The 56,559-nt window shown below is 70.0% G+C and carries 51 protein-coding genes and 4 tRNA genes (2 of these 55 only partly in view); 16 read left to right on the top strand and 39 right to left on the bottom strand.

The genetic code is table 11. The features are described 5' to 3' along the window. Positions 1 to 445 carry the 5' portion of a MarR family winged helix-turn-helix transcriptional regulator gene (locus ABZ930_RS12045; RefSeq protein ID WP_361545482.1) on the bottom strand. The gene continues 8 nt to the left of window position 1, outside the view, so the window shows 445 of its 453 coding nt (coding positions 1-445); the start codon lies at positions 443 to 445; its stop codon lies beyond the left edge, outside the window. 139 nt (positions 446 to 584) lie between these two features. Here ABZ930_RS12045 and ABZ930_RS12050 point away from each other — a divergent pair, with 139 nt between their 5' ends. After that, entirely contained in the window at positions 585 to 2,084 is a 1,500-nt protein-coding gene (locus tag ABZ930_RS12050) for an MFS transporter (RefSeq protein ID WP_361545485.1), read from the top strand. 256 nt (positions 2,085 to 2,340) lie between these two features. Next, positions 2,341 to 4,308: a PIG-L family deacetylase gene (locus tag ABZ930_RS12055; protein WP_361545488.1), complete on the top strand. Its 1,968-nt coding sequence runs from the start codon at positions 2,341 to 2,343 to the stop codon at positions 4,306 to 4,308. A 100-nt stretch (positions 4,309 to 4,408) separates the two neighbouring features. Here the strand turns inward: ABZ930_RS12055 and tuf are convergent, their stop codons facing one another. The 5 genes from tuf to ABZ930_RS12080 form a co-directional block, all read right to left on the bottom strand. Next, on the bottom strand, positions 4,409 to 5,602 hold the full coding sequence (gene tuf / locus ABZ930_RS12060) for an elongation factor Tu (protein ID WP_111663840.1): 1,194 nt from the start codon (positions 5,600 to 5,602) through the stop codon (positions 4,409 to 4,411). Between the two features lie 153 nt (positions 5,603 to 5,755). Further along, positions 5,756 to 7,882, bottom strand: coding sequence for an elongation factor G (gene fusA / locus ABZ930_RS12065; protein WP_361545492.1), 2,127 nt, complete (start codon positions 7,880 to 7,882; stop codon positions 5,756 to 5,758). 39 nt (positions 7,883 to 7,921) lie between these two features. Continuing rightward, a complete protein-coding gene (gene rpsG / locus ABZ930_RS12070) occupies positions 7,922 to 8,392 on the bottom strand; it encodes a 30S ribosomal protein S7 (RefSeq protein WP_111663838.1) in 471 nt (156 codons plus the stop codon). Between the two features lie 2 nt (positions 8,393 to 8,394). Then, the gene (gene rpsL / locus ABZ930_RS12075) at positions 8,395 to 8,766 is read right to left on the bottom strand and encodes a 30S ribosomal protein S12 (RefSeq protein WP_003948652.1); all 372 of its coding nucleotides are present in this window, start codon (positions 8,764 to 8,766) and stop codon (positions 8,395 to 8,397) included. A gap of 349 nt (positions 8,767 to 9,115) precedes the next feature. Continuing rightward, on the bottom strand, positions 9,116 to 9,601 hold the full coding sequence (locus ABZ930_RS12080) for a DUF1707 and DUF4190 domain-containing protein (protein ID WP_361545713.1): 486 nt from the start codon (positions 9,599 to 9,601) through the stop codon (positions 9,116 to 9,118). Between the two features lie 243 nt (positions 9,602 to 9,844). Here ABZ930_RS12080 and ABZ930_RS12085 point away from each other — a divergent pair, with 243 nt between their 5' ends. The 6 genes from ABZ930_RS12085 (at position 9,845) to ABZ930_RS12110 (ending at position 16,631) form a co-directional block, all read left to right on the top strand. Further along, a complete protein-coding gene (locus ABZ930_RS12085; protein ID WP_361545496.1) occupies positions 9,845 to 10,561 on the top strand; it encodes a Crp/Fnr family transcriptional regulator in 717 nt (238 codons plus the stop codon). A gap of 131 nt (positions 10,562 to 10,692) precedes the next feature. Beyond that, the gene (locus ABZ930_RS12090; RefSeq protein ID WP_361545499.1) at positions 10,693 to 11,475 is read left to right on the top strand and encodes a hypothetical protein; all 783 of its coding nucleotides are present in this window, start codon (positions 10,693 to 10,695) and stop codon (positions 11,473 to 11,475) included. Beyond that, the gene (locus ABZ930_RS12095) at positions 11,472 to 13,763 is read left to right on the top strand and encodes a hypothetical protein (protein WP_361545502.1); all 2,292 of its coding nucleotides are present in this window, start codon (positions 11,472 to 11,474) and stop codon (positions 13,761 to 13,763) included. The genes ABZ930_RS12090 and ABZ930_RS12095 overlap by 4 nt, the downstream gene beginning before the upstream one ends. Further along, positions 13,756 to 15,054 carry a hypothetical protein gene (locus tag ABZ930_RS12100; RefSeq protein WP_361545505.1) on the top strand — a complete coding sequence of 433 codons (1,299 nt, stop codon included), beginning with the start codon at positions 13,756 to 13,758 and terminating at the stop codon, positions 15,052 to 15,054. The genes ABZ930_RS12095 and ABZ930_RS12100 overlap by 8 nt, the downstream gene beginning before the upstream one ends. Then, entirely contained in the window at positions 15,051 to 15,581 is a 531-nt protein-coding gene (locus tag ABZ930_RS12105; RefSeq protein ID WP_361545508.1) for a Pycsar system effector family protein, read from the top strand. The genes ABZ930_RS12100 and ABZ930_RS12105 overlap by 4 nt, the downstream gene beginning before the upstream one ends. Before the next feature lie 24 nt (positions 15,582 to 15,605). Then, complete coding sequence (locus ABZ930_RS12110; RefSeq protein ID WP_361545511.1) at positions 15,606 to 16,631, top strand: M48 family metalloprotease; 1,026 nt, start codon at positions 15,606 to 15,608, stop codon at positions 16,629 to 16,631. Positions 16,632 to 16,695: 64 nt separating this feature from the next. Here ABZ930_RS12110 and ABZ930_RS12115 read toward each other — a convergent pair whose 3' ends face one another. From ABZ930_RS12115 to ABZ930_RS12165, 11 genes are all read right to left on the bottom strand, one after another. Beyond that, positions 16,696 to 20,595, bottom strand: a complete 3,900-nt coding sequence (locus tag ABZ930_RS12115; RefSeq protein ID WP_361545514.1) for a DNA-directed RNA polymerase subunit beta' — start codon at positions 20,593 to 20,595, stop codon at positions 16,696 to 16,698. 100 nt (positions 20,596 to 20,695) lie between these two features. After that, the gene (gene rpoB, locus ABZ930_RS12120; protein WP_361545517.1) at positions 20,696 to 24,181 is read right to left on the bottom strand and encodes a DNA-directed RNA polymerase subunit beta; all 3,486 of its coding nucleotides are present in this window, start codon (positions 24,179 to 24,181) and stop codon (positions 20,696 to 20,698) included. A 571-nt stretch (positions 24,182 to 24,752) separates the two neighbouring features. Then, positions 24,753 to 25,136 (bottom strand): 50S ribosomal protein L7/L12, encoded by a 384-nt coding sequence (gene rplL, locus ABZ930_RS12125; RefSeq protein WP_018528337.1) that lies wholly within the window; start codon positions 25,134 to 25,136, stop codon positions 24,753 to 24,755. 110 nt (positions 25,137 to 25,246) lie between these two features. Continuing rightward, positions 25,247 to 25,777 carry a 50S ribosomal protein L10 gene (rplJ, locus tag ABZ930_RS12130; protein WP_353944175.1) on the bottom strand — a complete coding sequence of 177 codons (531 nt, stop codon included), beginning with the start codon at positions 25,775 to 25,777 and terminating at the stop codon, positions 25,247 to 25,249. Between the two features lie 259 nt (positions 25,778 to 26,036). Then, positions 26,037 to 26,930 carry a hypothetical protein gene (locus ABZ930_RS12135; RefSeq protein WP_361545521.1) on the bottom strand — a complete coding sequence of 298 codons (894 nt, stop codon included), beginning with the start codon at positions 26,928 to 26,930 and terminating at the stop codon, positions 26,037 to 26,039. Between the two features lie 69 nt (positions 26,931 to 26,999). Beyond that, on the bottom strand, positions 27,000 to 27,686 hold the full coding sequence (locus ABZ930_RS12140) for a hypothetical protein (RefSeq protein WP_361545524.1): 687 nt from the start codon (positions 27,684 to 27,686) through the stop codon (positions 27,000 to 27,002). A gap of 128 nt (positions 27,687 to 27,814) precedes the next feature. Beyond that, positions 27,815 to 28,546: a 50S ribosomal protein L1 gene (rplA, locus tag ABZ930_RS12145; protein ID WP_111663831.1), complete on the bottom strand. Its 732-nt coding sequence runs from the start codon at positions 28,544 to 28,546 to the stop codon at positions 27,815 to 27,817. Positions 28,547 to 28,637: 91 nt separating this feature from the next. Next, entirely contained in the window at positions 28,638 to 29,072 is a 435-nt protein-coding gene (rplK, locus tag ABZ930_RS12150) for a 50S ribosomal protein L11 (RefSeq protein ID WP_353944171.1), read from the bottom strand. Positions 29,073 to 29,270: 198 nt separating this feature from the next. After that, the gene (nusG, locus tag ABZ930_RS12155) at positions 29,271 to 30,137 is read right to left on the bottom strand and encodes a transcription termination/antitermination protein NusG (RefSeq protein ID WP_361545528.1); all 867 of its coding nucleotides are present in this window, start codon (positions 30,135 to 30,137) and stop codon (positions 29,271 to 29,273) included. Positions 30,138 to 30,214: 77 nt separating this feature from the next. Next, a complete protein-coding gene (secE, locus tag ABZ930_RS12160; protein WP_361545531.1) occupies positions 30,215 to 30,502 on the bottom strand; it encodes a preprotein translocase subunit SecE in 288 nt (95 codons plus the stop codon). 107 nt (positions 30,503 to 30,609) lie between these two features. After that, positions 30,610 to 30,682, bottom strand: a tRNA-Trp gene (locus tag ABZ930_RS12165). Positions 30,683 to 30,884: 202 nt separating this feature from the next. On the opposite strand from ABZ930_RS12165, the gene ABZ930_RS12170 reads away from it, so the two are divergent. Both ABZ930_RS12170 and ABZ930_RS12175 read left to right on the top strand, forming a co-directional pair. Next, positions 30,885 to 32,135, top strand: a complete 1,251-nt coding sequence (locus ABZ930_RS12170) for a pyridoxal phosphate-dependent aminotransferase (protein ID WP_361545533.1) — start codon at positions 30,885 to 30,887, stop codon at positions 32,133 to 32,135. A gap of 122 nt (positions 32,136 to 32,257) precedes the next feature. Then, entirely contained in the window at positions 32,258 to 33,280 is a 1,023-nt protein-coding gene (locus ABZ930_RS12175; protein ID WP_361545536.1) for an adenosine deaminase, read from the top strand. A 6-nt stretch (positions 33,281 to 33,286) separates the two neighbouring features. Here ABZ930_RS12175 and ABZ930_RS12180 read toward each other — a convergent pair whose 3' ends face one another. Then, complete coding sequence (locus ABZ930_RS12180) at positions 33,287 to 33,889, bottom strand: TetR/AcrR family transcriptional regulator (RefSeq protein ID WP_361545539.1); 603 nt, start codon at positions 33,887 to 33,889, stop codon at positions 33,287 to 33,289. Between the two features lie 98 nt (positions 33,890 to 33,987). Here ABZ930_RS12180 and ABZ930_RS12185 point away from each other — a divergent pair, with 98 nt between their 5' ends. Beyond that, on the top strand, positions 33,988 to 34,620 hold the full coding sequence (locus ABZ930_RS12185; RefSeq protein ID WP_361545542.1) for an NAD(P)H-binding protein: 633 nt from the start codon (positions 33,988 to 33,990) through the stop codon (positions 34,618 to 34,620). A 3-nt stretch (positions 34,621 to 34,623) separates the two neighbouring features. Here the strand turns inward: ABZ930_RS12185 and ABZ930_RS12190 are convergent, their stop codons facing one another. The 10 genes from ABZ930_RS12190 to ABZ930_RS12235 form a co-directional block, all read right to left on the bottom strand. After that, positions 34,624 to 36,030 (bottom strand): hypothetical protein, encoded by a 1,407-nt coding sequence (locus ABZ930_RS12190; RefSeq protein ID WP_361545545.1) that lies wholly within the window; start codon positions 36,028 to 36,030, stop codon positions 34,624 to 34,626. 94 nt (positions 36,031 to 36,124) lie between these two features. Then, entirely contained in the window at positions 36,125 to 37,189 is a 1,065-nt protein-coding gene (locus ABZ930_RS12195; protein WP_361545716.1) for a UDP-N-acetylmuramate dehydrogenase, read from the bottom strand. Between the two features lie 50 nt (positions 37,190 to 37,239). Then, entirely contained in the window at positions 37,240 to 37,620 is a 381-nt protein-coding gene (locus tag ABZ930_RS12200; RefSeq protein WP_361545548.1) for a DUF3291 domain-containing protein, read from the bottom strand. A gap of 64 nt (positions 37,621 to 37,684) precedes the next feature. Then, positions 37,685 to 39,109, bottom strand: coding sequence for a DHA2 family efflux MFS transporter permease subunit (locus tag ABZ930_RS12205; RefSeq protein WP_361545551.1), 1,425 nt, complete (start codon positions 39,107 to 39,109; stop codon positions 37,685 to 37,687). A gap of 93 nt (positions 39,110 to 39,202) precedes the next feature. Further along, on the bottom strand, positions 39,203 to 39,748 hold the full coding sequence (locus ABZ930_RS12210; protein WP_361545554.1) for a TetR/AcrR family transcriptional regulator: 546 nt from the start codon (positions 39,746 to 39,748) through the stop codon (positions 39,203 to 39,205). 119 nt (positions 39,749 to 39,867) lie between these two features. Then, positions 39,868 to 40,296 carry a MaoC family dehydratase gene (locus ABZ930_RS12215; RefSeq protein ID WP_361545557.1) on the bottom strand — a complete coding sequence of 143 codons (429 nt, stop codon included), beginning with the start codon at positions 40,294 to 40,296 and terminating at the stop codon, positions 39,868 to 39,870. A gap of 2 nt (positions 40,297 to 40,298) precedes the next feature. After that, positions 40,299 to 40,751 carry a MaoC family dehydratase N-terminal domain-containing protein gene (locus ABZ930_RS12220; RefSeq protein ID WP_361545560.1) on the bottom strand — a complete coding sequence of 151 codons (453 nt, stop codon included), beginning with the start codon at positions 40,749 to 40,751 and terminating at the stop codon, positions 40,299 to 40,301. A gap of 80 nt (positions 40,752 to 40,831) precedes the next feature. Further along, positions 40,832 to 40,996, bottom strand: coding sequence for a 50S ribosomal protein L33 (gene rpmG, locus ABZ930_RS12225; protein WP_003948671.1), 165 nt, complete (start codon positions 40,994 to 40,996; stop codon positions 40,832 to 40,834). A gap of 92 nt (positions 40,997 to 41,088) precedes the next feature. Further along, positions 41,089 to 41,161, bottom strand: a tRNA-Met gene (locus ABZ930_RS12230). A 34-nt stretch (positions 41,162 to 41,195) separates the two neighbouring features. Beyond that, positions 41,196 to 41,268 (bottom strand) — tRNA-Thr (locus tag ABZ930_RS12235). A gap of 239 nt (positions 41,269 to 41,507) precedes the next feature. On the opposite strand from ABZ930_RS12235, the gene ABZ930_RS12240 reads away from it, so the two are divergent. Together ABZ930_RS12240 and ABZ930_RS12245 are read left to right on the top strand one after the other, a co-directional pair. Beyond that, the gene (locus ABZ930_RS12240; RefSeq protein WP_361545563.1) at positions 41,508 to 42,782 is read left to right on the top strand and encodes an amidohydrolase family protein; all 1,275 of its coding nucleotides are present in this window, start codon (positions 41,508 to 41,510) and stop codon (positions 42,780 to 42,782) included. A 188-nt stretch (positions 42,783 to 42,970) separates the two neighbouring features. Continuing rightward, on the top strand, positions 42,971 to 43,627 hold the full coding sequence (locus ABZ930_RS12245; RefSeq protein ID WP_361545566.1) for an SDR family oxidoreductase: 657 nt from the start codon (positions 42,971 to 42,973) through the stop codon (positions 43,625 to 43,627). Between the two features lie 33 nt (positions 43,628 to 43,660). Here the strand turns inward: ABZ930_RS12245 and ABZ930_RS12250 are convergent, their stop codons facing one another. The 6 genes from ABZ930_RS12250 to ABZ930_RS12275 all read right to left on the bottom strand — a co-directional run bounded on the left by ABZ930_RS12250 (position 43,661) and on the right by ABZ930_RS12275 (position 47,448). Further along, the gene (locus ABZ930_RS12250) at positions 43,661 to 43,879 is read right to left on the bottom strand and encodes a hypothetical protein (protein WP_351458315.1); all 219 of its coding nucleotides are present in this window, start codon (positions 43,877 to 43,879) and stop codon (positions 43,661 to 43,663) included. A 319-nt stretch (positions 43,880 to 44,198) separates the two neighbouring features. After that, positions 44,199 to 44,648 (bottom strand): DUF6299 family protein, encoded by a 450-nt coding sequence (locus ABZ930_RS12255; protein ID WP_361545569.1) that lies wholly within the window; start codon positions 44,646 to 44,648, stop codon positions 44,199 to 44,201. A 208-nt stretch (positions 44,649 to 44,856) separates the two neighbouring features. After that, complete coding sequence (locus tag ABZ930_RS12260; RefSeq protein WP_361545572.1) at positions 44,857 to 45,258, bottom strand: hypothetical protein; 402 nt, start codon at positions 45,256 to 45,258, stop codon at positions 44,857 to 44,859. Between the two features lie 213 nt (positions 45,259 to 45,471). Continuing rightward, on the bottom strand, positions 45,472 to 46,419 hold the full coding sequence (locus ABZ930_RS12265; protein WP_361545575.1) for a GNAT family N-acetyltransferase: 948 nt from the start codon (positions 46,417 to 46,419) through the stop codon (positions 45,472 to 45,474). Between the two features lie 194 nt (positions 46,420 to 46,613). Continuing rightward, on the bottom strand, positions 46,614 to 47,009 hold the full coding sequence (locus tag ABZ930_RS12270) for an SHOCT domain-containing protein (RefSeq protein WP_361545578.1): 396 nt from the start codon (positions 47,007 to 47,009) through the stop codon (positions 46,614 to 46,616). A 357-nt stretch (positions 47,010 to 47,366) separates the two neighbouring features. Beyond that, positions 47,367 to 47,448, bottom strand: a tRNA-Tyr gene (locus tag ABZ930_RS12275). A 223-nt stretch (positions 47,449 to 47,671) separates the two neighbouring features. On the opposite strand from ABZ930_RS12275, the gene ABZ930_RS12280 reads away from it, so the two are divergent. The 3 genes from ABZ930_RS12280 (at position 47,672) to ABZ930_RS12290 (ending at position 50,992) form a co-directional block, all read left to right on the top strand. After that, a complete protein-coding gene (locus ABZ930_RS12280; RefSeq protein WP_361545581.1) occupies positions 47,672 to 48,160 on the top strand; it encodes a YajQ family cyclic di-GMP-binding protein in 489 nt (162 codons plus the stop codon). A 211-nt stretch (positions 48,161 to 48,371) separates the two neighbouring features. Beyond that, a complete protein-coding gene (locus ABZ930_RS12285; protein WP_361545584.1) occupies positions 48,372 to 48,842 on the top strand; it encodes a hypothetical protein in 471 nt (156 codons plus the stop codon). Continuing rightward, positions 48,839 to 50,992, top strand: coding sequence for a CHAT domain-containing protein (locus ABZ930_RS12290; protein ID WP_361545587.1), 2,154 nt, complete (start codon positions 48,839 to 48,841; stop codon positions 50,990 to 50,992). The genes ABZ930_RS12285 and ABZ930_RS12290 overlap by 4 nt, the downstream gene beginning before the upstream one ends. Here the strand turns inward: ABZ930_RS12290 and ABZ930_RS12295 are convergent. The 5 genes in view from ABZ930_RS12295 to ABZ930_RS12315 are tightly spaced (each overlapping or abutting the next) and all read right to left on the bottom strand, a layout consistent with a single transcriptional unit that may run on beyond the window. Then, entirely contained in the window at positions 50,955 to 51,377 is a 423-nt protein-coding gene (locus tag ABZ930_RS12295) for a tetratricopeptide repeat protein (RefSeq protein ID WP_361545589.1), read from the bottom strand. The genes ABZ930_RS12290 and ABZ930_RS12295 overlap by 38 nt on opposite strands. Then, positions 51,374 to 54,016 (bottom strand): Hsp70 family protein, encoded by a 2,643-nt coding sequence (locus ABZ930_RS12300; RefSeq protein WP_361545592.1) that lies wholly within the window; start codon positions 54,014 to 54,016, stop codon positions 51,374 to 51,376. Before ABZ930_RS12300 ends, ABZ930_RS12295 begins: the two co-directional genes overlap by 4 nt. Then, positions 54,013 to 55,212, bottom strand: a complete 1,200-nt coding sequence (locus ABZ930_RS12305; protein WP_361545595.1) for a hypothetical protein — start codon at positions 55,210 to 55,212, stop codon at positions 54,013 to 54,015. The genes ABZ930_RS12300 and ABZ930_RS12305 overlap by 4 nt, the downstream gene beginning before the upstream one ends. Then, complete coding sequence (locus ABZ930_RS12310) at positions 55,196 to 55,636, bottom strand: hypothetical protein (RefSeq protein WP_361545598.1); 441 nt, start codon at positions 55,634 to 55,636, stop codon at positions 55,196 to 55,198. Before ABZ930_RS12310 ends, ABZ930_RS12305 begins: the two co-directional genes overlap by 17 nt. Then, a protein-coding gene (locus ABZ930_RS12315) for a hypothetical protein (protein WP_361545601.1) crosses the window boundary here: on the bottom strand, positions 55,633 to 56,559 show its 3' end. 4,173 nt of this gene lie beyond the right edge of the window; 927 of the gene's 5,100 nt are visible here — the last part of the coding sequence; its start codon lies beyond the right edge, outside the window; it ends in the stop codon at positions 55,633 to 55,635. The genes ABZ930_RS12310 and ABZ930_RS12315 overlap by 4 nt, the downstream gene beginning before the upstream one ends.

The raw sequence follows: 56,559 nt of genomic DNA on the forward strand, positions 1-56,559 counted from the left end.
CCGCGTGGGCCACGTACAGCGTGCGCAGCGCCTCGGTCAGCGCCTGCGCCGACGCCTCGTCCAGCGGCGCCAGATAGGCCCGCTCCGTCTCGACGCGGGCCCGGTCCGCCTCGCGCTGACAGGTGACGCCGGCCGGGGTGAGCGCCACGACGTTGCGCCGGCGGTCCACCGCGCTGCGGCGCCGCTCGACCAGACCCTTGTCCTCCAGGGCGTCGATGACCGCGACCATCGTCGTGCGGTCCACCCCGATCAGCTGGGCCAGCTCGTGCTGCGAGCGCTCCTCGCCGTCCGTCGCGATGACCGACAGCACGCCCACCTCACGCGGATTCACCCCGTACGGCTCCAGCGCCTCGGCGAGCATCCCGGACAATTGGTGAAAAGCGAGCTTGACGAGGTACCCGAGGCGGTGCGTCAGCGGTCCCGCGGAGAAGGGGTCGTCCGTCATGCCCCATAGCGTATCCTGATTCTGATAGTCAGCGATACTGACGATCAGGCTCCACGCAGAGCCCCCGACCGCCCCGCCCCTCCCCGCGCGGCGCGTCCCCCCTCACCTTCACGCGACCCAAAGGAAGCGACACCTCGCCATGAGCGACTCCATATCCGTCGGCGCCAACCGGACGGCGCCGGCCTCCCCCGCCGCACCGGCGGCCGATGCGCCCGACCCCCGCCGCTGGTGGGGCCTGGTCGTCATCGCCCTGGCCCAGCTGATGGTGGTCCTCGACGCGACCATCGTGAACATCGCGCTGCCGTCCGCCCAGACGGCCCTCGGCATGTCCGACGCCAACCGCCAGTGGGTCATCACGTCCTACACCCTGGCCTTCGGCGGCCTGCTCCTGCTCGGCGGCCGGGTCGCCGACCTCGTCGGCCGCAAGCGCACCTTCATCATCGGCCTGATCGGCTTCGCCCTCGCCTCCGCGATCGGCGGCGCCGCGCAGAGCTCCGGCATGCTGTTCGGCGCACGTGCGCTGCAGGGCGTCTTCGGCGCGATCCTCGCACCGTCGGCGCTGTCGCTGATGACCACGACGTTCACCGACCCGCGCGAGCGCGGCAAGGCGTTCGGCATCTACGGCGCGCTCGCGGGCGCGGGCGGCGCCGTCGGCCTGCTGCTCGGCGGCATCCTCACCTCGTACCTGAACTGGCGCTGGTGCCTGTACGTCAACATCCCGATCGCGATCGTCGCCGTCATCGGCGCCGTGATCCTGCTGAACGACCGCGCGGGCCACAAGGACATCAAGCTCGACGTGCCCGGCGTGATCCTGGGCTGCGGCGGTCTCGTCGCGATCGTCTACGGCTTCTCGGAGGCCGAGCCGCGCGGCTGGGGCGACTCGATGGTCGTCTCGCTGCTGATCGGCGGTGCGGTGCTGCTCGTCGCGTTCGTGTTCTGGCAGTCCCGCGCCAAGTCGCCGCTGCTGCCGCTGCGCATCCTGAAGGACCGCAACCGGGCCGGCTGCTTCCTGACCATGGGCCTGGCCACGATCGGCATGTTCGGCCTGTTCCTGTTCATGACCTACTACCTCCAGGGCATCCTCGGCTACTCGCCGGTCCGCACCGGCCTGGCCTTCCTGCCGATGTCGGTGGCGATCATCATCGGCTCGACGCAGATCTCGGCCCGCCTGCTGCCGAAGGTCCCCGCCCGCGCGCTCATGGTCCCGGGCATGGTCCTGGCCGCCGGCGGCCTGCTGATCCTCACCCAGCTGAGCGTCGACTCCTCGTACGTCAGCCACGTCCTGCCCGCCGAGCTGATCCTCGGCCTCGGCATGGGCCTGACGTTCATGCCGGTCTTCTCCACGGCGACCAGCGGCATCCGCCCGCAGGACGCCGGCGTCACCTCCGCGATGGTCAACACCTCGCAGCAGGTGGGCGGTTCGCTCGGCACGGCCCTGCTGAACACGATCGCGACCTCGGCCACGGGCTCGTACATCGCGACGCACATGACCGACCCCTCGAAGAAGGACCAGGTCGTCGCCGCGGGCATCGTCCACGGCTACACCCACGCGATCTGGTACGCGGTCGGCGCGATGCTCCTGGCGGGCATCTGCGCGGCCGTCCTGGTCAACGCCAAGCCCCAGGCGGGCCGGCACTGACCGTCCGCGGCTCCCGGTGCCCCCGTCCTCGCACTCCGAGGACGGGGGCACCGTCCGTTCCCCGCCCTTCCGGGTGAACGGAACATGTACGTGCATGGAACCCCGGTCCCCCGGCGACCCTCTCTCCAGGTGAACCACCGGAACACCTGAACAGAGGCGAGCGCACCACCGACCGCTGCCTCCACAGCGGACGGAGTGCGCCCTCGTGCGGAAGCGACCTGCGATATCGAGGCCCGAAAAGCGGCTTGAGCGTGGAATGTCACGCCGGACGGTCGTCCTCGGCAGCGCGGCGGCCCTCGCCACCGCCGGCTCGCTCACCGCCTGTTCCCGCACCCCCGCTCCCCCGCCGCACCTCACCGCCCCCTCCCCCGCCTCCGGCCTGCCCGCCGCCCAGGCGGAGCGCGCCCTGCTGCTCCAGGTCCTCGCCCACCCCGACGACGACCTGTACTTCATGAACCCGGACGCCCAGCACGCCTTCGGCACCGGTACGCCGCTGGTCTGCGTGTACGTGACCGCGGGCGAGGCCGACGGGCGCAACAAGACGCCCGACGACCGGCAGCCCGCGCCGAACAAGGCCGCCTACTCCGCCGCCCGCCACCAGGGCCTGCGCCAGTCCTACGCGACCCAGCTCGGGCTGCCCGTCTTCACTCCCTGGGACGTGTCCGCCGTGCGGCTGCGCAGCGGGTTCCAGGTGGAGGTGAACGTCCTCGAACACCGGGGCCGCCGCGTCGAGTTGGTCCACCTGGACCTCGCGATGCACACCCCGGCGGGCCACATGGGCGTCCCCGCGCTGTGGCGCGAACCCGGGCTGCGACTGCGCACACTCGTACCCGACGGCTCCCCGCTGCGCACGGTCCAGAGTTACGACTACGACGCGCTGACCGGCGTACTCGTGGAGCTCTTCGAGCGGTACCGCCCCACCCTCGTGCACACCCTCGATCCGGATCCGGACCTCCAGGCGAGCGACCGGGCCACCCAGATCCGCGACAGCGAGCAGCCCGGCTACTCCGACCACGCCGACCACACGGCCGTCGCCTGCTTCGCCTGGGCCGCGCTGATCCGCTGGACGCAAGCGGCGAAGTCCGGACCGCCGGCCGTCGCCGTCACCGCCTTCCGCGGCTACTACAACCACCACTGGCCCAAGAACCTCCCGTCGCAGGTGCTCGGCACCAAGGCCGCCCATCTCGTCCCCTACGGCGCGGGCCCCGACTGGAACTGCGGCAACCCGTCGGGCTGCGGCGACTACAACGTGGGCGGCGACCGCCCCCTGACCAACCGCAAGGGCTGGGTCCGCGCCACCCACCACCGCTATCCCGGGCCGCGGCTCGCCCTCTTCCCCCGGGGCGACGGCACCCTCACGGCGTACGGCGTCCTGGGGCTGCGGGCGGTGCGGTACGAGGAACGCGACGGGGAGTTCGGCGGCCCCGTCGACCTCGGCGGCGGCCCGCTCGCCCCGGTCCTCGGCGGCGCCGCGCTCCCCGACGGCCGCCATCTGATCCTGGGCCTGCGGCTCGCCGCGATCGAGGGCCGGGGCGCGACCGACGCCCGCGAGATCGTGGCCCTGGAAGAGCGCGGGCCCCGCAGATACGGCGCGTGGGTCGGCCTCGGCAACCCCGAGGGCGCCGACGCCGACCGCGGCCGCCGGATCGGCGTCCCGGTGGCGGTCACCGCGCCCGACGGCCGTGTCCATCTCTTCGTCCGCAACGCCGCGCAGGGCGTGAGCACCCGCGTACGGGACGCGGCGGGCACCTGGTCGCCGTGGCGGGACCTCGGCGGCGGCCAGGTCCAGGACGGCCTCACGGCGGTCGTGGCGGACGACGGCCAGGTGCACGTGTACGCGCCCGGCCGCGACACCGTGCACCACTGGACACCGGACGGCCCCGCCCCGCTGACCGGCCTGCCCGTCCCCGCCGACGCGATCGCCGCGGCGAACGGCCGCCTCTTCTACCGCCCGCCCGCCTCCGCCCGGCTGCTGAGCCCCGGCGGCCCGGCCGTGGACTTCCCCGGGTACGGCCCGGTGTCGGCCGCGGGCGACCACCTCCTCGGCCTCGGCACCGACGGCCGCGTCCAGCTCCTGGAGAACGGCCGCGTCCTGCGCCCCGCGACCGACCCCGTCACCCTGGACGGCCCGTCCCTGGTGACCGACCGCCACGGCCCGACGGCCGCGGGACTCTCCCCGGACGCCCGGCCCTGGCTGTGGCGACCCTCGCAGGCGAAGGCCTGACGCCCCCAGGGCATGCGAAAGGGCCCGCACGACCGAAGTCGTGCGGGCCCTTCCTGAGCTCTAGGAGCTACCAGGCATCAAGCCCAGCAAGTAAGCGGACTTACTTGTTGATCTTGGTGACCTGGCCGGCGCCGACGGTCCGGCCACCCTCACGGATGGCGAACTTGAGGCCCTCCTCCATGGCGACGGGCTGGATGAGCTCCACCTTCATCTCGGTGTTGTCACCCGGCATGACCATCTCGGTGCCCTCGGGGAGGGTCACGACGCCGGTCACGTCCGTCGTACGGAAGTAGAACTGCGGGCGGTAGTTGTTGAAGAACGGGGTGTGACGGCCACCCTCGTCCTTCGACAGGATGTACGCCTGCGCCTCGAACTCGGTGTGCGGCGTGACCGAACCCGGCTTGATGATGACCTGGCCGCGCTCGACGTCCTCGCGCTTGATGCCACGGAGGAGCAGACCGACGTTCTCACCGGCCTGGCCCTCGTCGAGCAGCTTGCGGAACATCTCGATGCCGGTGACCGTGGTGGTGGTCTTCTCGGTCTTGATGCCGATGATGTCGACGGTCTCGTTGACCTTCAGGACACCACGCTCGATACGGCCGGTGACGACCGTACCGCGACCGGTGATCGTGAAGACGTCCTCGATCGGCATGAGGAACGGCTTGTCGACGTCGCGCTCCGGCTCCGGAATCGACTCGTCGACGGCCTTCATGAGCTCCAGGACCGAGTTGCCCCACTCCTTGTCGCCCTCGAGCGCCTTGAGAGCCGAGACCTTGACGACGGGAACGTCGTCGCCCGGGAACTCGTACTCGGAGAGGAGCTCACGGACCTCGAGCTCGACGAGCTCCAGGATCTCCTCGTCGTCCACCATGTCGGCCTTGTTCAGGGCGACGACGATGTACGGAACGCCGACCTGGCGGGCCAGGAGCACGTGCTCCTTGGTCTGCGGCATCGGGCCGTCGGTGGCGGCGACCACGAGGATCGCGCCGTCCATCTGCGCGGCACCGGTGATCATGTTCTTGATGTAGTCCGCGTGACCCGGGCAGTCGACGTGGGCGTAGTGACGCGCCTCGGTCTGGTACTCGACGTGCGCGATGGAGATGGTGATACCGCGCTGGCGCTCCTCAGGAGCCTTGTCGATCTGGTCGAACGCGGACGCCTCGTTGATGTCCGGGTACGCGTCGTGCAGCACCTTGGTAATGGCGGCCGTGAGGGTCGTCTTACCGTGGTCAATGTGACCGATGGTGCCGATGTTGACGTGCGGCTTAGTCCGCTCGAACTTCGCCTTCGCCACTGGGTCCTCCTGTGGAGTGGTTCTGTACGCCTTGCTTCATCGGCGCCAGGTGATCTTTGCTGGAAAGCCCGGGCCCGAGGGCATTCAGGGACATACGCCCCTGAACGCCCGGTCGGGCTCCGGAGTCAAGCCTAAAGCGTGAACTCGAGTGAGTTACTCGCCCTTGGCCTTCGCGATGATCTCCTCGGCGACGTTCCGCGGAACCTCGGCGTAGGAGTCGAACTGCATCGAGTAGCTCGCGCGACCCGACGTCTTGCTGCGGAGGTCTCCGACGTAGCCGAACATCTCCGAGAGGGGCACGAGGCCCTTCACGACGCGAGCGCCGCTGCGCTCCTCCATGGCCTGGATCTGGCCACGGCGGGAGTTGATGTCACCGATGACATCGCCCATGTAGTCCTCGGGCGTGGTGACCTCAACGGCCATCATCGGCTCGAGCAGCACGGGGGACGCCTTGCGCGCGGCCTCCTTGAAGGCCTGCGAACCGGCGATCTTGAAGGCCAGCTCCGAGGAGTCGACCTCGTGGTAGGCACCGTCGAGAAGCGTGACGCGGACGCCCGTCATCTCGTAACCGGCGAGGATGCCGAACTGCATGGCCTCCTGCGCACCGGCGTCCACCGACGGGATGTACTCCCGCGGGATACGGCCACCGGTGACCTTGTTCACGAACTCGTACGACGACTCGCCGCCCTCGATGGGCTCGATCGCGATCTGCACCTTGGCGAACTGACCGGTACCACCGGTCTGCTTCTTGTGGGTGTAGTCCACGCGCTCGACGGCCTTGCGGATCGTCTCGCGGTACGCGACCTGCGGCTTGCCGACGTTCGCCTCGACGCGGAACTCGCGCTTCATGCGGTCGACGAGCACCTCGAGGTGAAGCTCACCCATACCACCGATGATGGTCTGGCCGGTCTCCTCGTCCGAGTGGACCTGGAAGGAGGGGTCCTCCTCCGAGAGGCGCTGGATGGCGACACCCAGCTTCTCCTGGTCACCCTTGGACTTCGGCTCGATGGCGACCTGGATGACAGGCGCCGGGAAGTCCATGGACTCCAGGATGACCTGCTGCTTGTCGTCACAGAGCGTCTCGCCCGTGGTGGTCTGCTTCAGACCCATGACGGCGACGATGTCGCCGGCGCCCACCGACTCGATCTCCTCACGCTTGTTCGCGTGCATGCGGTAGATCTTGCCGATGCGCTCCTTCTTGCCCTTGACGGGGTTCAGCACCGCGGTGCCGGACTCCAGGCGGCCCGAGTAAACCCGGACGAAGGTGAGCTTGCCCAGGTGCGGGTCGCTCATGATCTTGAACGCGAGGGCAGCCAGCGGCTCGTCGTCCGACGGCTTGCGCTTGACGACGACCTCGGGGTCCTTGACGTCGTGGCCCTCGATGGCCTCGACGTCGAGCGGGGTCGGCAGGTAGCGCACGACGGCGTCGAGCAGGGGCTGAACGCCCTTGTTCTTGAACGCGGTGCCGCAGAACACGGGGGTGACGGTGGTGTCGCCGCCCTTGCCGGAGGCGATGGTGATGCGGCGCACGGCCGCGTACAGCTGCTCCACGGTGGGCTCGGTGCCCTCCAGGTACAGCTCCATCATCTCTTCGTCGTTCTCGGCGATCGCCTCGAGCAGCTTGCCGCGGTACTCCTCGGCAGCCTCGGTGTGCGTGGCCGGGATGTCGACGATGTCGTACGCCTCGCCCTTGGCGGCCTCGGCCGACCAGACGAACGCCTTCATCGTGACGAGGTCGACGACACCCTGGAAGTCGGCCTCGGCACCGATCGGGAGCTGCATGACCAGCGGGGTCGCACCGAGGCGGTCGACGATCATGTCGACGCAGCGGTGGAACTCGGCACCGGTACGGTCCAGCTTGTTCACGAAGCAGATGCGCGGCACGCCGTAACGGTCGGCCTGACGCCACACCGTCTCGGACTGCGGCTCAACGCCGGCGACGCCGTCGAACACCGTCACAGCACCATCGAGCACACGCAGGGAGCGCTCCACCTCAACGGTGAAGTCGACGTGCCCGGGGGTGTCGATGATGTTGATCGTGTAGTCGTCGTTCTCGAGCGGCCAGTGACAGGTGGTGGCAGCAGAGGTGATCGTGATGCCACGCTCCTGCTCCTGCTCCATCCAGTCCATCGTGGCAGCGCCGTCGTGGACCTCACCGATCTTGTACGAGACGCCGGTGTAGAACAGGATCCGCTCGGTCGTCGTCGTCTTGCCCGCGTCGATGTGAGCCATGATGCCGATGTTGCGCACCTTGGCCAGGTCAAGTGAAGTGGTAGCCATAAGGCTTCAGTCTTCTCTCGGTCTCGATGTGGGTAGCGACTACCAGCGGTAGTGCGCGAAGGCCTTGTTGGACTCGGCCATCTTGTGCGTGTCCTCGCGCTTCTTGACGGCAGCGCCGAGGCCGTTGGAGGCGTCGAGCAGCTCGTTCATCAGACGCTCGGTCATCGTCTTCTCGCGACGGGCGCGGGAGTAACCGACGAGCCAGCGGAGCGCGAGGGTGTTGGCGCGGCCGGGCTTGACCTCGACCGGAACCTGGTAGGTCGCGCCACCGACACGGCGGGACTTGACCTCGAGGGTCGGCTTGATGTTCTCGAGCGCGCGCTTCAGCGTGATGACCGGGTCGTTGCCCGACTTCTCACGCAGGCCCTCCATGGCGCCGTACACGATGCGCTCGGCGGTGGAGCGCTTGCCGTTCAGCAGCACCTTGTTGATGAGGGAGGTCACCAGAGGAGAACCGTAGACCGGGTCGATGATGACCGGGCGCTTCGGGGCGGGGCCCTTACGAGGCATTCTTACTTCTCCTTCTTGGCGCCGTAGCGGCTGCGGGCCTGCTTGCGGTTCTTGACACCCTGGGTGTCGAGCGAACCGCGGATGATCTTGTAACGAACACCGGGCAGGTCCTTCACACGGCCACCGCGCACGAGCACGATGGAGTGCTCCTGCAGGTTGTGTCCCTCACCCGGGATGTAGGCCGTGACCTCGATGCCGCTGGTCAGACGCACACGCGCGACCTTACGGAGGGCCGAGTTCGGCTTCTTCGGGGTGGTCGTGAACACACGCGTGCAGACGCCACGACGCTGGGGCGAACCCTCGAGTGCGGGCGTCTTGTTCTTCTCGACCTTGTCCTGCCGGCCCTTCCGGACCAGCTGCTGGATCGTAGGCACTACTTCTCCGGTTTCTGTGTGCCGAGTAGTAAAGCTAACCTGGAACTTTGCCGACCCACGCGGTCGGGTGTGTCGAATACTGCAGACCCCCGCTCAAGAGCGGGAAGCGGCAGATTGCGGTGGCCGTGATCAGATTGAGCGACCTGATCCGGACTCGCCGTGCGGCAGATGACACGCACAGGAGCCCAGGCACACCCCAGGCACAAGGTCTGAGCGTACCTACCTCACGGACTTCGGTCAAAACAAATGCAGTCCACTCCGACACGCCGGACTTCTCGCCCCCGCGTGCGGTATTCGTCCCGGTAGTCGGGGGTTTCCGGAGCGTGGCCGGATTCCGCCCCCGACCGCGTCAGCCCGAGCTCGAACTCGCGACCCCGATCATGATGATGAGCAGCAGGAACGCCCAGCCGGCGATCCACAGCCAGCCGAGCACGATGCCACCGACGGCCAGCCCGTCGCCCTGCTGCTGCGTGCGACGGATCTCACCGCGGGCCATGTGTCCGAGGATGACGGCCGGGATCGCTGTGAGGCCTCCACAGGCGAAGGTCCCCAGTCCACAGACCAGCGAGCCGATCGCCTTGCCGTTGGTGGGCGGCGGCGGAGGCGGCAGGAAGGTCCGCGGGACCGGCGCCATGGGCCCCGCCATCGGCATCTGCTGCGGCCCCACGGGCCCCTGCGGCAGATCCGCGACGAGAGTGGTCAGCTCCCCCAGGGTCCGCGCCTGATAGGCCCGCTCGACCCGCTTCTCGTACTCCGGCTGCGGCAGCCGCCCCTCGGCGAACCCGGCCCGCAGCACATCGACCGCCCGCTCCCGGTCCGCGTGCGCGGCCAGCATCGAGCCCTGCTGGTTCTGCTGCGGCGGCCAGGGCGCCGGCTGCCATTGCGGATTCGACACGAGACCACTTCCCCCGGACTCGGCTGCAACAGACTGCTGCCTTCAATAATGATTCAACGCCGATTATCCGCCACTGGTTCCCTGAGCGGCTTCCAGGACGGCTGATTGTCGCCAGCTCTGGCTTCGTGGCCTCAAGTACGTTGACTCGTTGCGGGTTCAACACGGCTGACACGGGGGCGGTGAATGGCGGCGGGTCGTACGCGCGCGTGGGACGACGACGGCTTCGACGACGGAGTGCCCTTCCTCGCCAGGTTGGAGAAGGAAGACCGCGTGGCTCTGCTGGCGGTCGGACGCTTCCTGCGCTACCCGGCTCGCAGCGTGCTCATGCACCAGGAGGAACCCTCCACCCACGTCCTGCTCCTGCTGCACGGCTGGACGAAGGTGACGGCCATCGCGGCGAACGGCTACGAAGCGTTGCTCGCGCTGCGCGGCCCCGGCGACATCATCGGCGAGGGCGCGGCCCTCAGCGGCCGCCACCGCTCGGCGACCGTGACGGCCCTGGATCCCGTAGAGGCGGTGGCCATAGACGAGACCCGCTTCACCGCCTTCCTGTCCGGCAGCCCTCGCGTCGCTCTGAGTCTGCTGGGGCTGGGCACCGACCGGCAGCGCGCCACCGACCGGCGACGGCTCGAGTGGGCGGCGCTGACGGTCCGCGAGCGGCTGGCCGTGCTCCTCCTGGAACTCGTCCGCACCCACGGCCGTCACACCGCCGAGGGCGTCGAACTCACCGTCCGGCTCAGCCAGCAGGAGTTCGCCGGCTCCGTGGGCTCGTCCCGCGAGGCGGTGGCCCGGCTCCTCAAGGAGCTGCGGGACAAACAAGTGGTGGTCACCCAGCGCCGCCGCATCGTCGTACTGCGGCCGGAGGCATTGCGCCGCATCATCGGCGAGCGGCCCGCCTGACGGTCGCCCCTTCTCGGTGCACGTCTGTTCTGTGCACGCGGTCACAGTTCGTCCGTGTCATCGGTCCTCGGACGCGCCGCCTCGCCGCGCCATCGTGCTGCACAACGACGGCGACCTGCGAGAGGCAGACCATGACCGACCCCATGCATCGCACCATCCTGCTCTTCGACATCGAGCGGTTCGGCACCCGCGACGACGTGGAGCAGGCCTACCTGCGTCGCCTCCTGTACGAGGTCGTGGACTCCACGCTCCTCAAGGCGGACATCCACGAGACCGCGCGGCTGCGGGCGGATCGCGGCGACTCCGTCATGGAGCTGGTCGACGCCCAGGCCTCCGTGCCGACGCTGGTGAAGACGCTGCTGACCGAGACCCCCGCTCTTCTGCACAGCAAGAACCGTTTGATGGCGGCGAGCGCCCAGATGCGCCTGCGCATCGTTCTCTCCTCCGGCTACGTCGCCGTCGACGAGCTGGACGGCTGGGTCGGCTCGGACCTCAATCACGCGGTACGCCTCCTGGACTCCGATCCGCTGCGCGACGCGCTCAAGCAGCGCGAGGAGGCCAGCGTGCTGTGCGTGTCCGACGGCATCTACCGGGGTGTGGTGCGCCACGGCCCGCTGGGGGTGCGCCCGGACGACTTCCACCGCATCACCGTGGAGACGAAGGAAGGACCGACGGTGGCGTGGCTGCACGGTCGGCCCGCTTCGTCGGGCCCCGCCGCTGCCGACCGCGCGGCGGATCCCAGCGCGCCCCACACCGGTACGACGTCCTCCGGGCCTGCCGCCATCGACCTCAGCGGCGCCTCGTTCGGTGGGAGCTACGTGGCCGGCGACCAGCACGGTGTCTCCGGGCAGGGAAGGGTCACCGGCGACGTGCACCTCGGCGGTGGGTCCACCGGGCCAGGTGAGCAGAAGTGAGTGCGGGAGGACCTGGACCCCAGGCGACGGCCGCCGGCCCGCCCCCGGCACCAGCCGCGGCCGACAAGGAAGCGGGTACGCCCGACGCACCGCCGAAGCCCGGAGCCGAGTCCGCGGAACCCGACGAGGCCGAGGAGACGGACCGGCCGCAGGCCGCCTGGTCCGCCCGCCGGGACCTGGTCGACCACAGCCCCAAGGCGATGGGGGTGGGCGCCAACGCCCGGTTCGGCGGCAGCCTGGTCGGCAGGGATCAGCACGGGGTGAGCGGTGGCCTGGTCGCGGGTGACGTGATCATGGGCAGCAAGACGGAGGTCTACCACTTCGGCATCTCCGCGGCGGGCCACGGGTCCGGCGAGGTCCCGCAAGCGACGCTGGACCGACTCGCCCCCTTGTTCGTCACCGACCAGGGCGCCTTCGAGGCTCTGGTGGCACGGCTGCGCGAGGAGCGCGTCCTCGTCCTCTCCGGCAGGCACTTCAGCGGACGGCGCACTGCCGCGCTGATGCTGCTGCGCCAGGTACAGGCGTCCTCAGTCCGCATTCTGCTCCGCGACACCAGCCCGGCGGACCTGGTCAAGCAGCTGAGCGACGACCAGCACCCGGCCAAGGGCTACGCGCTGTGCGATCTGACGACGCGCCGGGACACTCCTCTGCGCGAGCCGCATCTCCTGGCCGCACGCGAGCGGCTGGCCAAAGACGACGCCTTCTTGGTCATCACGGTCGATGCCAGCGCCGCGCTGGAGGACATCACTCCCGTGACCTGGCAGCCGCCGAAGGCCGGAGAAGTACTGGCCGTACATCTGCGCGAGCTGACCGACGGGGCCACAGCCCAGCGCCTGCTGGCGCTCGCGTCCGTGACGGAGTTCCTCGGCCGCGACCGGCAACTGCGTGAGGTGGAAGCCTTCGCGAAGGTCCTCAAGCAGTACGTCGACGGGGATGTCACCGAGGCCGACGTCCGGAACTTCTCTCTGCTCAGCCTGGAGAACCAGGTGCAGGAGTGGTTCGAGGAGGACGAGGAGCGGGTCCCGCTTCGGGACAAGGCCTTCCTCGTCGCCCTGGCCGCCTTCGACGAGGGTCCGTACGCGTTGACGGCCGAGCTGAGCGATCTGCTCTACGGATTCCTCCAGAACACCCAGAACTCCGCGCTCCAGCCGCGGGTCCCCGTGTTCGGAACACACATCCTCAAGCGGCTGCAACTCGCCCGTGCCAAGCGGTACGACGAGGAGGAGAACACGGAGTGGGGCCCGGTCCCCCAGTCCAAGGCGAGGTTCCTCGACGACCGGGTGTCCCTCGTCCTGCTGCGCGAGGTGTGGACCGGGCACCCCTCGGCCCGCCCCGCCCTGCTCCAGTGGCTGGGCAGACTCATCGACGACGGTCGTCCACTGGTACGTACACGTGCCGCATCGACCGTCGCCGTCCTCGCCTTCGCGGACCTTCCCTCCACCATGGCTCTGGTCATCGAGCCCTGGGTCACCTCCCACCTGTTCCGCCACCGTCTGGTCGCCGTCAACGCGCTGACACTGGCGCATCTGCTCGGGACGCCGAACATCCCGCACATCCTCAGCTCCTGGTGCACGAGCGACGAGATCGGGATGCGCTGGGTGGCGATCCGCGCCTACGGCCTGATCGGCGCGGAACGTCCCCAGGAAACGCTCGCCGCCCTGCGCCGGGCCATCCGCCACGAGTACAAACTGCCCGACAGCGAGGCCGACGACGAGGTGGAACCCGACAAGGACATGGTCGACGAGCTCGCCGAGTCCGTGGAGATGCTCCTGCTCTCGCCGGTCCGCGACGAGGTCCTCACCGACCTCCTGGCCCGGCTCGACGACGACCGGCCGGCGCACGACCTCGCGGTGGGCGGTTTCCTCAGCGCCTGCCAGCGGACGAAGGACGGCGAGCCGGACCGACAACCGCTGCTCCTCGAGTGGTACGCCTCCTCCGCCGGGAACGGTGGGGCGACGGCCGGCCGGATCGCTCGACTCTGGCGGGCCGCGCTCAACGACCGCCGACGCACCGCAGACGCACTCCGCGTGCTGAGCACGTGGATCCGCACAGCCGACCGGGACCCCGCCACCGAGTGGGCGCTCGCCTCTCTCCTCCCGACGCTGATCACCACCTCCGCGGAACACCAGCGCCTCAGTCACCTGCTGCGCACCCTGCGCGGCGAGGACGGCGCTCCTCCGCCGGGCGTGGCTGCCCGGCTGCTGACCGTACTTCCACAGCCCGCCGGGGCGCCGGGACCGCACGGACCCACGGCACACACCAGTCGAGGAGGCACACGCCATGCCTGATCTCCGCCAACCACCGGACTGGCAGCAACCGGCCGACCGTCACACCCCACTGATCGATCCCGTCATCACCGTGCGCCAGCTCTCCCGCTTCGGCTTCGCGCGCAAGTCCCTGACCCGAATCGACCACGCGCTGGTCTTCTCGACCAGCAAGGGCACGTACGACGCCTACCTCCCGCCGCTTCGACCGAGCCGTGGCGAGGCGGCGGGCAAGCGCTACACAGCGTTGTACGAGGTCGACATGGGCGTTCACCCCCATCACGCGGCGATCGCGCTGCCGAGCGACAACGACGCGTTCGAGTTCACGGCCACCGTCGAACTGTCCTGGCAGGTCGTGGACCCCGCCGCCTTCGTGGCGAGCGGGCATCGTGACGTGCCCACCCTGCTCCTCGGCGAAGTGCAGCAAGCCGCACGACCTCTGACCCGGCGCTTCGCCATCGACGACAGCGCGAGCGCCGAGGCCGATCTGCTGCGTGCCCTCACCGGACCGGACCGGGCCCGACTCGGCGAGACGGCGGGCCTGAAGGTGATCTGGACGCTGCGCGTACGCCGCGACGAGCGGGAGATCGAGCACGAGCGGCGGTTGCAGTCCATCGAGCACACGTCCTCGGAACTCATACGCACCGAGAAGCTCGGCATGCGGTACGACGCGGAGCTCGACCGCCGGGTCCGGCAGCAGGACGAGCTCCAACTGGGACGGGCCAAGGAATACGAGCGGCTGGACCACCAGATCGCGATCCAGCGCACGCGCCAGGAGACCGCACTCCAGCAACTCGCGGCCGAGAAGATCGCGTTCTATCGGAAGTACCTGGAGGAGGGCGGGGTCGTGGCATGGGCCATGCACCTCGCGGCGCATCCCGAGGACTCCCACCTCGTCATCAACAGCATGCGGGAGGACGAACGTTCCCTGGCGCAGACCAAGGCCGAACTGGCACGTGAGTTGCTGAGCACGGCCAACACAGAGTCGTACCAGCTGGAACTGCCTCAGCAGCTGGCCGTGGCCACCGTGACCGATCTCCTCAATCGTCAGCTGTCGGGCGCGAAAGACGGCACTTCCTCTTCTCCGCCTCTGACGACGGCCTCTGCCTCGGACGTATCACTCACCAAGAAGGACCACGACCAGGCGTCCATCGCTGAAACGCCCGCCGACAAGGAGGAACAGACTCCGGCCCGCACCTTCCGTGGCTGGCAACCGCCCCCGGGCTACGGCCACTCCTCCGCCCCACCCCCCGCCCCCGAACCCACGGCCCCGGAGCAGGAGCACAACGACGACGAGCGGCAGCCCGACGCATGAGCGGCGCCGAACCGCGGGCCGCCGCGCCCCTGCCGCCGCCTGGCATCCGCGCGGCGGACCGACTGCTCGCGGACCTGCGGACCGAGATCGCTCGCGCCGATGCCAAGGCGGCCGTCGTCGTGGCCGCCCTCGGAGTGGCGGCCGGAGTCCTCGGCAGCCTGCTGGCCGGGCGGGGCTGGGCACCCACACAGCTCTCCGACGCCGGTGCGGCCGTGTGGTGGTCCGGAGTCGCCGCACTTACCGCGGCACTCCTGGCCCTGCTCATGGCCGTGGTGCCGCGGCACAGCACATACCGCTGGGCACCCGGCGCCCCGCTGTCGTACTTCGATGACATCCAACGCGCCGCCCGCAGCGGTCAGTTGCCGGCAGCGCTGGCCGAGACCGAGCGCACCCCGGCAGCGGGCACGATCGCCGCGCTGACGGAGACGAGCCGCATCGCCGCGCGCAAGCACCAGTGGATACGCGCAGGACTGGCCGCTCTGGCCCTCGCCGTGGTCCTGCTTCCGGCTTCCCTGCTCATCGGCTGACGCCCCGACTCCCGGAGACCGACCATGTCCCAGCCTCACGACCCCGCACAGCCGCCGGAGGAACCGACCCCCGCCGCAGACCCGCATCCCTCGCCGACCGATGACCTGGAGTACCGGCACCGGACAGGCCGGCTGCACTTCTCCGCGCACGCGCGCGGACTGGATGCCACGGCCCTGGGACACCTGCTGCTCCAGCTCCCCGGCACCGTCACGAGTCTTCTGGTGGTGCTGTTGATCTCCAGTGGGCTGGACGCGTGGCTGGGCGTGCCGCTCTGGATACCGCCCGTGGTCTGGTTCCTCTCGGGCGCGCTGGTCTTCCATCGCCCCACCGAGAACTTCATGGCACGCCATCTCCTGCGGCTGCACCGCCCCCTGCCGGCGGATCACGAGCGGCTCGCCCCGGTCTGGCGCGAAGTGACCGCCCGCGCAGGCGTCGACAGCCGGACGTACGAACTCTGGATCGAGGACAGCAACGACCTCAACGCCTACGCGGCCGCCGGCCACATCGTCGGCGTCACCCGGTACACGCTGGACCATCTGCCGACCTCGCAGCTGGCCGCGGTGCTCGCCCATGAACTGGGTCATCACACCGGTGGCCACGTCTGGTCGTCGCTGCTGGGCGAGTGGTACGCGTTACCCGGCCGATGGGCCTGGCGGCTGATCCGCTTCCTGCTGACGCTGGCCGTGGCATGGTCGCGACGAAGCTCCTTGTCAGCCACTGTTCTGCTGCTGGCCGTACTCGGCTTCATCGCCCTCACCACGCTGGAGCGACTGTACGGATTGCCGCTGCTCCTGCTGGCCACGCCGTATCTCATCGCCGCCGTGGGCCGCAGAGCAGAACTCCGTGCGGACCAGCACGCCGCCGCACTCGGCTTCGCACGTGAGCTCGCCATGGTCCTGGAGACCATGCACCAGGCCGGTCGAACGGCCGGACACAACGCCAAGGCCGCGGCCGTGCACAGCCACGACGAGCCGGGGTTCCTGAAGCGGCTGCTGGCCACGCACCCCGACTACCCGACCCGGTTGCACCGGCTCAGGCCGTACCTGTAGCCGCGGACATGCCGAAGGGCGGCCACCCCGGTGGGGTGACCGCCCTTCAACTCAAGCGACTCGCTTACTGGTTGTACGGACCGTAGTCGTAGTCCTCCAGCGGAACGGCCTGGCCGGAGCCGGTGCCGAACGGCGAGTAGTCGATGTCGTCGTAGCCGACGGCCGAGTACATCGCGGCCTTGGCCTCCTCGGTGGGCTCCACCCGGATGTTGCGGTAGCGGGACAGACCCGTACCGGCCGGGATGAGCTTACCGATGATGACGTTCTCCTTGAGGCCGATGAGGCTGTCGGACTTGGCGTTGATCGCCGCATCCGTCAGGACTCGGGTCGTCTCCTGGAAGGAGGCGGCCGACAGCCAGGACTCCGTCGCCAGCGAGGCCTTGGTGATACCCATCAGCTGCGGACGGCCGGAGGCGGGGTGACCGCCCTCGGTGACCACACGACGGTTCTCGGTCTCGAACTTCGAGCGCTCGACGAGCTCGCCCGGCAGCAGCTCCGCGTCGCCGGACTCGATGATCGTCACACGGCGCAGCATCTGCCGGATGATGATCTCGATGTGCTTGTCGTGGATCGACACACCCTGCGAGTTGTAGACCTTCTGGACCTCGCCGACCAGGTGGACCTGGACGGCACGCTGACCCAGGATGCGCAGCACGTCGTGCGGGTTGGTGGCACCCACGGTCAGCTTCTGGCCGACCTCGACGTGGTCGCCCTCGCCCACGAGCAGACGGGCACGCTTCGAGATCGGGAACGGCGTCTCGTCGCTGCCGTCGTCCGGGGTGACGACGAGCTTCTTGGTCTTCTCGGTCTCCTCGATGCGGACACGGCCCGCGGCCTCGGAGATCGGGGCGACACCCTTCGGCGTACGAGCCTCGAAGAGCTCGACGACACGGGGCAGACCCTGGGTGATGTCGTCACCGGCCACACCACCGGTGTGGAAGGTACGCATCGTCAGCTGGGTACCGGGCTCACCGATGGACTGGGCGGCGATGATGCCGACCGCCTCACCGATGTCGACCAGCTTGCCGGTGGCCAGCGAGCGGCCGTAGCAGAAGGCACAGGTGCCGACCGCGGACTCACAGGTGAGCACCGAGCGGGTCTTGACGATCTCGACGCCGTGGGCGACGAGGGCGTCGATGAGCACGTCACCGAGGTCGACGTTGGCCGGCGCGATGACCTTGCCGTCGACGACGATGTCCTCGGCGAGCATGCGGGCGTACACGCTGGTCTCGACGTCGTCGGCCTTGCGCAGGACGCCGTCCTCGCCACGCGTGGCGATGGCCAGCTTGAGACCACGGTCGGTGCCGCAGTCCTCCTCGCGAATGATGACGTCCTGGGAGACGTCGACCAGACGACGGGTGAGGTAACCCGAGTCGGCGGTACGCAGAGCGGTGTCCGCCAGACCCTTACGAGCACCGTGCGTCGAGATGAAGTACTCCAGCACCGACAGGCCCTCGCGGAACGAGGCCTTGATCGGACGCGGGATCGTCTCGTTCTTGGCGTTCGACACCAGACCACGCATACCGGCGATCTGACGCATCTGCATCATGTTTCCTCGGGCACCCGAGTCAACCATCATGAAGATGGGGTTGGTCTTCGGGAAGTTCGCGTTCATCGCCTCGGCGACCTCGTTGGTCGCCTTGGTCCAGATCGCGATGAGCTCCTGAGTGCGCTCTTCCTTCGTGATGAGACCGCGCTCGTACTGCTTCTGGACCTTCTCGTCCTGCGCCTCGTACCCGGCGACGATCTCCTTCTTCGCCTCGGGAACGACGACGTCGGAGATGGCCACGGTGACACCGGAGCGGGTCGCCCAGAAGAAGCCGGACGCCTTCAGGTTGTCGAGCGTCGCCGCCACGATGACCTTGGGGTAGCGCTCGGCCAGGTCGTTGACGATCTCGGAGAGCTGCTTCTTGCCCACCGAGTAGTCGACGAACGGGTAGTCCTCGGGCAGCAGCTCGTTGAAGAGCGCGCGGCCCAGGGTCGTACGCAGGCGGAAGCTGTCGCCCGCCTGGTACTCGGGCTCGCCCTCCTCGGCCACCGGCGGGGTCCAGCCGCGCGGCGGGATGGTGCCCACCGGGAAGCGGATGTCGACGGCCGACTGCAGGGCCAGCTCGCCGGCGTCGAACGCCATGATCGCCTCGGCGACGGAGCCGAACGCGCGGCCCTCGCCCTTGGTGTCACGGAGCTCACCGTCGGTGGTGAGGAAGAACAGACCGAGGACCATGTCCTGGGTCGGCATCGTCACCGGACGGCCGTCGGCGGGCTTGAGGATGTTGTTCGAGGACAGCATCAGGATGCGGGCCTCGGCCTGCGCCTCCGCGGAGAGCGGCAGGTGCACGGCCATCTGGTCACCGTCGAAGTCCGCGTTGAACGCGGTGCAGACGAGCGGGTGGATCTGGATGGCCTTGCCCTCGACCAGCTGCGGCTCGAAGGCCTGGATGCCGAGGCGGTGCAGGGTGGGAGCACGGTTCAGCAGAACCGGGTGCTCGGCGATGACCTCTTCGAGGACGTCGTACACGACCGTGCGGCCGCGCTCCACCATGCGCTTGGCGCTCTTGATGTTCTGCGCGTGGTTCAGGTCGACCAGGCGCTTCATCACGAACGGCTTGAAGAGCTCCAGCGCCATGGCCTTCGGCAGACCGCACTGGTGCAGCTTCAGCTGGGGACCGACGACGATCACGGAACGCGCGGAGTAGTCCACACGCTTGCCGAGAAGGTTCTGACGGAAACGACCCTGCTTGCCCTTGAGCATGTCGCTCAGGGACTTCAGCGGGCGGTTGCCGGGACCGGTCACCGGGCGACCACGACGACCGTTGTCGAAGAGGGCGTCCACGGCCTCCTGGAGCATGCGCTTCTCGTTGTTCACGATGATCTCGGGCGCACCGAGGTCGAGAAGGCGCTTCAGGCGGTTGTTGCGGTTGATCACGCGGCGGTACAGGTCGTTCAGGTCGGAGGTCGCGAAGCGGCCACCGTCCAGCTGCACCATCGGACGCAGGTCCGGCGGGATGACCGGCACGCAGTCGAGCACCATGCCCTTGGGGCTGTTGCTGGTCTGCAGGAACGCGGAGACGACCTTGAGGCGCTTGAGCGCACGGGTCTTCTTCTGGCCCTTGCCGGTGCGGATGATCTCGCGGAGGCGCTCGGCCTCCTCGTCGAGGTCGAAGGTCTCCAGGCGCTTCTGCAGGGCAGCGGCACCCATCGAGCCGTCGAAGTACGTGCCGAAGCGGTCACGCAGCTCGCGGTAGAGCAGCTCGTCGCCCTCGAGGTCCTGGACCTTGAGGTTCTTGAAGCGGTTCCACACCTCGTCGAGACGGTCGATCTCGCGCTGGGCGCGGTCGCGCAGCTGCTTCATCTCGCGCTCGGCACCTTCGCGCACCTTGCGGCGCACGTCGGCCTTGGCACCCTCGGCCTCGAGCTCGGCCAGGTCGGTCTCGAGCTTCTTGGCGCGGGCCTCCAGGTCGGAGTCGCGGCGGTTCTCGACCTGCTGACGCTCGACCTGGACGTGCGCCTCGAGGGAGGGCAGGTCGCGGGTACGGCGCTCCTCGTCCACGTACGTGATCATGTACGCGGCGAAGTAGATGACCTTCTCGAGGTCCTTCGGGGCGAGGTCGAGCAGGTAGCCAAGGCGCGACGGGACGCCCTTGAAGTACCAGATGTGGGTGACGGGAGCGGCCAGCTCGATGTGGCCCATCCGCTCACGACGCACCTTGGCGCGAGTGACCTCGACGCCGCAGCGCTCGCAGATGATGCCCTTGAAGCGGACGCGCTTGTACTTGCCGCAGTAGCACTCCCAGTCCCGGGTCGGACCGAAGATCTTCTCGCAGAAGAGCCCGTCCTTTTCCGGCTTGAGGGTGCGGTAGTTGATGGTCTCGGGCTTCTTGACCTCGCCGTGGCTCCACTGACGGATGTCGTCAGCGGTGGCCAGACCGATCCGGAGCTCATCGAAGAAGTTGACGTCGAGCACTATGCGTCAATCCCTCTCAGGGTTGTAAGTCTGTGGTCTGAAACGGGGGTCGCGGGGTCGGTGCGGGGGCTCATCCCTGAGCCCCCGCACCGGACTCCCGTCAGACCTCTTCGACGCTGCTCGGCTCGCGCCGGGACAGGTCGATGCCGAGCTCCTCCGCTGCGCGGAAGACGTCCTCGTCGGTGTCGCGCATCTCGATGGACATGCCGTCCGAGGACAGCACCTCCACGTTGAGGCACAGGGACTGCATTTCCTTGATGAGCACCTTGAAGGACTCGGGAATGCCGGGCTCGGGGATGTTCTCGCCCTTGACGATGGCCTCGTAGACCTTCACGCGGCCGGTGACGTCGTCGGACTTGATCGTCAGCAGCTCCTGGAGGGCGTAAGCGGCGCCGTACGCCTCCAGCGCCCACACCTCCATCTCACCGAAGCGCTGGCCACCGAACTGAGCCTTACCACCCAGCGGCTGCTGGGTGATCATCGAGTACGGACCGGTCGAACGGGCGTGCAGCTTGTCGTCGACCAGGTGGTGCAGCTTGAGGATGTACATGTACCCGATGGAGATCGGGTCCGGGAACGGCTCACCGGAGCGGCCGTCGAACATCCGCGCCTTGCCGGACGGGAGGACCATGCGGTCGCCGTCGCGGTTCGGGATGGTGTGCTCCAGCAGACCCGCGAGCTCGTCCTCGCGCGCACCGTCGAAGACCGGGGTCGCGACGTTGGTACGCGGCTCGACGCGGTCGGCACCGATCGCCTGGAGGCGCTGGGCCCACTCGTCGCCGAGGTTGGAGACGTCCCAGCCCTGGCTGGCGAGCCAGCCGAGGTGGATCTCCAGGACCTGTCCCGGGTTCATTCGGGACGGCACACCCAGCGGGTTCAGGATGATGTCGACCGGAGTTCCGTCCTCGAGGAACGGCATGTCCTCGATCGGAAGGATCTTCGAGATAACACCCTTGTTGCCGTGGCGGCCGGCGAGCTTGTCACCGTCCGTGATCTTGCGCTTCTGCGCCACGTAGACCCGAACCAGCTGGTTCACGCCCGGCGGCAGCTCGTCGCCCTCTTCACGGTCGAAGACGCGGACGCCGATGACCTTGCCGATCTCGCCGTGCGGCACCTTCAGCGAGGTGTCACGGACCTCACGGGCCTTCTCACCGAAGATGGCGCGCAGCAGGCGCTCCTCCGGCGTCAGCTCGGTCTCACCCTTGGGCGTGACCTTGCCGACGAGGATGTCGCCGGCGACGACGTCCGCACCGATGCGGATGATGCCGCGCTCGTCGAGGTCGGCGAGGACCTCCTCGGAGACGTTCGGGATGTCCCGGGTGATCTCCTCCGGGCCCAGCTTGGTGTCACGGGCGTCGACCTCGTGCTCCTCGATGTGGATCGAGGAGAGGACGTCGTCCTGCACGAGGCGCTGCGACAGGATGATCGCGTCCTCGTAGTTGTGACCCTCCCAGGGCATGAACGCCACGAGCAGGTTCTTGCCGAGGGCCATCTCGCCCTCTTCGGTCGCGGGACCGTCGGCCAGGACCTGACCGGCGATGATCCGCGCGCCCTCGTCCACGACGACCTTCTGGTTGACAGAAGTGCCCTGGTTGGAGCGGGAGAACTTCGACAGGCGGTACGTGGTGTACGTGCCGTCGTCGTTGGTGATGGTGATGTAGTCCGCGGAGACCTCCTGGACCACACCGTCCTTCTCGGCCTTGAGCACGTCGCCGGCGTCGGTGGCGCAGCGGTACTCCATGCCGGTGCCGACGAGCGGCGCCTCGGACTTAATCAGCGGCACGGCCTGACGCATCATGTTCGCGCCCATGAGGGCACGGTTGGCGTCGTCGTGCTCGAGGAACGGGATCATGGCGGTCGCGACCGACACCATCTGGCGCGGCGAGACGTCCATGTAGTCGACGTCCGTGCCCGGCACGTAGTCGACCTCTCCGCCACGACGGCGGACCAGCACGCGGTTCTCGACGAACTGGAACTCGTCGTTCAGCGGCGCGTTGGCCTGCGCGATGACGAAGCGGTCCTCTTCATCGGCGGTCAGGTAGTCGACGTCGTCGGAGACGACACCCTCGACGACCTTGCGGTACGGCGTCTCGATGAAGCCGAACGGGTTGATCCGTCCGTACGAGGCGAGCGAACCGATCAGACCGATGTTCGGGCCTTCGGGGGTCTCGATCGGGCACATGCGGCCGTAGTGCGACGGGTGCACGTCTCGGACCTCGAAGCCGGCCCGCTCACGGGAGAGACCACCCGGGCCCAGGGCGTTCAGACGACGCTTGTGCGTCAGCCCCGACAGCGGGTTGTTCTGGTCCATGAACTGGGACAGCTGCGACGTACCGAAGAACTCCTTGATCGACGCCACCACGGGGCGGATGTTGATCAGGGTCTGCGGGGTGATCGCCTCGACGTCCTGGGTCGTCATGCGCTCGCGCACGACGCGCTCCATACGGGCGAGACCCGTACGGACCTGGTTCTGGATCAGCTCACCGACGTTACGGATACGGCGGTTGCCGAAGTGGTCGATGTCGTCGGTCTCGACGATGATCTCGCGGCCCGACTCGGCGACCGTCTCGGTCTCACCGGCGTGCAGCTTCACCAGGTACTTGATGGTGGCGATGACGTCGTCGGTGGTGAGCACGCCGGCGTCCAGCGGCTCGTCCGCGCCGAGCTTCTTGTTCACCTTGTAGCGGCCGACCTTCGCGAGGTCGTAGCGCTTCGGGTTGAAGTAGAGGTTCTCGAGCAGCGTCTGAGCAGCCTCACGCGTGGGCGGCTCGCCCGGGCGCAGCTTGCGGTAGATGTCGAGCAGCGCGTCGTCCTGGCCCTGGGTGTGGTCCTTCTCCAGGGTGGCGCGCATGGACTCGTACTCGCCGAACTCCTCGAGGATCTGCTCGGTCGTCCAACCGAGAGCCTTGAGCAGGACGGTGACGGACTGCTTGCGCTTGCGGTCGATGCGCACACCGACCATGTCGCGCTTGTCGATCTCCATCTCCAGCCAGGCACCCCGGGACGGGATGATCTTGGCGGAGAAGATGTCCTTGTCGGACGTCTTGTCGATGGAGGAGTCGAAGTAGACACCCGGCGAGCGGACGAGCTGCGACACCACGACACGCTCGGTGCCGTTGATGACGAAGGTGCCCTTGTTGGTCATGAGCGGGAAGTCGCCCATGAAGACCGTCTGGGACTTGATCTCGCCGGTCTCGTTGTTGGTGAACTCGGCCGTCACGAAGAGCGGAGCGCCGAACGTGAAGTCGCGCTCCTTGCACTCGTCGATGCTGTTCTTCGGCGGCTCGAAACGGTGGTCGCGGAAGGTCAGCGACATCGACCCGGAGAAGTCCTCGATCGGAGAGATCTCCTCGAAGATCTCCTCCAGACCGGACTTGGTGGGGACGTCCTGACCCGACTCCAGAGCCGCCTCGACCCGACTCTGCCAGGCGGTGTTGCCGAGCAGCCAGTCAAAGCTCTCGGTCTGCAGCGCGAGCAGGTTCGGAACCTCGAGGGGCTCCTTGATCTTTGCAAAGGAGATGCGCAGCGGGGCGGTGCTTGCGCCATTGTTCGTATTCGCGGTCGAGGCGTTGCGCGAGGCGGCCAAGAGGGGGTCCTTCCGAGGGCTCGGACTCACTACGCGCGTACCGGTCCCAAGCCATGCAGAGGGAAGATAAGCCCTGGTCAGGGCCGAATCAGTCCACTGTGCTCAAGCGAGGGCATGCCCCTGGTGACGGGCAGGGAGCAGCTAACAGGCAGCGCAAAGGGACAGTGTAGCCAGAAGGCCCACTGATGTCCAGTGCGGGTTTTTAGACACCCTCGTTGTTCTCAACCGTTCACTGTGTGCGGCATGCCCTGTACGCGGAGCGCACATCCTTACTGCCCTCTTCGCCGTCGATCCATGCCTCGGAACCGGATCCTGTTGTGACGACGCGTCCTGAGAATTGCGCGCTGCGTGCTGTTCGTCAAGGCCCCCTCTTGGCCGAACAGGGGTGGCGCCAGGCACAACGAAGATCACCATACTCCGCGCGACCGACAGTGCAAGGCACCCTCGGCCTGCGTGCCAGACAACGCCGAAGGGCGACCACCCAACTGGGTGATCGCCCTTCGGTACCTCGGTGTTACAGCTCCCGAGGGAGCAGTTTCACCGGAGAGGAGTCAGCAGACTCGCAGAGGTCTTACTTGACCTCGACGGAGGCGCCGGCGCCCTTGAGGGCCTCGGCGGCCTTCTCCGCGGCGTCCTTGGCGACCTTCTCGAGGACCGGCTTCGGGGTGCCGTCGACGAGGTCCTTGGCCTCCTTGAGGCCCAGGGAGGTGAGCTCGCGCACGACCTTGATGACCTGGATCTTCTTCTCGCCGGCACCCGTGAGGATGACGTCGAACTCGTCCTGCTCGGCCTCGGCCTCGGCCGGGGCAGCGGCACCGGCGGGGCCGGCGACGGCGACGGCCGCGGCGGCGGTGACGTCGAACTTCTCCTCGAAGGCCTTCACGAACTCGGAGAGCTCGATGAGGGTCATCTCCTCGAACTGGGCGAGCAGGTCTTCCTGGCTGAGCTTCGCCATGATGGGCGATCCTTCCACTAAATCGGCTGGTGCCGGTTGTCCATGTAGGCGGGCGTACTGTCGGCCCGCTTCGACCGTCGCCTCAGGCGGCGGTCAAGGTGCGAGCCGAATTACTCGGCACCGCCCTGCTCGGCCTGCTTGACCCGAAGCGCCTCCGCGGTGCGGACGAACTTCGACGGGAGCGCCTGGAAGAGCTGAGCAGCCTGGGACTGCTTGCCCTTGAACGCACCGGCCAGCTTGCTGAGCAGAACCTCGCGGGACTCGAGGTCCGCGAGCTTCTTGATCTCGTCGGCGGACAGCGCCTTGCCGTCAAGGACACCGCCCTTGATGACGAGGTTGGGGTTGTCCTTGGCGAAGTCACGAAGACCCTTCGCCGACTCCACCGGGTCACCGGTGACGAAGGCAACCGCCGTCGGACCGTTGAACAGGTCGTCGAGCGTGTCGATCCCGGCCGCGTTGGCCGCGATCTTGGTCAGCGTGTTCTTCACCACGGCGTACTCGGAGTTCTCACCGAGCGAACGGCGCAGCTGCTTGAGCTGGGCCACGGTGAGACCCCGGTACTCGGTCAGCACGGCGGCGTTCGAGCTGCGGAACTTGTCCGTGAGCTCGGCTACCGCGGCAGCCTTGTCGGGCGTCGGCATAGAGCGTCGGCCTCCTTCCGGGTGATGAGGACCGCTCAGAAGGGGCCGACAAAACAAAACGCCCCAGCGCAGGCGCTTGGGGCGTGAGCTCGACCGGTACGAACGGATTCGTACGGGAGTACTTCCTCAATCACCTGCGCGGGTCGTCCGCAGTCTCAGCGGATCCTTCGGCCACCGCACCCTCTTGCGAGAACACAGCGACGACCAGCGGTCTTTGGCTTCTGTGGAAGAATACGGGACCGGCACGGAATCAAGCAAATCAGCCCTGAAGGGTCCCCTTGCCGAGCTTTCCGAGCTTGCCCAGCGAGTCCATGAGGTCGTAGGTCTGACCGGCGGGCGGGACGTCGACGTGGACCGCGGCCCCGTAGTCGGAGAACGTCTCCGACATCTCGACGGCCCCCTGGGAGGTACCCATCGTGACGTCCATCCGGACCGGCAGGTCGTCCTCGTTCACCCACAGCTCGGTGTCGTAGTCCTTGATGCCGGCCTTCTCGACGTTCTTCAGGAAGCGGCTGCGCTCGTCCGCGCCGAGAGCCTTCAGCGAGTCGTTCGAGTTCAACATCTCCTCGACCGTGAGCGTGCCCTTGTAGTGCTCGGTCCGCTCGCCGTCGACGGTGGCGGAGCCGAGGTGCTTCAGGTTGGGCGAGTCGAGGAGGACGGCGATCTGCTGCGCCGGGTCCTGGTCCAGGCTGCCGAAGCCGCCGCTCTGCTTGCCGAGGACGGCCAGATCCAGCTTCATCCAGCGCTTGCCGTCCGTCTTCCGGGCGGCGGCCGCGCCCCCGTCCACGTACATGGCGCCGTCCTGCATGATCATGCGGACGGTGCTGGGCATGTCCGCCGCGCCGGAGCCGAAGCCGGAGCCCTTCATGGTCATATCCATGACGGACGGGTTCCAGCCCATGGTGCCGGAGAACTTCATGGTGCCGCCGCCGAGCGTCGACGGCGTCTTCATCGTCATCGCGACCTTGGCCGACCTGGCCTCAGCGGTCTTCTTGTACGCGGCCGTGAGCGCCCGCGTGGCCCCGGAATCGACGGCCGCGGACTTCGTACCGTTCGTGTCGCTCGCGCCGGACCCACCGCACGCCACGGCTCCCGCGCAGAGCAGTGCGGTCGCGGCGGCGGCGCCGACCGTGCGTCGTACGACAACAGACATCTCGAAACCACCCCTTGAAACACGAGTACTCATCGCACCCTAGGGGACGCATCGGACACGCGTCCGGTTTCAGCCGCCCGCCGCCACGTCGGCGAAGGCGACGGTGTCGTGGGCGGGCGGCCGCTCGGCCGCGGCGGGGGCGCCGTAGTCGCTGTAGTGGACGGTGACGGTGAACTCGCCCTCGCGGTAGGCGCGTTGGACCAGCAGGTGCCGGGCGTCGAGCCACACCTCGAGGCGCTGCTTGCCGGCGGTCCCCCGGTAGTGGGTGGTCGCGGTCCCGCGCACGGTCGCCCGTCCCACCCGGTGGACGTCGTCGGCCGCGCCGAGCGTCTTCAGGGCGTCGGCCGGGGTGAGGTCGCTGGTCGTGTCGTACGGGTGCCGGATCCAGTGCCTGCCGCCCTGCTCGGCGGCGAACGTGTCCGTCATCCGCGTGTAGTACGCGTCGGGCAGGTAGCGGGTCTGCGACGGATCGCCGCCCAGCTTCCTCGTGGAGGCGGCCAGCTCGCCGCCGGTGACCCGCACCTGCACGGTGCCCCGCACGCCGCCGGTCCAGCTGAGGGCACCGGTGGAGCGGGAGGAGAGGGTGCCGCCGGTGCGCATCGTCGCGTCGACGCGGGCCGAGCCGGCCGCGGTGACCGCCTGGCGGGCCGTGTGCAGCGCCCCGGCCGCCGCGTCCGCACCGGAGTGCCGCTCGCCGCCGCAGCCCGCGAGCAGTGCGCCCACGGTGGCCAGCACCACCAGTCGTCCGTGCCTCATCCGCTCCCCCGGGTCGATCACCGCGACGCTAGCGCAGCCCGCCCGTGGGCGGGCCGGAAAACAGGAACGGGCCCCGCACCTCGAAAGGTGCGGGGCCCGTAGCCGACTTCAGCGAGTCACTGGGTGACTCAGACCGCGGCCGGGTCCTCCTCGACGAGGAGGTTCCGGGTGCGGTTCGGGTCGACGGGAACGCCGGGGCCCATCGTGGTGGCGATGGCGGCCTTCTTGATGTAGCGACCCTTGGCGGCGGACGGCTTCAGACGAAGGATCTCGTCGAGGGCCGCGCCGTAGTTCTCCACCAGCTTGGTGTCGTCGAAGGACACCTTGCCGATGATGAAGTGCAGGTTCGAGTGCTTGTCGACGCGGAACTCGATCTTGCCGCCCTTGATCTCGTTCACGGCCTTGGCCACGTCCGGGGTCACGGTGCCGGTCTTCGGGTTCGGCATCAGGCCACGGGGACCGAGCACGCGGCCGAGGCGGCCGACCTTGCCCATGAGGTCCGGGGTGGCGACAACGGCGTCGAACTCGTTCAGGCGCTGGCCCTTGGAGATCTCGTCGATGAGCTCGTCGGAGCCGACGATGTCGGCGCCGGCGGCCTCCGCGGCCGCAGCACGGTCACCGGTCGCGAAGACCAGGACCCGGGCGGTCTTGCCGGTGCCGTGCGGAAGGTTCACGGTGCCACGGACCATCTGGTCGGCCTTGCGCGGGTCAACGCCCAGGCGGAAGGCGACCTCGACGGTGCCGTCGAACTTCGTCGCGGAGGTCTCCTTGGCGAGACGGATCGCCTCGAGCGGGGCGTAGAACTTGTCCCGGTCGATCTTGGCGTCCGCAGCGCGGAGAGTCTTGCTGCGCTTGCTCACTACTGCTCCTGTGTGTGTCTGAGGAGTCGTGGTGTGGGCCGAGCAGGCCCTACCACGGTGTTCTGCCTACGAGGGGCTACGACGGGTGTCGTCAGCCCTCGACCGTGATGCCCATGGAGCGGGCGGTGCCGGCGATGATCTTCGACGCGGCGTCCAGGTCGTTGGCGTTGAGGTCGGCCATCTTGGTGGTGGCGATCTCGCGGACCTGCGCCTCGGTGATCTTGGCGACCTTGGTCTTGTGGGGCTCGCCGGAGCCCTTCTCGACACCAGCGGCCTTGAGGATCATCTTCGCGGCCGGCGGGGTCTTGGTGATGAAGGTGAACGAGCGGTCCTCGTAAACCGTGATCTCCACCGGGATGACCCAGCCACGCTGCGACTCGGTCGCGGCGTTGTAGGCCTTGCAGAACTCCATGATGTTGACGCCGTGCTGGCCCAGCGCGGGGCCGACCGGCGGGGCCGGGTTGGCAGCGCCGGCCTGGATCTGGAGCTTGATGAGCCCCGTGACCTTCTTCTTCTTGGGAGGCATGTGCTCTCTCTCCGGGTCTTAGTGAGAGTGTTCAGCCGCCACCCGTGAACGATGATCGTCCAGATCATCCGGATGGAGGCATACCGCACAACGATAACGGGTATCCATGCGCGGCTAAAAACCGAGCAGGTCAGACAGGCTTTTGCGAGCCCATCTGACCTGTTCGGAAGCGGTGTGCCCAGAAGCTGCTGGTAAGAGCTAGTTCTTCTGGATCTGGTCGAAGCTCAGCTCGACCGGGGTCTCGCGGCCGAAGATCTCGACGAGGCCCTTGACCTTCTTCGAGTCGGCGTTGATCTCGTTGATCGTGGCCTGGAGCGTGGCGAACGGGCCGTCGGTGACGGTGACCGAGTCGCCCACCTCGAAGTCCAGGACCTCGACGGTGACCTTGCGGGCCGGAGCCGGCTTGCCCTCGGCCTCGGCGGCCTCACGGGCGGCCTTCTCCTCGGCCTCCGGGGCGAGCATCTTGACGATCTCGTCCAGGGTCAGCGGGTACGGGTCGTACGCGTTGCCCACGAAGCCGGTGACGCCGGGGGTGTTGCGGACGACGCCCCAGGACTCGTTCGTCAGATCCATGCGGACGAGAACGTAACCGGGCAGCTTGTTCTGCCGGACGTTCTTGCGCTCGCCGTTCTTGATCTGGACGATTTCCTCTTCGGGGACCTCGGCCTGGTAGATGAACTCCTCGACGTTCAGCGAGACGGCACGCTGCTCGAGGTTGGCCTTCACGCGCTTCTCGTAGCCCGCGTAGGTGTGGATGACGTACCACTCGCCGGGCAGGCCACGCAGCTCGTCGCGGAGAGCGGTCACCGGGTCGACCGGCTCCTGCTCCTCCTCGGGCTCTTCGTCGGCGTCCTCGGCGGCCTCGTCCGTCTCGGTGTCGTCCGCGTCGGCGGCCTCCACCTCGAGGGCGGCCTCTTCGGCGGGCTCACCGGCGGCGATGTCGGCAGCCTCGGCCTGGTCCGGGTCCTCGGCGTCCGCCGCCTCGACGATGTCGAGCTGGTCCTCCACGGACTCCGCGTCGTCCGCGCGCGGCTCGACGGCGTCGTTCAGGTTCGGGTCAGACACGGTGGCTGCTTCTTCCTGGATACAAGGGGGTGGAACACGCGAAAGGGGCGCCGAAGAGGCGCCCTCCGCATTTCGGATCAGCCGAAGACGTACTTGACGAGGTGGCTGAACCCATAGTCAATCACGGTGACGAGACCGATCATGACGACGACGAAGACGATCACCACGGTCGTGTACGTCGAGAGCTGACTGCGCGTCGGCCAGACGACCTTGCGGAGCTCGGCGATGATCTGGCGGTAGAAGAGCGCGAGACGGCCGAAGGGGCCCTTCTTGCCGCGCTTGCCGCCCTTTTTCCGCGCCTTCTTGGACTCGGGCGCTTCATCCTCAGCATCAGGCATGTCGATGGAGCCCACGGCGTCCGTCACTCGTCCTCACCTGATTCCGGGTCGTGGCCGTGCCGCGCCCGGTTGAGCCGCACGGCTGTGCAATGCAGTACGTACATGCGCACACATCCTGGCGAAGGAGTGTGTAGCAGGGCCGGAGGGACTTGAACCCCCAACCGCTGGTTTTGGAGACCAGTGCTCTACCAATTGAGCTACGACCCTTTGTTTCCCCCAACGTACCGCATCCGCCGAGCCGCACGGAGTGCGGTCGGAAAGTGCGGCCGGTGAAGGCCAACGAGCAGTGAGTGTACGTGCTCCGCGGCCCTCCGTCGAACGAACAAGGACGGGAAGTTGATCAACGCTGGATCCGGTGGTCTTGGAAACCCGTGTGCCGGGCGGGTTTCCGGTCTGGAACGATGGGGTTATGAGCGCTGCAACTCCTTCTTCTTCCGCTGGTGGTTCCTCCCCTACCGAGCGTCGGGTCTCCGCCCGTGTCGGCTCGATCTCCGAGTCCGCGACCCTCGCGGTCGACGCCAAGGCCAAGGCCCTCAAGGCCGCCGGGCGTCCGGTGATCGGCTTCGGCGCCGGTGAACCCGACTTCCCGACGCCGGACTACGTGGTCGAGGCGGCCATCGAGGCCTGCAAGAACCCGAAGTTCCACCGCTACACGCCGGCCGGCGGGCTGCCCGAGCTGAAGTCGGCGATCGCCGCGAAGACGCTGCGCGACTCCGGCTACGAGGTGGACGCCTCGCAGATCCTGGTGACCAACGGCGGCAAGCAGGCCATCTACGAGGCGTTCGCCGCGATCCTCGACCCGGGCGACGAGGTCATCGTCCCGGCCCCGTACTGGACGACGTACCCGGAGTCGATCCGTCTCGCGGGCGGCGTGCCGGTGGAGGTCGTGGCCGACGAGACGACCGGATACCGCGTCTCCGTCGAGCAGCTGGAGGCCGCGCGCACCGAGCGCACCAAGGTCGTGCTCTTCGTGTCGCCGTCGAACCCGACGGGCGCCGTGTACAGCGAGGCCGACGCCGAGGCGATCGGCCGCTGGGCCGTGGAGCACGGTCTGTGGGTCATGACGGACGAGATCTACGAGCACCTCGTCTACGGGGACGCGAAGTTCACCTCGCTGCCCGCGATCCTGCCCGAGCTGCGCGACAAGTGCATCGTGGTCAACGGTGTGGCGAAGACGTACGCGATGACCGGCTGGCGCGTGGGGTGGATCATCGGCCCGAAGGACGTCGTGAAGGCCGCGACGAACCTGCAGTCGCACGCCACGTCGAACGTGTCCAACGTGGCGCAGGCGGCCGCGCTCGCCGCCGTCTCCGGCGACCTGACCGCCGTCGAGGAGATGAAGAAGGCCTTCGACCGGCGCCGCCAGACGATCGTGCGGATGCTCAACGAGATCGACGGCGTGCTCTGCCCGGAGCCGGAGGGTGCCTTCTACGCGTACCCGTCGGTGAAGGAGCTGCTCGGCAAGGAGATCCGCGGCAAGCGCCCGCAGACCTCGGTCGAGCTGGCCGCGCTCATCCTGGAGGAGGCCGAGGTCGCCGTGGTTCCGGGCGAGGCCTTCGGTACGCCGGGCTACCTGCGGCTTTCGTACGCGCTGGGTGACGAGGACCTCGTCGAGGGCGTCTCCCGGATGCAGAAGCTGCTGGCCGAGGCCCAGGACTGAGCCACATCCCTGCCGGCGGGCCGTCTCCTTTCCGAGGAGGCGGCCCGTTTCTTCGTTCGGGCGAGACCCCGAAGGTGGAAAGGCGCTACCGGTACTACAGGTACGTACGGCAGGATCTTGGGATGGAGCGTGAAGGACGTGATGTACGTCAGTTGCCCAAGGCCCATCTGCATCTGCATTTCACCGGGTCGATGCGGCCCACGACCCTGCTCGACCTCGCGGACAAGTACGGGGTGCGGCTGCCCGAGGCGCTGACCGGGGCGGAACCGCCGAAGCTGCGGGCCACGGACGAGCGCGGCTGGTTCCGGTTCCAGCGGCTCTACGACGCGGCGCGGTCCTGCCTGCGGGAGCCCGAGGACATCCAGCGGCTGGTGCGGGAGGCCGCCGAGGAGGACATCGCCGACGGGTCGGGGTGGCTGGAGATCCAGGTCGACCCGACCTCGTACGCGCCCAGACTGGGCGGGCTGATCCCCGCGCTGGAGATCATCCTGGACGCCGTGGACAGCGCCTCGCGCGAGACCGGGCTCGGGATGCGCGTGCTGGTGGCCGCGAACCGGATGAAGCACCCGCTGGACGCCCGGACGCTGGCGCGGCTCGCGGTGCGGTACGCGGACCGGGGCATCGTCGGCTTCGGGCTCTCCAACGACGAACGGCGCGGGATGGCGCGGGACTTCGACCGGGCATTCGCCATCGCGCGCGAGGGCGGGCTGCTGTCCGCGCCGCACGGTGGCGAGCTCACGGGGCCGTCGTCCGTGCGGGACTGCCTGGACGACCTGGAGGCCCACCGGATCGGGCACGGGGTGCGGGCGGCCGAGGACCCGCGGCTGCTGCGGCGGCTCGCCGAGTCCGGTGTCACCTGCGAGGTGTGCCCGGCGTCGAACGTCGCGCTCGGTGTCTACGAGAAGCCGTCGGACGTGCCGCTGCGCACGCTCTACGACGCCGGGGTGGCGATGGCCCTCGGCGCCGACGACCCGCTGCTGTTCGGCTCGCGCCTCGCCGACCAGTACGAGCTGGTGCGCCGCCACCACGGCTTCACCGACGCCGAACTGGCCGAACTGGCGCGGCAGTCGGTGCGCGGCTCGGCGGCGCCCCCGGAGGTCAAGGAGAAGCTCCTGGGCGGCGTCGAGGAGTGGCTGGCCGGCTGACCCGGGTCAGCCGATCCCGGTGAGCACCGTGTGCGCGATGCGCGCGGCGAAGTCGTCGACGGGCTGCGGTTTGCCGTCCGGGGACATGTCGTAGGCGAAGGCGCGCTGCGCGCAGGCGCCCAGGAGGAGGGACGCGGCCGCGTACGTGTCGGCGTCCGCGCCGATGCGGCCCGCCTTCTGTTCGGCCCGCAAGTAGGCGTCGAGTCCCTGGATGGGCCGGTGCGGTCCTGTGCCCAGTTCGCGCATCACCTCTTCGTGGCGGCGCTTGAGCCGGGGCTCCGCGTACAGGGACGCGGCCATCGGGAACGTCTGCTCGTAGAAGAGCGCCGCTTCGTGGGCGATGTCCCTGAGGTTCTCCTCGACCGTGCGGCCGGGGTTCCCCGCGCCGTCGGCGAGGAGGCGGCCCAGGAGCGAACCCAGCTTCGGGAGGCGCTCGTTCAGCACCGTCACGAACAGCTCCTCCTTGTTCGGGAAGTACTTGTAGAGCGCGGCTTCGGAGCACCCCGCCGCCCGGGCGATCTCCTTGGTGGTGGTGCGGGCGAGGCCGATGCTCAGCATGAGTTCGTGGGCCGCTTCGACGATGCGGACGCGGGCCGGCTTCTGGTCCATGCGGGTTCCAACCAACCTTGACGCGGGGGTGAGTACTCACTCACTCTAAGGGTGAGTGATGGTGAGTGAGTACTCACCCACCCTGCGGGAGGCAGGCCATGAAGCTCACGGTTTTCGGTGCCACCGGCGGCATCGGACAGGAGATCGTCCGGCAGGCCCTGGCGGCCGGGCACGAGGTGACGGCGGTGGTGCGCGATCCGGCGCGCCTCACCGTGACCGGGGAGAGGCTGGAGGTCGTCCGGGCCGATCTGTCGGACCCCGAGGCGCTGCGGCCCGCGGTCGCGGGCCGGGACGCGGTCCTCTCCGGGCTCGGCGCCCGCCGGCGCGCGGACGCGGGCATCGCGACGACGCTCACGCGGTCGGTCCTGCGGGCCATGGAGGCGGAAGGCACGCGCCGGCTGCTGGTGGTCAGCGCGGGACCGGTCGGTCCGATGCCCGACGACTCGCCGTTCGCCGACCGGCTCGGCCGCAAGGTCGTCGGGGCGCTGCTCAAGGACGTCTACGCCGATCTGACGGCCATGGAGGCCGAGTTGGCGCGCAGCGCGACGGACTGGACCTCGGTGCGGCCGCCCCGGCTCCAGAACAAGCCGGTCACCGGCGCCTACCGCACCGTCGTGGGCGGCTTCCCGCGCGCGGGCCGCTTCGCGGGGCGCGCGGACGTGGCGCACGCGATGCTGGCGATGGTGCAGGACCCGGCGACCGTCAAACAGGGCGTCGGGGTGGCCTATTGAGGACTACGCCTCGTCGGCGTGCCCCGGCGTCAGGGTCTGTTCGCGCAGCTCGGCGGCGACGCGCGCGATGTCGGCGTGGCTCATGCCGTCGGCGCCGACCAGGACCGTTCCGTAGGAGCCGTGGTCGGCCCAGGTGCAGGCGCCCTGCGGAGGGCCCCCGAGGAACGACCGGAAGGTCAGGCAGTCGACGCGGCCGCCGAGGCGTCCCGGCGCCGGGTGCCACGCGTCGGCCACCTGCGAGCCGATCATCTCGATGCCCTCGCGGAAGACGCCGGTGACGTCCCCGGGCTCGACATCGTGCAGATCGCCCGTGAATCCGAACAGGAGCACAGCGGGCTTCTGGGCTTCCTCGTCCCCATAGGCGGCGAGGAATCGTTCGACCGGCCTGGGCATCGTGTCGTCGGCCATCAGCGCGGCGTAGACGTCGAGCGCGGAACTGTCCTCGCGCCGCGCCAGCCCCTGGAACGTCCGGGGCGCCGCGGCCTCGTAGTGCGGGTACGCGACGCTCCGCGCGTAGTTCCAGGTGGCCGAACCACCCGCCGCGGTCACCAGGATCAGCGCCGCGCAGACCGCCGCCGTCCGGTGCCGGGGATCCACGGGCGGGATGTCGGGAGCACCCGGCGCGGGCTCACGGTGCTCGGCCGGCAGAGCGGCGAGCGCCCGGCGGCGCGCGCGGCGCAGCAGGGCCTGCTCCTGGCGCACGGGGGCGGTCAGCGGCAGGACGCAGAGCAGGAGCCACGGCGAAAGCTCCAGCGCCGTCACCGTGAGCAGCAGCGCGGAGGCGGCCACGGCCAGCAGCAGCGCCGCGAGGCCGGGGGCGCGCAGCACCGCGCGCGCGGGTGCCGCGACCGGCCGGGCCAGCTCGGCCAGCGTCGCGGCGCGCACGGCGAGGCGCCGGTCGTAGGGCCATGCGGCGGCGGCCCGCGCGGCCTCCTCGGCGGCGGCTGGCGGAGCGACGCCCGGGATCAGCACGGTACGGGCGTCATGCCGCTGGATCCGGGCCTCGGAGGGCGGCTTGGGTCCGGGGGCGCGGACGGCGTGCCGCGCCTGCGGCGAGTCCGGGGCCAGCTCCGCCAGCCGCTCCGCAGCCGCGCGCCCGCGGGCCTGCCGGCCCGGGTGTTCGAGGCCGTCGCAGCCGAGGCCGAACGCGGCGTACGCGGCCAGCAGGTCCAGATCGTCCGGGAAGGCGTCGAGCCCGGCCCGGTAGGCGCGCTCCGCGGCGGCGTCGTGGTCGTCCTCGTCCTCTGCCTCGTGGGCGCGGCCGAGGACTCCGTAGAGCCCCGCGTGCGGTCCGTGCTCGTCGAGGCCCGCCTGCGCCTCGGTGCGCGCCTGGCGCAGCTCCCCCGCGCGCAACAGCGTCTGAGCGCGCTCGTACACGGGCAGCACGGACTGCCCGCCGGTCTCCTGCATCTGTGGTCCCCACCCCTGATGTGCGTGTCGATCAGCTCGTCGACGCCGTCACTATCAGGGGCGGACCCCTACCAGGTCAATGAAGAATCGCAGCTCAGAGGCGGACGCCGACCGTGACCGGTTCGTTGACGAGGGTCACGCCGAAGGCGTCCCTGACGCCCGCGACGACCTCGCGGGCCAGCGTCAGCAGGTCCTCGGTGGTGGCCTCGCCGCGGTTGGTGAGGGCGAGGGTGTGCTTGGTGGAGATGCGGGCCGGGCCGCTGCCGTAGCCCTTGGTGAAGCCCGCCTTGTCGATCAGCCAGGCAGCGGAGGTCTTCGTCAGCCCCTCTCCCGCCGGGAACGCGGGTGCCTTCGCGTCGGGGCCCAGACGCTCGGCCACGCGCGCGTGGAACGCCGCGAACTCCTCGTCCGTGAGGATGGGGTTGGTGAAGAACGACCCGGCCGACCACGTGTCGTGGTCCTCGGGGTCGAGCACCATGCCCTTGCCCGCGCGCAGCTTCAGGACGGTGTCGCGCGCGGTCGTGGCCGGGACCCGGTCGCCGGCCTCGACGCCGAGGGTGCGGGCGGTCTCGGGGTACTTGAGGGGGGCGCTCAGGCCGCCCGCGTCCTCCAGCTCGAACCGCACCCGCAGCACTACATAGCGGTCGGGTTCGGCCTTGAAGCGGCTGTGCCGGTACGAGAACGCGCACTCGGCGTTCGGCACGGTGACGGTCTCGCCCGCCTCACGGTCGTAGGCGATCACCTCGGTGATCGTGGCGGAGACCTCCTGGCCGTACGCGCCGACGTTCTGGATCGGTGTCGCGCCGGCGGAGCCCGGGATCCCGGCGAGGCACTCGATGCCCGCGAGCCCGGCTTCCACGGTGCGGCGCACGGCGTCCGTCCACACCTCGCCGGCGGCCAGCTCCAGCTTCGTACCGTCGAGTTCGAAGCCCTTGGTGGCGATCCGCAGGGCGGTGCCCGCGAAGCCCGCGTCGCCGATGACGAGGTTGCTGCCGCCGCCGATGATCAGCAGCGGGGTACCGGCGGCGTCGGCCTCGCGCACGGCGTCGATCACCTCGGCGTCGGTGGTCGCGGTGAGCAGCCGGGTGGCGGGCCCGCCGAGCCGGAAGGTGGTCAGGGGGGCGAGAGGGGCGTCGTGGAGTTCCTGCACGCGCTCCAGGGTACGAGAACGGCCCCGCCGCGTTGACGGGGCCGTGTCCGCGCCGGATCTCACCGGAACCGCTTCAGGGCGTCCTCCCAGTCGAGCGGCAGGTCGCCGGCGGGCGCCTTCCAGGTGAGGAATTCGGAGTCCTTCATCTGTCCGCGCAGGCCCCCGGCGACGGGCCCGTGCGGCGCGGAGGCCGCGAAGTCCTTCAGCGCCTCGGGCGACTCCCAGGCGGACAACGTCCAGAAGGTGCGCTTGAGGGGCGCCGCCTTCAGGGTGGCTCCGCAGGCGCCGGGGGCGCGCCCGACCTGGCGCCAGACGGCGGGCGTACGGGCGAAGAACTTCAGGGCGCCCCACAGGGTGCGGGTCTCGAAGCGCGAGGCGAAGACGAGCACCTCGGCCCCTTCGGGCGGCGGGTTCGGCGTGGTCCAGGGCAGGGTCGGCATGACGTGCTCCTTCGACTGCGAACGGGGCTGTGGTCAGGTACCGGTTCCGTACGAGGTGGGGCTGTCAGGCGTTTTCGAGGACCTTCGCCGGCTCGGGCGCCGCGTCGGCCATGCGCCGGGTGCCCGGGATCGCCAGGGCGGCGGCGCCCGCGACGGCCACCAGGGCGGCGCCGACCCAGAGCGCGGGCTGGATGCCGTCCACGAAGCTGGGCGCGGAGTCGTAGCCGCCCTGCGCCGAGAAGATCGACGCCATGATCGCGATGCCGAGCGCGCCGCCGACCTCGCGCAGCGCGTTGTTGGAGCCGGAGGCGATGCCCTGCTCCTCGGGCCGGACGCTGGCCATGACCAGGTTGGACGCCGGGGCGAAGTACAGGGCCATGCCGACGCCGCTGACGATGAGGGCCGGCAGCTGGGCCGCGTACGAGACGTCGACGGAGATCACGGCGGCGAACCAGGCGAGCCCGAGCGCCTGGAGGAACAGTCCGGTGGCCGCGATGGTGCGGCCGCTGATCCGGTCGGAGAGGTATCCGGCGATCGGCGCGACCAGCATCGGCATGCCGGTCCAGGGCAGCATCCTCAGGCCCGCCTCGGTGGGCGAGTAGCCGAGGACGCCCTGGAGGAACTGGCTGAGCAGGAAGATCGAGCCGAACATGCCGAGGAACATCAGCATGCTCGCGGCGTTGATCCCCGCGAAGGCGCGGGAGCGGAAGAGCCGCATGGGGAGCATGGGGTTCTTGGCGCGGATGCCGTGGAGGACGAACCCGACGAGCAGGGCGGCCCCCGCGAACAGCCCGGTCAGGACGACGGTGTCGCTCCAGCCGACGATGGGCGCGCGGACCAGCCCGTAGACGATGCCGAACAGACCGCCGCTGGCGAGCAGGGTGCCGGTGATGTCGAGCGGGGCGCCGGTGCCGTGCGACTCCTTGAGGCGCAGCCGGGCGAGGGGCAGCAGGGCGAGGCCCACCGGGACGTTGAGCCAGAAGATCCAGTGCCAGGACACGTGTTCGGTGAGGGTGCCGCCGATGAGCGGGCCGGAGGCGACCGCGAGTCCGTTCGCCGCGCCCCAGATGCCGAACGCCATCCCGCGCTTGGCAGCCGGAACGGCGGCGCTGAGCAGCGTCAGGGTGAGCGGCATCATGATCGCGCCGCCGACGCCCTGCACCGCGCGGGCGGCGATCAGCGCGTCGATCCCGGTGGACATCGCCGCGGCGGCGGAGGCTCCGGTGAAGATCGTGATGCCGATCAGGAAGAGCCGCCGGCGGCCGAAGCGGTCACCGAGCGCCGCGCCGAACATCAGCAGGACGGCGAAGGTGAGCGTGTACGCGCTGACCGTCCACTCCAGGTCGTCGAGGGCGCCCCCGAGGTCCTGGCGGATGGACGGCAGGGCCGTGGTGACGACGAGATTGTCCAGAGCCGCCATGAATCCGGCGACGCTGGTGATGACGAGGGCCCAGACGGCTCCCCCGCGCTGCGCCGATTGCTGTGACATTGCTTCCCCAGTGTTCCTCTGCCGGTTGGTTAGTTATTGATGACTAACTTTCCTGGCCACGAAAATGCGGCCCACATCACGCGCTCGGCCGCGTCAGGACGTTTCGCCGCAGCCGCTCCACACCCGGTGCTCGGGCGGAAAGCCCATCGACACCAGGACGTTGATCAGCATTCCCTGGGCGAGGAAGTTCGTCGTCCCCTCGACGTCCGCACCCATGGCCAGCAGGACCGTGTCGTACATCTCCGCCCACAGGCGGCGCACTTCTTCGCCGAACTCCGTGTCACCCGCCGCCTCGGCGGCGGCCACGGCCACGTAGATCTGCATCTGCATGAGCAGCATGTCCGGGTCGTCGGCGATGAGGGACAGATACGCGCCCCCCATGGCCTCCTCGATCTCCTCGGGCGCGACCCCTTCGGCGGTCCTGCGGAACACCTCGGTGACGTTCTCGCAGCAGCGCCGGGCCGCGGCGAGGAAGATGGCCTGCTTGCCGGGGAAGAGCCGGAAGAGATACGGCTGCGAGACGCCCACCCGCTTGGCGATCACCTCGGTCGAGGTGCCGTAGTACCCACCCCGGGCGAACTCGGTGACCGCCGCGCGGATGACGCTCTCGCGTCGCTCCTCCGCACTCATCCTGACCATGCGAGAAAGTTAGTGGCCAATCACTACCTACGTCAACCCCTGCCCCGCGGCCCCTTGGCTACGGGTAAGGGGCGCCCTCCCCTGGAGAACGCCCCTTACCCGCACACACGAGGCGGCGATCAGGCGAGCTGAACCACCGCTCGGGACATCCCGAGGACCTTCTGTCCGGCGCTCATGGCGACCAGGTCGACCCGGACCCGGTCGTCGTCGAGCTTGGCGGCGACCTTGGCGCTGACCTCGATCTCGGCGCCCTTGTCGTCGTTCGGCACGACGACCGGCTTGGTGAACCGCACGCCGTACTCGACGACGGCGGCCGGGTCGCCGACCCAGTCGGTGACCACGCGGATCGCCTCGGCCATGGTGAACATGCCGTGCGCGATCACGTCCGGCAGACCGACCTCGACCGCGAACTTCTCGTTCCAGTGGATCGGGTTGAAGTCGCCGGAGGCGCCGGCGTACTGCACCAGCGCGGCGCGCGTCACCGGGAAGGTCTGCCCGGGCAGCTCGGTGCCGACCTCGACATCCGCGTACTTGACGGCCGTAGCCATGGTCAGACCCCCTCTGCGGCGCGCGAGACCAGCTTGGTCCACGCGGTCACGACGTGCTCACCGTTCTCGTCGTGCACCTCGCCGCGCACGTCGATGATGTCGTTGCCCGCGAGGGACTTGATCCCCTCGATGGTCGACGTCACGGAGAGTAGATCCCCGGCGCGCACCGGCCGCGTGTAGGCGAACTTCTGGTCGCCGTGCACCACCCGGCTGTAGTCGAGCCCGAGCTCAGGGTCGTGGACGACGTCGCCCGCGGCCTTGAACGTGATGGCGAACACAAAGGTCGGCGGGGCGATCACGTCGGGATGGCCGAGCGCCTGGGCCGCCGCGCGGTCGGCGTAGGCGGGATTGGTGTCCCCCACGGCCTCGGCGAACTCGCGGATCTTCTCCCGGCCGACCTCGTACGGGGCGGTGGGCGGGTAGCTCCGCCCCACGAAGGACTGGTCGAGCGCCATGGACTCGGTACCTCCTGTATTGGGGATGCAACGACACGAGGCCGCCCCCTGACGGGGACGGCCTCGTGTGCGAACCTGTTTTATCGCGTCTCGCGGTGCGCGGTGTGCGCGTTGCAACGCGGGCAGTGCTTCTTCATCTCAAGACGGTCCGGGTTGTTACGCCGGTTCTTCTTGGTGATGTAGTTCCGCTCCTTGCACTCCACGCAGGCCAGCGTGATCTTCGGGCGGACGTCGGTGGCAGCCACGTGAGTGCACTCCTTGACGAACGGATGGGACTGGAATAACGCATAGAAGAGTAGCCGATCGAAGGACCGACCCCACAATCGGCTACTGTCAGTAGCGGTGACCGGACTTGAACCGGTGACACAGCGATTATGAGCCGCTTGCTCTACCGACTGAGCTACACCGCTTTGATACGCGCACCGCGAGCGGTGTGTGTACCAGAGCCCCAATGCGGAATCGAACCGCAGACCTTCTCCTTACCATGGAGACGCTCTACCGACTGAGCTATTGGGGCGAGCGAGGAAGACATTACACGGTTGCGCGCCGATCGCCCAAATCCGTTTCGCGGGCCCGGCCGCCGGGAACAGCGGCCCCCTGCCCCGACCGGCTCAGGGACCCCTGGGACCCCATCAGTACGACTATTGCGGCGCTCCTCGAAGCGCGCGTGTCGCCGTCCTAGGCTCGACCCGTTCCGCGTGATCTTGTTCCTGAGATCCGGTTCCCGCGATCAGGTTCCCGAGCTTCTGGAGCGCGATGCCCGACAGCCCGCCGCAGCAGCCCCCCGCGCCCGGCTCCCCCGGCTCCCCCGACGACGCGCCCGACGGCTCCGGCCTGTTGCTGTGCGGCGCCCGGCTCACCGACGGCAGGACCGTGGACGTGCGGCTGGGCGGCGGGCGCATCGAGGCGGTCGGCACGGCCGGCAGTCTCACCGCGCACGGCTCGCGCGTGGACCTGAGCGGCTACCTGCTGCTGCCCGCGCCCGCGGAGCCGCACGCGCACGGCGACACGGCCCTGTCGGCGGACGGCGACGGCCCGGTGTCCCACGACGCCGAGGAGGTCCAGCGCCGGGCCACCGAGGCGACCCTGTTGCAGCTCGGCCACGGGGCCACCGCGGTCCGCTCGCACGTGCGGCTCGGCGAGTTGGAGGGGCTCGGGTCGCTGGAGGCCGTGCTCCAGGCGCGCCGTTCGCTGGTGGGGCTCGCGGATCTGCGGACGGTGGCGATGCCGCGGCTGCTGACCGGGGTAGCGGGCGCGGACGGGCTCGCGATGCTGCGGGACGCGCTGAAGATGGGCGCCTCCGTGGTGGGCGGCTGCCCCGACCTGGACCCCGATCCGACCGGCTACGTGGAGGCGGTGCTCGAGGTCGCCGCCGAGCACGGCTGCCCGGTCGATCTGCACACGGACGGCGCCGATCCGGCGCGGCTCGGACGGCTCGCGGCCGCCGCGGGCGGGCTGCGCACCGGGGTCGTCGTGGGCCCGCTCGGCGGTCTGACGCGGATGCCCCCGCAGGCCGTGCGGCGGGCCGTCGACGGGCTCGCCGCGGCCGGCGTGACGGTGGCCTGCCTGCCGCAGGGCGGCTGCGCCGGGGTGGACGGGCGCGGCGTCGCGCCGGTCCGGCTGCTGCGGGCGGGCGGCGTGCGGGTGACCGCGGGCAGCGGAGCGATGCGGGACGTGTCGAACCCGGTGGGCCGGGGCGATCCGCTGGAGGCCGCCTATCTGCTGGCCTCGCGGTACGGGCTGCGGCCCGAGGACGCGTACGACGCGGTGAGTTCGGCGGCGCGGGCGGCGCTCGGGCTGCCGGAGGTGCGGGTGGAGGCCGGGTTCCCCGCGGAGCTGCTGGCCGTGCGGGGCGACCGGCTCGCGGGGGCGCTGTCGCTGGCGTACAGCCGGATCGTGGTGCACCGGGGGCGGGTGGTGGCCCGGACCAGTGCGGTGCGCGAGTACTGCGACTCGGCGGCCGCGGTGGCGCTGGACCTGCCGCGGCAGGGGCGGGCGGCCAAGCACGGGGGCGGGAGCGGACCGGCGTAGGCGGGCGGCGCGGGCGGGTCCTGACGGCGGGGCAACTCCGCGCGCGTGGCGGCTTTTTCGCTCCCGCGCGCGTAACGGCTTTTCGCCACTGCGCGCGTGACAGCTTTTCGCCACTGCGCGCGCGTAGGCGTACGGCCGCGGAGATGGTTGCGCGGTCAACCGCCCGCGCTGGGCGTACGGTCGGAATCATGCGCATTGTCATCGCTGGTGGTCATGGTCAGATCGCGCTGCGGCTGGAGCGTCTGCTCGCCGCGCGCGGCAACGAGGTCGCGGGGATCATCCGCAAGGCCGAGCAGGGCGACGACCTGCGGGCGGCCGGTGCGGAGCCGGTGCTGTGCGACCTGGAGTCCGCGTCCGTGGAGGAGGTCGCGGCCCATCTGCAGGGCGCCGACGCGGCCGTCTTCGCCGCCGGTGCGGGTCCGGGCAGCACGGTCGCCCGCAAGGACACCGTGGACCGGGACGCCGCCGTGCTGTTCGCGGACGCGGCGGAGCGGGCCGGGGTGCGCCGGTACGTCATCGTGTCGTCGATGGGCGCGGACGCGGCGCACGAGGGCGACGACATCTTCGACGCGTACCTGCGGGCCAAGGGCGCGGCCGACGACGACGTACGCCGCCGCACCGGCCTGGACTGGACGGTCCTGCGGCCCGGTTCGCTGACGAACGACGCGGGCAAGGGCCTGGTCCGGCTGGAGGCGTCGACCGGGCGCGGGTCCGTGCCGCGCGACGACGTGGCCGCCGTCCTGGCCGAGTTGGTGGACACCCCCGCCACCGCCGGGCTGACCCTGGAGCTGGTCTCGGGCTCGGCGCCGGTCTCGGTGGCGGTGAAGTCGATCGCCGGGAACTGATCCCCGTACCGCCGTCCCGGACGGACCGCCGGCTCAGAACAGCGGCATCTGCCCGGGCACGTGCGGGACGACGTATCCGTCGAGGGCGTCCTGCACGGCCCCGAGCTGGGCCTGGCGGCGGGAGCCCGGGCAGGAGACGAGCTCACCCGCGTCGCGTGCGCCGGGCGGATCGTGGCGGGCGAAGCGGCCGGCGACGACGGCGATGTCGCGACGGCACTCGGGGCAGTTTCGGCGGCGCGCTGTGGTCGGCATGGGTTCAGTCTGCGCGGTGATCGTCGCGGGCACACGGTGATACCCCTGGACGGAGTCGGGCGCGGTGTCGGTCCGGGGGCCGCGCCGGGCCGATATCGGAGACTTTTCGGGCTCCGCGATCCTCATGATCGCGGAGCCCGGATGTTTTCCGAATTCACCGGACGACGGACGCGCGGAAAAACTCCGGGACGGGCACGGAGAAACCTCCGTATTATCTCCCCGCATTCACCCGCGGCGTCCTCTGTGTCCGTATTCGGTGATCGGCGCCTGCATTTCTTGCGCGGAATTGTCCGGCGGCGCTCTCCGGTGTCCGCCGCCGTCAGTCCGTGGCGGCGGTGAGTGTCACGGACTGTTCGCGCGAGGCGTGGAAGTGCGGCAGCGGCAGACCGCCCTGCGGGCGCAGTTCCATCACCGTCGCCTCGACCTGGGCGGCGCCCGGCTCGACGGTGCCGACGGGGACCTGGCCCGTGTTCTGCCAGGTGTGTTCGCGGCCGTCGCAGTCGGCCAGGGTGCCGCCGATGCCGCGCCGCGGCCCGTCGGACGTCTGGCGGACGGAGGCCGAGACGAAGACCGGGGCGAGGCCCGCGGTGCACCGGTAGGTGCCGGTCAGCGTCACGGTGCCGTCCGCCGCGACCGTGCCGGTCGGGGTGACGGTGACGGACTCGGCCGGTTCCGCGGCGCCGACCGCGGCGGGCGCGGCGAGCAGGAGCAGCGCGGCGCCGGTGACGGTGCCGAGCACGGCGAGGGGCTTGGGGGGCAGGACGGACATGGGGGCCTCCTTGGTGGGGCTTGTCGAGGCCCCCATTGATAGCCGGAGTGCGACGCTCTCTTCACTCAACGTCACCCCTTCGACGGCATTTCCGTACCGAGAGCGACGAGCGGCGGGGCCCACGTCGTCCGCGCAAGGAGGGAACGCGGACTCGGCGGGCCCCGCCGCCCTGGTCACCGGAGGGTGCGGAAGGGACCCTGACGGGAGGTCAGAGGATGCGCTCGGGCGCGTCGAACTGGTCGACGGGGGCGGTGTCGCACGCGGCGACGGGGCCACCGAGCACGTTGCCGCCGACGCCCTGCGTGGCGGGGACGGCGCAGCGCAGGTCGACGTTCACGAACGGGGCACCGTAGGCGTTGGCCACACCGCCGGGGTCGCCCGCGATGGTGACGTCGCCGTGGTCGGTGGCGAACTCCGTCGAGCCCGTGGCGTAGCCGGTCTCACCAGCGGCGCGCGCGGCGTCGTTGGCCTCGGCGGCGCTCGTCATGGTCTCGGCCTGCGGGCCACCGGTGGTGGCGGAGGCGCCACCGGCGGCACCGACGGTGGCAGCCGCGGCGGCGGTCGTCAGGGCGACGCCGGCCAGAACCTTGCGGATCATCATTTCTCCCATGTGAACAGTGGAGCGACGGAACGCCGCGTGCGGCCCGTCGAACGCACTGAACTCGATCGCCAGGAGAAACGTCACGTCCGCCTCGCCCTCATTCATTCTCCTGGAGCAGAGAAATACGGAGCATGGCCACATGACGGGGCTCGCCATTCATCGCAAAAGCGATGTTTTCCGCATTGAGCGGAGGCGAAAAAGAGAGTGGTGCCCTACCGTGCCCTACTCCGCCGGAGCCGAGAAGTTGATCCGGATTTCCGTGTTCCGATAACCGGCGCGGGCGAACGCCGCCGCCATGGGGCCGTTGCCGAGGTCGGTCGTGGCGGTGATGCGGTCCGCCCCGTCCTCGGCCTGGAAGCGCGTGATGGCGGCGAGGATCTCGGACACGTATCCGCGACCGCGCAGCTCCGGGACGACGCCGAGGTAGCCGACGTTGCGGTGGTACGGGGTGGCCGAGGGGATCGCGAGGCCGGCCAGGGCGCCGTCCGGGGTGTGCGCGAGGCGCCACCACTCCCGCTTGCCGGGCCGGTCGAGATAGAACTCCAGGCTTTCGCGGGCGGTGACCTCGCGGCCGTTGGCCGTCTCGCTCTCCACGGTGTGGGCGTCGAGCGAGCCCTCGGCGACCCGCATCATCGCTTCGAGGAAGACCTCGTCGTCGGGCTCCGGGGAGAACACCAACCGCTCGGGCGCGGCGGGCAGGGGTTCCTCGGGCGTCCACTCGAACTGCAGCCGCTCCACCTCGACGCTCAGTCCGGCGCGGCGGGCGGCCTCCTGACGCCAGGCCACGGCGGGGACGTGCTCGGGGTCGTCCCGCCACGAGCCGGGCAGGTGCAGCAGGTTGTACAGCGGCGGGGCCTCGGCGCCCGTCTCGCGGAAGGCCCGGTGCCCCGCGTCGAGGAGCGCCGCGGCCAGCTCGGCGCGCTCGGCGGGCGGCACCTCGTCAGCCGTCGCGAGACAGTCGAGGGCGAGCGGGTGCGCGCTGTCGCTCTGCCCCCACCACAGGGCACGGGCCAGCACCCGGCCGTCGGGGCTCCAGGCGGCCCAGGTCCACTCCGGGCGGTACTGCCGCCGGGCCAGCTCCTCCCGGTACGCGTCGGTGGACAGCCGCCGCACGGGCTCGGTGGAGGACAGGGCCAGGACTTGATCCAGCTCGGCACCGGGGCCGGGCACGGAGGCAAAACGAAGAGCAGAACCGCTCACAAAGGTCATTCAGGCACCTTTCAGGCGCAGAAGATCTGACCGGCAGCACCTGGGCATCCCGAGCAGACAAGAAGAGACGGCGACACCCGTCGTGCCGACCGCGGGGCGATCTTGCCAGGGGGACGTGTACTGGACAACGGAATTAGCGGAGCCGCGGGCGGGCCTCAGGCCAGGAGCTTGGTCTTGGCCTGCCGGAACTCGTCGTCGGTGAGCTTCCCGGCGTCGTGCAGGCCGGACAGGCGGGAGAGCTCGTCGGTGGCGCTGGGTTCCGCGGGGGAGGCGGCGGTCTCGCGAATGTAGTCCTTGAACGCCTTCTCGCGCTGCTGCGCCTGCTGGACGTCGCGTTCGCCCATGGTGCGGCCGCGCACGATGACGTAGACGAGGACGCCGAGGAAGGGCAGCACCAGACAGAAGACGAGCCAGCCGGCCTTGCCCCAGCCGCTGAGCTGGTGGTCGCGGAAGATGTCCATGATCACGCGGAAGAGCAGGAACAGCCACATGATCCACAGGAAGAAGAACAGCATCGTCAGGAACGTGTCGAGCAGCGGGTAGTCGTCCATGACCTCTCCTCACCGCACAGGCGGGTGTGTGATGTGCATTTTCTCCCTGGAGGACCCGGTACGCACGTTGAGCCGTACTCATTCCGCCAGGCCGCAAGGGGCTGAGCGGGCACGGTCTTCGGCGCGGGTTTCGGACGGCTCCGGCAGCGGGCAGAGCTCACGGCGCGGTCTGCCGGGTCGGCATTTCGCCGATGCCTGTGAGTCCTCGGGTGTCCCGCGGCCGCGAGCTGCGACCGATACCTGCCGCTGCGGACGCCGCCCCACCAAGAACCCGGGCAGAGGCACCGGAGTCCGAAGCACAAAAGAAGAAGCCCCTGACCTGCTGAAACAGCAGATCAGGGGCTTCTTGCCTTCCTGTGGCGGCGCCAGGATTCGAACCTGGGAAGGCTGAGCCGGCAGATTTACAGTCTGCTCCCTTTGGCCGCTCGGGCACACCGCCTTGGGATTGCTGCCTGCGCCTCGCCTTTCGGCGGTGCTCGTTGGCAACGACGTAAACAATACCCGATGGACAGGGGTGCTTCGCCACCCGATTGATCGACGGGCGGGGACGGGGCGGTGGCTAGGCTTGGCGCCGGGTGCGGCTCAGCGGTGCGCACCCGTCCAGGGTCCGGCCGGTGCCGGGTCCGCTGTCGTCACAACCCCGATACAAGGAGCCACAGGACATGGCCGACTCCAGTTTCGACATCGTCTCGAAGGTCGAGCGGCAGGAGGTCGACAACGCCCTCAACCAGGCCGGCAAGGAGATCTCGCAGCGCTACGACTTCAAGAACGTCGGCGCCTCCATCTCCTGGTCCGGCGAGAAGATCCTGATGGAGGCCAACTCCGAGGAGCGGGTCAAGGCCATCCTCGACGTCTTCCAGTCCAAGCTGATCAAGCGCGGTATCTCGCTGAAGTCCCTGGACGCCGGCGAGCCGCAGCTGTCCGGCAAGGAGTACAAGATCTTCGCCTCCATCGAGGAGGGCATCTCCCAGGAGAACGCCAAGAAGGTCGCGAAGATCATCCGTGACGAGGGCCCCAAGGGCGTCAAGGCGCAGGTGCAGGGCGAGGAGCTGCGGGTCAGCTCCAAGAGCCGTGACGACCTGCAGGCCATCATCACGCTTCTCAAGGGCAAGGACTTCGACTTCGCGCTGCAGTTCGTGAACTACCGGTAGATCCAGTACGCGACGGTCACCGGACCGGTTGTGCGGAGGGGCGGCACCCGTGGGTGCCGCCCCTCCTCTCATGCGCCCCGCCCGTCCGCGTCAACTTGCGGGGAAACAAGGGCGATCGGCGCGATGCGATGGTCTGCTGAGAGGCGTGGTGTCACGCTGGTGGCACTGCTGTTTCCGCTGCCCGCGGGGCAGGGCTTGGAGGTAGGTAGGCATGAGCACTGGAGCGACCGGGACCGCCGAGCCGGGAGGGGCGACGCTGGAACTCGAGCTGTACGGCCCCGATCCCTCGGCGGCCGAGCTGGCGGGTCTGCGAGAGGCGCTGGCGGCCGCGGGGGCCGCCCGCGTCGAGCGGACACTGCTGACCGCGCCGGAGTCCGACCAGCGCGTCGCCGAGCTGGTGGAGGTGGCCACGCTGATCGTGGGCGGGGTCGGGAACGTCGTCGCCGTCGTGGAGACCGTGCGCCAGTGGATGGCGCGGCGGCACGCGGCGGCCGCGCGCCGGGCCGTCACCTCGGCCGACGAGGAGGCCGTCCCGCGGGTCCGGGTGACGCTCGACGGGGACACCCTGGAGCTGGTGCACCCCTCCGAGCGGGCCACCGACGAGGCGATCGCCCGGTTCTACGACCGGCACCGCACGGCCGGCGGCGGTGGCGTCGGCCCGTCCGGCGGGCCCGCCCGATGATGACGACCCTCCAGGTGCGGGTCACCGAGTTACGGCCCGGCCGCACCCAGTACTCGTACGAACTCCGCTCGGGGGACGGGTCGCTGGTCGGCCCGCTGGAGCAGGAGCACACCGTTCCGGTCAGTCAGGACCTGGTCAAGGGGTTCTGCAAGGAGATCGACGCGGCCGTGAAGTGCGCCGAGCCCGACGACGCGGACGCGCTGCGGGAGGAACTGGCGCGGCTGGGCGGGCAGTTGTACGACGCCTTGTTCCCGCAGACCGGCCGGCTCGACCTCGTACGGCGGCTGCGCGAGGCCACCGGGCCGCTGCTGGTGCAGAGCAACGAGACGCTCGTACCGTGGGAACTGCTGCACGACGAGAACGAGTTCCTCGGGCTCACGCACGACATCGGGCGGCGGGCCAAGGTCGAGGGGTTCGTGGTCGACGGGCGCAGCAGCGACCGGATCCGGCGGGCGCTCGTGGTCGGGGACACCCTCGGGGACCTGGCCTCCGCCCGCGAGGAGATCGCGCGGATCAGCGAGTGGCTGGCCGGGCGGGGCGTGGAGTGCACCGTACTGAGCGGTGCCGAGGCGAGCATGACGCGGGTCGTCGGGGAGCTGGCCGACAAGGTCCGTCCGTACGACCTGTTCCATTACTCGGGGCATGTGTCGGGTGAGCCGGACGCCGCCGGGCTGATGGTGCACGACCGGAAGTTCATCGGGCTCGACGCGCTCCAGCCGCTGGCCAGGCGCGGCGCACCGCCCATCGTGTTCGTGAACGGCTGCACGACCGCGTCCGCCACCCTCGAACCCGGCTCCCGCGCGCTGGCCCAGGCCGCGCAGACCATGAACGCCTGCATGTCGTTCATGTTGATGGGGGCCAAGACCGTGGTCGGGACGCGCACTCCGGTGGGCGACGCGAGCGCGTTGAAGTTCGCGGAGGCCTTCTACAAGCAGCTCAGCGAGCACGCGGAGGCCGGCGCCGCGGTGCGCGGGGCGCGGGCGGAGCTGGCCGGGGCCGGGGACGGGACCTGGGCCTCGTTCGTACTGTACGGGGATCCGAGCGTGAAGATCACCGCGGCCGACGACGCGCCACCGCCACCGTCGCCGCCCGGTGACGCGCGGCAGCGGCCGCGGTACTCGCCGCAGGCCGTCGAACTGCTGCGCAAGGCACGGCGGTTCGGGGCCATGCGGGGGCTGATCACCTCCGTCGACCTGCTCACCGCGCTGCTCCACACGGACGAGGTGCGCCGGCGGGCCGCCGCCCGGATCGGGGCCCGGCGGCTGCAGCAGCTGACGGCGCTGCTGGAGCAGGTGCAGAGCCATGCGCCGGCCAGCGATGGAGCGGGCGCCGGGTCCGGCTCCGGCGCCGGGTCCGGCTCCGGCTCCGGCTCCGGCTCCGGGGACAGTGGGGAGTGGCGCGGTCTCGATACGTCGGTGAGTGCTACGGGGACGAACGGTGCGTCCCGGGCCGGCGGTACGACCGTCGAGGCCCCGGCCCCTGACCCGGCCGCGCGGAACGGCAGCGGGCGGATCGCCTTCTCCGACACCATCGCCCGGGTCGTCGAGGGTGCCGACGCGGCCGCCGCCGCCGACGGGCGGGACATCGTCGGGGTCGACGACATCGCGGTGGCGTTCCTGGACACCGGCGGCGGCAACTGCGCGGAGCTGCTGAAGGTGTGCGGGGTGCGGCCGGAGCTGCTGCTCTCCCCCACGGCGCCGGCCACCGAGCGGGCCGGCGAGGAGGAGCGGAGGCTCGACCTGTCCGCGCTGGGCCCGGGGGCCGCCGCGGCGGTGCGCAGCGCCCGGCTGCTCGCGGCGACGGGCGAGAAGCGGATCAGTACGAGTCTGCTGTTGCAGGCGTTCGCCGTGGCCGGCAGCGACGTACTGCGCGGCGCGCTCGCCGAGCAGGGCGAGGACGGCCGGGAGGCGTACCGCAGGATGGCCCGGTTCGGTCGGCCGCGCACCGGCGAGTTCTACGGGCGCACCCGCGACAAGCTGGAGCGGCTGACCGCGCAGGCGGCGGAGACCGGCACGTCCGTCGGCGAGGAGGCGCTGCTCATCGAACTCCTCGCCGACGACGACTCCACGGCCCGCAAGCTGCTGCACAAGCTGGGCGTGGAGCCGGAACTGCTCATTCAGGCGCTGCGGGGGGCGGCGGATCCGCACTAGCGGCGTCAGCCGTGTCGAGCAGCGCGAGGCCCGCCCGCGCCGTCCGGTCCTGCGGGCGGCGGGCCGCGGCCTGCTGCCACTGGCGGCGGGCCTCGGCCGTGTCCCCCAGCTCGTAGCAGGCCAGGCCCAGCGCGCTGCGGGCCTCCGCGTCGTGCGGGCACCAGTGCACGATCGCCGCGAACCGATCGCGGGCCGCCGCGAAGTCGCCGTCCCGGGCCGCCGCGAGACCGTCGTTGAACAGCCGTGCGGTGTGCGCGCCCAGACGCACGTACGCGCGCAGCGGGGTGCCGCAGCGGCCGCAGCTCTCGGCCGCCGCGTCGTTGTGCGCACGGCAGCGCGGGATGGGGCAGACGACCGCGACCGTCGGCGTGGCGGGCGCCGTCACTGGTGCCTCCCGCTGCCCGGGCCGCCGCCCTGGAGGAGGATCGGGACGCCGTAGTCGCTGCCGCCGTCGACGTCGATCAGCATCCGGGCGAGCTGGCGCAGCCGGGCGTTCATCTTGCTGATGTCGCGCAGCACGCCCTCCGGGTCGGCCGCGATCCTGGCCTCCTGCAGGCGCAGCTTGTGGTGGATGTCGGACAGTTCGCGGGACTCGGCGGTGCGGCCGGTGGCCTCGGCCACCCGGATCAGTTCCTCGGTGCCCTTGAGGTCGGCCTGCAACTGGGCGCTCGCGCGGACCGCGGGCGGGATCTCGGCGGCCGTCCGCTCACTGCGCAGCAGGCCCTGCAAGTAGCCGAAGACGCGCTGCAACCGCTGGATGACCTCGCCGTACGCGCGCTGGTCCCCGGCCGCGTGCGCCTGCTCGCCGCGCAGCCGCTGCTCCTCGATGCCGCGGGCGATCTCGGGGGCGTCGAAGGTCTTGCCCTCCGGTACGCCGTTCTCCACCAGGTGGGCGTGGAGGCCCTGGCAGTCGGCGACGAGGTCGTCGAAGTCCCGCTTGGGCGGCTGGAGTTCGCCGCCGGACCGGGAGACGGCGTCGGCGATCTGCTCCATCTCCCGGAACTCGTGGACGGCGCCGGGCACGTCCCCGCTCTGCTTGGCCTCCTGGAAGGCGCGCTCGGCCATGGCCCACTGGGCCTTCGCCGTGTTCTGCGGGCCGGCCGCGAGGTAGCCGAGGTTCTCCTTGAACCGCTGGTAGAGCGCAGCGGTCTCCGCCTCGCTCGGCATCTCGCGCTCGACGGGCAGTTCGATGGGGACGTCGAAGGAGATCTCGCCGATGGAGCCGCGGACGGCGATCGCGGCGTTCTCGTACATGGCGACGTTGAGGTGGATCGCCGTGCCGCGCGGCGTCGACGACGGTACGAGGACGGTGATCACCTGGATGGGCACGCTCTGCTGGAAGAGGCGGAGCTCCACGCGCTCCTTGCCCGGGTGCGCGAACTCGAACGGCCTCTCGTACGGCAGCTGTTGCATCGCCGGGACGAGCTCTTCGCGGCCGGTGCGGCCATCGCCGTAGTCGACCTCCATGAGGACGGCCTTGGCGGTGATCGCGGCGCCGCCGGTGCCGCCGGTCGGGCGCACTTCGCCGGAGGTGTGGGCGAGCTGACGGCCCGCGGTGGCGCGCAGGTCGCCGTAGGCGTCGTAGACCTCGAAGGTGAGGCTCGATTCGGCGTCGGGCTGTACGGGGACGTCGCGGAAGGCGAAGGCGCCCTCGGCGGAGAGGTCGGTCTGGTCCTCGAAGCCGGCCGTGGTGAGGCGGACCTGGCCGTCGGTGAGGTCGAGGCCGTCCGTCAGCGCCTTCACGGTGCCGCCGACGGAGGTGGTGGCGCGGCCGGTGGTGGCGGTGCCGTGGAAGGAGACGCGGACGGTGCGCTCGGCGTCGTAGACGGAGAGGCCGCCGACGGCTGCCGCGCGGACGGCCGCGCCGAGGGCGACGACCGTGTCGACCTGCTCGTACACCGGTCCGGCGCAGGCCGCCCTGATCTGGCGCGGGGAGCCGGGCGCGGGGGTGCCGCAGAGTTCGTCGGTGACCATCTGGCGGACCAGCGGCATGTGGGTGGAGCCGCCCGCGAGGATGATGTGGTCGACGTCGGCAAGGGTGATGCCGGCGCGGTCGGTGGCGCGGGCGATGGCCTCGTCGCAGTAGGTGAAGGTGCGCTCGATGAACGGGCGGGCCACCGCGTCGAGTTCGGCGCGCTCCAGCAGAGTCTCGATGACGACCGGCTCGCCCTGCTGATCGGTGAGGCGGCCGGTGTCGCGCAGGATGTAGTCGGTGCGCTCGGACAGGGCCTTCTTGGCACCCTCCGCGAGGATCTTCAGCTGGCTGAAGCGCAGCGCGTCCTCGGGGTCCTTCTCGGGGGCGAGGTCGAGCGCGTAGCCGTCGGCCTGGAGCATTTTCTGCAGGTGGCGGGCCATGGCTGCGTCGATGTCGTCGCCGCCGAGGCGGTTGTTTCCGCTGATGCCGAGGACTTCGAAGGTGCCGGCGGTGCAGCGCAGGACGCTGACGTCGAAGGTGCCGCCGCCCAGGTCGTAGACGAGGAACGTGCCGTTCTGCGTCGCCGTGCGCCAGCAGTAGTGGCTGGCGGCCGCCGTGGGCTCGTGGAGCAGGCCGAGGACTTCCAGGCCCGCCTGTTCGGCCGCCTCGCGGGTGGCGTCGATCTGGGGCTGGTCGAAATAGGCGGGGACGGTGACGACGGCCCGGTCCACGATCCAGCGCACGCCCTCGGTGTCGAACGCCGCGACGTCGTCCTCGATCTGCCGCTTCATCTCGGCCAGTATCGACGCCGACACCTGCTGGGGGGTGTGCCGCTCGCCGCCGAGGTCCACGGTCGTCCGCGTGCCCATCAGGCGCTTCACCGAGGTGACCGGTTCCGGGGTGCTGCCCTTGCGAGCGAACGCCTTCCGGCCCACGACCAGTTCGCCGCCGGCCGGGGAACGCCATACGCAGCTGGGCGTCGTGGACGACTTCGTGACCGGGTCGCGGTGAATGATGATGTCGCCGTCGGCGGGGTCCATCACCGCGACGGCACTGTTCGTCGTGCCGAGATCGATCCCGACGGCTTTGCTCACGATCTGCTGCGTCATGCGTCGTTGTCCGTTTCGGAGAGCTTGGTCGGGGTGGGGGTGGCGGATCCCGAGGGAGGGGGTGCGACGGGGGGCGCGGGTGGCTTTGTGGGTGGGGTTGTGGGTGCGGAGGTGGCTTCGGTGGGGGGCGGTTCTGGGGGTGGGGCTGTGGCGGGGGGCTGGACCGTGGCGGAGGGCTGGGCCGTGGCGGGGGCCGGTTCGGAGGGTGAGGCCGCTTCTGGGGGCGGGACCGCGTCGAGGGCCCGGATCGCGTCGGGGTTTGGTCCGGAGAGTGGGGACGAGTCGGTGGGCCGGGCCGTTGCCGAGTCTGTGCCCGGCGCCGATGCCGGGGGCGGGGCCATGCCGGGAGGCTCGGCCGGGGCGGTCTCTGCCGCTGAGGTCGCTACTGTGCCGGGCCCCTCGCCCGGAGCCGCGCCGAGAGCCGGGGCCGTGTCCGGGCCGGGGCCCGCGGCCGGGGATACGAGCGGGTCGGCGGCCCGGGATGCAGGCGGAGACGCGGCCGAGGATGCGGAAGGGGCCATGTCCGAGGATGCGGGCAGGTCCGCGGCCGGAGATCCAGGCGGGCCCGCGACCGGAGATGCAGGCGAGCCCTCGGCCGAGGATCCAGGCGGGCCCGCGGCCGGAGATGCGGCTTCGGCCACGCCCTGCCCCTCCGCGTCCCCCTGCTGGTCCGGGACGCCCGGTTCCGGGGAGCCCATGAAGACGCGGGCCAGTCGGACCACCGCGCCGTGGTGGAAGACGGCCGGTTCGTCGGTCTGGGCGACCGTTTCGGACGTGAACTGGGGGCCGTAGCGCCAGCCGACCGGGTCGGACCAGTCGGCGACCTCGTCGGCGGGGAGGCCCAGGGGGTCGCGGACTTCGACGCCGTCGTCGCGCAGGGTTTGCAGCATCTGTTCCTTGAGGATGCGCAGTCTGCGATGCAGGCGGGCCTGGCCGCTGTCCGCGAGGGCCTGTTCCCCGGCCGCGATCAGCTGCTCCAACCTGCCCACCAGAGAGGCGAGTTCGAAGACGGTGTCGCGCGCGCCGGACGCGGCCCGCGCCGCCTCGCCGCGCGCCGCGCTCAGGTCCTCGTGGCGGCGCTGCAGCACCCCCGCGAGTTCGGCCTGCGGCGAGACCGCCTCGTCGCCGCCCTCGGGCACCGCGCGCTCGGCGAACTCGCTCCAGTCCAGGGCGATCCGGTCAGCCGAAGAGGACATCGCGGGCCTCCAGTTCCGAGCCCGGGGCGTCGGTCGCCGGGCGGTCCAGGGCGGCCCGCGCCGCGTCGGGCACGGGCCGGTGCAGTTCCCGTACGACTCTCCGTACGGCAGAGGGCAGATCGAAGGCGTCGGGCGTGAGGCGGTGGCCGCGCAGATCGGCCGGGTTCGTCCGATGGCGCCGCGCGAACGCGTCCCAGGCGCGATCCCGGTAACCCGTGCCCGGCGGCTCGGTCAGCGCATGTCGCTGCCGGGTGCGCGGATGCCCGATCAGCTCGCGCATCGCCCAGTCGTACAGGGCGCGTTCCTGCTCGCTGCCGGCCGTGCGGATGCCGTCCTCGGCCCGCTCGACGATGCTCTGTTCGTCGGCGTCGGAGGGCAGCCCGAGGACATGGAAGGGATTGGGGCGGCGGTCTGCCGTGCTCATCTCAGGAATCTCCTGATCATCTCCTCCGCACGGGTCAGGTTCTCCCCGGCGGTCGTGTTGGCGGGGTTGAGGTCGAGGGCCTCGCGCAGCAGCGGCTTCGCGGCGACCAGGCCGAGCAGCGCCTCGGTGTCGCCGGCCGGTGCCGTGTTGGCCACGTTGATGAAGACCACCGCGCGGTTGTTGAGCAGCGCGGACAGGGCCTGGTTGGTGTCCGGTACCAGCTTGGGGTCGTCGGTGACCTCGGGGGCGAGGACGAGGACCTCGCGCAGGCACCGCTCGGCGACGTCGAAATCGCGCTCTCTCAGCTCGCGCTTGCCCTTGCCGTACAGGGCGTTGACCCGCAACTGGACGTGGGTCTTGTGGACGTCCTCGGTGTCGGGGATCTCGTCGAGGAGGGCCAGCGCCTCGTCGTAGCGGGCGGCGGTGTTGTGATCGCGTACGGGGACGAAGACGAGGTCCGCGCGGCGCGACTCGAGGAACCGGCCCACCTCCTGGTTGCCCGGGTCCCACTCCGCGGCCTGCTCCAGGAAGCGGACCGCCTCCTCGTTGCGCCCGTTGAGCAGGCCGCGCTCCAGGAAATGGAAGCCGAGGACCTGGTTCTCCTTCAGGTGCGGGCGGTTGGGGGTGGCCAGTCCGGCGAGCTGGTCCGCGTACGGGATCGCCTTGGCCAGGATCGCTCGGACGGCGTCCCAGTCGCTGAGCCGGTAGAGACCGAACTGCCACTGGTTGTGCCACTCCAGGGCGGCGCACAGCACGGGCACCGGTGCGAAGCCGTGCTGGATCGCGGTGTCCAGGAGCTGGATGCCCGCCTCGTAATCCCGGTCGACGCCGACGGGCAGGCCCTCGACGGCGGCCGGGTCGTCGACCCGCTCGGTCGCCGTGCGCACCAGGTCGGCGGCCCAGTCGTCGAGCAGCCGGCCCGC

Source organism: Streptomyces sp. NPDC046716 (assembly GCF_040645755.1).
GTDB lineage: Bacteria > Actinomycetota > Actinomycetes > Streptomycetales > Streptomycetaceae > Streptomyces.

Coding starts and splice junctions, on each gene's coding strand:
- ABZ930_RS12050 (WP_361545485.1), top strand. CDS start 585: ATGAGCGACTCCATATCCGTCGGCGCCAACCGGACGGCGCCGGCCTCC.
- ABZ930_RS12055 (WP_361545488.1), top strand. CDS start 2,341: ATGTCACGCCGGACGGTCGTCCTCGGCAGCGCGGCGGCCCTCGCCACC.
- fusA (WP_361545492.1), bottom strand. CDS start 7,882: ATGGCTACCACTTCACTTGACCTGGCCAAGGTGCGCAACATCGGCATC.
- rpsG (WP_111663838.1), bottom strand. CDS start 8,392: ATGCCTCGTAAGGGCCCCGCCCCGAAGCGCCCGGTCATCATCGACCCG.
- ABZ930_RS12080 (WP_361545713.1), bottom strand. CDS start 9,601: ATGCTGGCCGCGCACGCGGACCGGGAGCGGGCGGTCGATGTGCTGCGG.
- ABZ930_RS12085 (WP_361545496.1), top strand. CDS start 9,845: ATGGCGGCGGGTCGTACGCGCGCGTGGGACGACGACGGCTTCGACGAC.
- ABZ930_RS12090 (WP_361545499.1), top strand. CDS start 10,693: ATGACCGACCCCATGCATCGCACCATCCTGCTCTTCGACATCGAGCGG.
- ABZ930_RS12100 (WP_361545505.1), top strand. CDS start 13,756: ATGCCTGATCTCCGCCAACCACCGGACTGGCAGCAACCGGCCGACCGT.
- ABZ930_RS12105 (WP_361545508.1), top strand. CDS start 15,051: ATGAGCGGCGCCGAACCGCGGGCCGCCGCGCCCCTGCCGCCGCCTGGC.
- ABZ930_RS12110 (WP_361545511.1), top strand. CDS start 15,606: ATGTCCCAGCCTCACGACCCCGCACAGCCGCCGGAGGAACCGACCCCC.
- rplL (WP_018528337.1), bottom strand. CDS start 25,136: ATGGCGAAGCTCAGCCAGGAAGACCTGCTCGCCCAGTTCGAGGAGATG.
- rplJ (WP_353944175.1), bottom strand. CDS start 25,777: ATGCCGACGCCCGACAAGGCTGCCGCGGTAGCCGAGCTCACGGACAAG.
- ABZ930_RS12135 (WP_361545521.1), bottom strand. CDS start 26,930: ATGTCTGTTGTCGTACGACGCACGGTCGGCGCCGCCGCCGCGACCGCA.
- ABZ930_RS12140 (WP_361545524.1), bottom strand. CDS start 27,686: ATGAGGCACGGACGACTGGTGGTGCTGGCCACCGTGGGCGCACTGCTC.
- rplK (WP_353944171.1), bottom strand. CDS start 29,072: ATGCCTCCCAAGAAGAAGAAGGTCACGGGGCTCATCAAGCTCCAGATC.
- ABZ930_RS12170 (WP_361545533.1), top strand. CDS start 30,885: ATGAGCGCTGCAACTCCTTCTTCTTCCGCTGGTGGTTCCTCCCCTACC.
- ABZ930_RS12175 (WP_361545536.1), top strand. CDS start 32,258: ATGGAGCGTGAAGGACGTGATGTACGTCAGTTGCCCAAGGCCCATCTG.
- ABZ930_RS12180 (WP_361545539.1), bottom strand. CDS start 33,889: ATGGACCAGAAGCCGGCCCGCGTCCGCATCGTCGAAGCGGCCCACGAA.
- ABZ930_RS12185 (WP_361545542.1), top strand. CDS start 33,988: ATGAAGCTCACGGTTTTCGGTGCCACCGGCGGCATCGGACAGGAGATC.
- ABZ930_RS12190 (WP_361545545.1), bottom strand. CDS start 36,030: ATGCAGGAGACCGGCGGGCAGTCCGTGCTGCCCGTGTACGAGCGCGCT.
- ABZ930_RS12200 (WP_361545548.1), bottom strand. CDS start 37,620: ATGCCGACCCTGCCCTGGACCACGCCGAACCCGCCGCCCGAAGGGGCC.
- ABZ930_RS12205 (WP_361545551.1), bottom strand. CDS start 39,109: ATGTCACAGCAATCGGCGCAGCGCGGGGGAGCCGTCTGGGCCCTCGTC.
- ABZ930_RS12210 (WP_361545554.1), bottom strand. CDS start 39,748: ATGGTCAGGATGAGTGCGGAGGAGCGACGCGAGAGCGTCATCCGCGCG.
- ABZ930_RS12215 (WP_361545557.1), bottom strand. CDS start 40,296: ATGGCTACGGCCGTCAAGTACGCGGATGTCGAGGTCGGCACCGAGCTG.
- ABZ930_RS12220 (WP_361545560.1), bottom strand. CDS start 40,751: ATGGCGCTCGACCAGTCCTTCGTGGGGCGGAGCTACCCGCCCACCGCC.
- ABZ930_RS12240 (WP_361545563.1), top strand. CDS start 41,508: ATGCCCGACAGCCCGCCGCAGCAGCCCCCCGCGCCCGGCTCCCCCGGC.
- ABZ930_RS12245 (WP_361545566.1), top strand. CDS start 42,971: ATGCGCATTGTCATCGCTGGTGGTCATGGTCAGATCGCGCTGCGGCTG.
- ABZ930_RS12250 (WP_351458315.1), bottom strand. CDS start 43,879: ATGCCGACCACAGCGCGCCGCCGAAACTGCCCCGAGTGCCGTCGCGAC.
- ABZ930_RS12255 (WP_361545569.1), bottom strand. CDS start 44,648: ATGTCCGTCCTGCCCCCCAAGCCCCTCGCCGTGCTCGGCACCGTCACC.
- ABZ930_RS12260 (WP_361545572.1), bottom strand. CDS start 45,258: ATGGGAGAAATGATGATCCGCAAGGTTCTGGCCGGCGTCGCCCTGACG.
- ABZ930_RS12270 (WP_361545578.1), bottom strand. CDS start 47,009: ATGGACGACTACCCGCTGCTCGACACGTTCCTGACGATGCTGTTCTTC.
- ABZ930_RS12280 (WP_361545581.1), top strand. CDS start 47,672: ATGGCCGACTCCAGTTTCGACATCGTCTCGAAGGTCGAGCGGCAGGAG.
- ABZ930_RS12285 (WP_361545584.1), top strand. CDS start 48,372: ATGAGCACTGGAGCGACCGGGACCGCCGAGCCGGGAGGGGCGACGCTG.
- ABZ930_RS12290 (WP_361545587.1), top strand. CDS start 48,839: ATGATGACGACCCTCCAGGTGCGGGTCACCGAGTTACGGCCCGGCCGC.
- ABZ930_RS12300 (WP_361545592.1), bottom strand. CDS start 54,016: ATGACGCAGCAGATCGTGAGCAAAGCCGTCGGGATCGATCTCGGCACG.
- ABZ930_RS12305 (WP_361545595.1), bottom strand. CDS start 55,212: ATGTCCTCTTCGGCTGACCGGATCGCCCTGGACTGGAGCGAGTTCGCC.
- ABZ930_RS12310 (WP_361545598.1), bottom strand. CDS start 55,636: ATGAGCACGGCAGACCGCCGCCCCAATCCCTTCCATGTCCTCGGGCTG.